The sequence below is a fragment of the Streptomyces sp. NPDC101490 genome, assembly GCF_044767145.1.
Taxonomy (GTDB): domain Bacteria; phylum Actinomycetota; class Actinomycetes; order Streptomycetales; family Streptomycetaceae; genus Streptomyces.
On record NZ_JBIWNI010000026.1, the window covers coordinates 1 to 54,840 of the forward strand.

General features: G+C 72.5%; 54 protein-coding genes, 1 tRNA gene and 1 pseudogene (1 of these 56 only partly in view). 23 read left to right on the top strand and 33 right to left on the bottom strand.

Going from position 1 to position 54,840, the window contains the following annotated elements; translation table 11 throughout:
- The first annotated feature begins 284 nt into the window (after positions 1 to 284).
- Positions 285 to 767 carry a GNAT family N-acetyltransferase gene (locus tag ACIRQY_RS30875; protein WP_351795225.1) on the top strand — a complete coding sequence of 161 codons (483 nt, stop codon included), beginning with the start codon at positions 285 to 287 and terminating at the stop codon, positions 765 to 767.
- 343 nt (positions 768 to 1,110) lie between these two features.
- Here ACIRQY_RS30875 and ACIRQY_RS30880 read toward each other — a convergent pair whose 3' ends face one another.
- Both ACIRQY_RS30880 and phoU read right to left on the bottom strand, forming a co-directional pair.
- Positions 1,111 to 1,263: a hypothetical protein gene (locus ACIRQY_RS30880; RefSeq protein WP_351795222.1), complete on the bottom strand. Its 153-nt coding sequence runs from the start codon at positions 1,261 to 1,263 to the stop codon at positions 1,111 to 1,113.
- Between the two features lie 165 nt (positions 1,264 to 1,428).
- Entirely contained in the window at positions 1,429 to 2,109 is a 681-nt protein-coding gene (gene phoU / locus ACIRQY_RS30885) for a phosphate signaling complex protein PhoU (RefSeq protein WP_093874867.1), read from the bottom strand.
- Positions 2,110 to 2,373: 264 nt separating this feature from the next.
- Here phoU and ACIRQY_RS30890 point away from each other — a divergent pair, with 264 nt between their 5' ends.
- Together ACIRQY_RS30890 and ACIRQY_RS30895 are read left to right on the top strand one after the other, a co-directional pair.
- Positions 2,374 to 3,603 carry an ATP-binding protein gene (locus tag ACIRQY_RS30890; RefSeq protein WP_351795219.1) on the top strand — a complete coding sequence of 410 codons (1,230 nt, stop codon included), beginning with the start codon at positions 2,374 to 2,376 and terminating at the stop codon, positions 3,601 to 3,603.
- On the top strand, positions 3,600 to 4,280 hold the full coding sequence (locus ACIRQY_RS30895; RefSeq protein ID WP_015035162.1) for a response regulator transcription factor: 681 nt from the start codon (positions 3,600 to 3,602) through the stop codon (positions 4,278 to 4,280). Before ACIRQY_RS30890 ends, ACIRQY_RS30895 begins: the two co-directional genes overlap by 4 nt.
- A gap of 120 nt (positions 4,281 to 4,400) precedes the next feature.
- Here ACIRQY_RS30895 and ACIRQY_RS30900 read toward each other — a convergent pair whose 3' ends face one another.
- Positions 4,401 to 5,015, bottom strand: a complete 615-nt coding sequence (locus ACIRQY_RS30900) for a DUF461 domain-containing protein (RefSeq protein ID WP_351795217.1) — start codon at positions 5,013 to 5,015, stop codon at positions 4,401 to 4,403.
- A 731-nt stretch (positions 5,016 to 5,746) separates the two neighbouring features.
- On the opposite strand from ACIRQY_RS30900, the gene ACIRQY_RS30905 reads away from it, so the two are divergent.
- The 6 genes from ACIRQY_RS30905 (at position 5,747) to ACIRQY_RS30930 (ending at position 12,223) form a co-directional block, all read left to right on the top strand.
- Positions 5,747 to 6,229 carry a CarD family transcriptional regulator gene (locus ACIRQY_RS30905; protein ID WP_003953493.1) on the top strand — a complete coding sequence of 161 codons (483 nt, stop codon included), beginning with the start codon at positions 5,747 to 5,749 and terminating at the stop codon, positions 6,227 to 6,229.
- Positions 6,230 to 6,556: 327 nt separating this feature from the next.
- Positions 6,557 to 7,306 carry a 2-C-methyl-D-erythritol 4-phosphate cytidylyltransferase gene (ispD, locus tag ACIRQY_RS30910; RefSeq protein ID WP_351795214.1) on the top strand — a complete coding sequence of 250 codons (750 nt, stop codon included), beginning with the start codon at positions 6,557 to 6,559 and terminating at the stop codon, positions 7,304 to 7,306.
- 139 nt (positions 7,307 to 7,445) lie between these two features.
- Positions 7,446 to 7,931, top strand: a complete 486-nt coding sequence (gene ispF, locus ACIRQY_RS30915; RefSeq protein WP_351795254.1) for a 2-C-methyl-D-erythritol 2,4-cyclodiphosphate synthase — start codon at positions 7,446 to 7,448, stop codon at positions 7,929 to 7,931.
- Positions 7,932 to 8,124: 193 nt separating this feature from the next.
- On the top strand, positions 8,125 to 9,525 hold the full coding sequence (gene cysS / locus ACIRQY_RS30920; RefSeq protein ID WP_403931168.1) for a cysteine--tRNA ligase: 1,401 nt from the start codon (positions 8,125 to 8,127) through the stop codon (positions 9,523 to 9,525).
- 77 nt (positions 9,526 to 9,602) lie between these two features.
- Entirely contained in the window at positions 9,603 to 10,556 is a 954-nt protein-coding gene (rlmB, locus tag ACIRQY_RS30925) for a 23S rRNA (guanosine(2251)-2'-O)-methyltransferase RlmB (RefSeq protein ID WP_351795208.1), read from the top strand.
- Between the two features lie 107 nt (positions 10,557 to 10,663).
- Positions 10,664 to 12,223 carry a DoxX family membrane protein gene (locus ACIRQY_RS30930; protein WP_403931170.1) on the top strand — a complete coding sequence of 520 codons (1,560 nt, stop codon included), beginning with the start codon at positions 10,664 to 10,666 and terminating at the stop codon, positions 12,221 to 12,223.
- A gap of 126 nt (positions 12,224 to 12,349) precedes the next feature.
- On the opposite strand, the gene ACIRQY_RS30935 is transcribed toward ACIRQY_RS30930, so the two are convergent.
- The 3 genes from ACIRQY_RS30935 to ACIRQY_RS30945 form a co-directional block, all read right to left on the bottom strand.
- Complete coding sequence (locus ACIRQY_RS30935) at positions 12,350 to 13,066, bottom strand: nucleotidyltransferase family protein (RefSeq protein WP_351795203.1); 717 nt, start codon at positions 13,064 to 13,066, stop codon at positions 12,350 to 12,352.
- Between the two features lie 55 nt (positions 13,067 to 13,121).
- Entirely contained in the window at positions 13,122 to 13,532 is a 411-nt protein-coding gene (locus ACIRQY_RS30940; RefSeq protein ID WP_351795201.1) for a hypothetical protein, read from the bottom strand.
- 223 nt (positions 13,533 to 13,755) lie between these two features.
- The gene (locus ACIRQY_RS30945; RefSeq protein WP_403931171.1) at positions 13,756 to 14,853 is read right to left on the bottom strand and encodes an ABC transporter ATP-binding protein; all 1,098 of its coding nucleotides are present in this window, start codon (positions 14,851 to 14,853) and stop codon (positions 13,756 to 13,758) included.
- 183 nt (positions 14,854 to 15,036) lie between these two features.
- On the opposite strand from ACIRQY_RS30945, the gene ACIRQY_RS30950 reads away from it, so the two are divergent.
- Positions 15,037 to 15,110: transfer RNA gene (locus ACIRQY_RS30950), tRNA-Thr, on the top strand.
- A 65-nt stretch (positions 15,111 to 15,175) separates the two neighbouring features.
- Here the strand turns inward: ACIRQY_RS30950 and ACIRQY_RS30955 are convergent.
- The 16 genes and pseudogenes from ACIRQY_RS30955 to ACIRQY_RS31030 form a co-directional block, all read right to left on the bottom strand.
- On the bottom strand, positions 15,176 to 16,327 hold the full coding sequence (locus ACIRQY_RS30955; RefSeq protein ID WP_403931173.1) for a tyrosine-type recombinase/integrase: 1,152 nt from the start codon (positions 16,325 to 16,327) through the stop codon (positions 15,176 to 15,178).
- The gene (locus tag ACIRQY_RS30960; protein ID WP_403931174.1) at positions 16,327 to 16,518 is read right to left on the bottom strand and encodes a helix-turn-helix domain-containing protein; all 192 of its coding nucleotides are present in this window, start codon (positions 16,516 to 16,518) and stop codon (positions 16,327 to 16,329) included. The genes ACIRQY_RS30955 and ACIRQY_RS30960 overlap by 1 nt, the downstream gene beginning before the upstream one ends.
- A gap of 429 nt (positions 16,519 to 16,947) precedes the next feature.
- The gene (locus ACIRQY_RS30965; protein ID WP_403931175.1) at positions 16,948 to 18,423 is read right to left on the bottom strand and encodes an ATP-binding protein; all 1,476 of its coding nucleotides are present in this window, start codon (positions 18,421 to 18,423) and stop codon (positions 16,948 to 16,950) included.
- 5 nt (positions 18,424 to 18,428) lie between these two features.
- A complete protein-coding gene (locus ACIRQY_RS30970) occupies positions 18,429 to 19,265 on the bottom strand; it encodes a bifunctional DNA primase/polymerase (RefSeq protein ID WP_403931177.1) in 837 nt (278 codons plus the stop codon).
- A 152-nt stretch (positions 19,266 to 19,417) separates the two neighbouring features.
- Positions 19,418 to 20,044 (bottom strand): hypothetical protein, encoded by a 627-nt coding sequence (locus ACIRQY_RS30975; RefSeq protein ID WP_403931179.1) that lies wholly within the window; start codon positions 20,042 to 20,044, stop codon positions 19,418 to 19,420.
- 22 nt (positions 20,045 to 20,066) lie between these two features.
- Positions 20,067 to 20,819 (bottom strand): hypothetical protein, encoded by a 753-nt coding sequence (locus tag ACIRQY_RS30980; RefSeq protein ID WP_403931180.1) that lies wholly within the window; start codon positions 20,817 to 20,819, stop codon positions 20,067 to 20,069.
- A 13-nt stretch (positions 20,820 to 20,832) separates the two neighbouring features.
- Positions 20,833 to 21,261, bottom strand: a complete 429-nt coding sequence (locus tag ACIRQY_RS30985; RefSeq protein ID WP_403931182.1) for a hypothetical protein — start codon at positions 21,259 to 21,261, stop codon at positions 20,833 to 20,835.
- Positions 21,262 to 21,542: 281 nt separating this feature from the next.
- Positions 21,543 to 23,666, bottom strand: coding sequence for a hypothetical protein (locus ACIRQY_RS30990; protein ID WP_403931184.1), 2,124 nt, complete (start codon positions 23,664 to 23,666; stop codon positions 21,543 to 21,545).
- Positions 23,666 to 25,267 (bottom strand): hypothetical protein, encoded by a 1,602-nt coding sequence (locus ACIRQY_RS30995; RefSeq protein WP_403931186.1) that lies wholly within the window; start codon positions 25,265 to 25,267, stop codon positions 23,666 to 23,668. Before ACIRQY_RS30995 ends, ACIRQY_RS30990 begins: the two co-directional genes overlap by 1 nt.
- Before the next feature lie 80 nt (positions 25,268 to 25,347).
- Positions 25,348 to 25,569 (bottom strand): hypothetical protein, encoded by a 222-nt coding sequence (locus ACIRQY_RS31000; RefSeq protein WP_403931188.1) that lies wholly within the window; start codon positions 25,567 to 25,569, stop codon positions 25,348 to 25,350.
- Positions 25,569 to 25,931: pseudogene (locus ACIRQY_RS31005) on the bottom strand (NUDIX domain-containing protein); the annotation flags it as partial. The pseudogene ACIRQY_RS31005 and the gene ACIRQY_RS31000, both read right to left, overlap by 1 nt.
- A 22-nt stretch (positions 25,932 to 25,953) precedes the next feature.
- A complete protein-coding gene (locus ACIRQY_RS31010; protein WP_403931190.1) occupies positions 25,954 to 27,054 on the bottom strand; it encodes a hypothetical protein in 1,101 nt (366 codons plus the stop codon).
- Positions 27,051 to 27,335, bottom strand: a complete 285-nt coding sequence (locus tag ACIRQY_RS31015; protein WP_403931191.1) for a hypothetical protein — start codon at positions 27,333 to 27,335, stop codon at positions 27,051 to 27,053. Before ACIRQY_RS31015 ends, ACIRQY_RS31010 begins: the two co-directional genes overlap by 4 nt.
- The gene (locus tag ACIRQY_RS31020) at positions 27,332 to 27,784 is read right to left on the bottom strand and encodes a Pycsar system effector family protein (protein WP_403931192.1); all 453 of its coding nucleotides are present in this window, start codon (positions 27,782 to 27,784) and stop codon (positions 27,332 to 27,334) included. Before ACIRQY_RS31020 ends, ACIRQY_RS31015 begins: the two co-directional genes overlap by 4 nt.
- A complete protein-coding gene (locus tag ACIRQY_RS31025; RefSeq protein ID WP_403931194.1) occupies positions 27,781 to 28,047 on the bottom strand; it encodes a DUF6284 family protein in 267 nt (88 codons plus the stop codon). The genes ACIRQY_RS31020 and ACIRQY_RS31025 overlap by 4 nt, the downstream gene beginning before the upstream one ends.
- Before the next feature lie 247 nt (positions 28,048 to 28,294).
- On the bottom strand, positions 28,295 to 28,753 hold the full coding sequence (locus ACIRQY_RS31030) for a protein kilB (protein WP_403931196.1): 459 nt from the start codon (positions 28,751 to 28,753) through the stop codon (positions 28,295 to 28,297).
- Between the two features lie 541 nt (positions 28,754 to 29,294).
- On the opposite strand from ACIRQY_RS31030, the gene ACIRQY_RS31035 reads away from it, so the two are divergent.
- Together ACIRQY_RS31035 and ACIRQY_RS31040 are read left to right on the top strand one after the other, a co-directional pair.
- Entirely contained in the window at positions 29,295 to 30,062 is a 768-nt protein-coding gene (locus ACIRQY_RS31035; protein ID WP_403931198.1) for a GntR family transcriptional regulator, read from the top strand.
- A gap of 2 nt (positions 30,063 to 30,064) precedes the next feature.
- A complete protein-coding gene (locus ACIRQY_RS31040) occupies positions 30,065 to 30,625 on the top strand; it encodes a GNAT family N-acetyltransferase (protein ID WP_403931200.1) in 561 nt (186 codons plus the stop codon).
- A 307-nt stretch (positions 30,626 to 30,932) separates the two neighbouring features.
- Here ACIRQY_RS31040 and ACIRQY_RS31045 read toward each other — a convergent pair whose 3' ends face one another.
- Positions 30,933 to 31,481 (bottom strand): SMI1/KNR4 family protein, encoded by a 549-nt coding sequence (locus ACIRQY_RS31045; RefSeq protein ID WP_403931201.1) that lies wholly within the window; start codon positions 31,479 to 31,481, stop codon positions 30,933 to 30,935.
- 326 nt (positions 31,482 to 31,807) lie between these two features.
- On the opposite strand from ACIRQY_RS31045, the gene ACIRQY_RS31050 reads away from it, so the two are divergent.
- On the top strand, positions 31,808 to 33,925 hold the full coding sequence (locus ACIRQY_RS31050) for a restriction endonuclease (protein ID WP_403931203.1): 2,118 nt from the start codon (positions 31,808 to 31,810) through the stop codon (positions 33,923 to 33,925).
- 205 nt (positions 33,926 to 34,130) lie between these two features.
- On the opposite strand, the gene ACIRQY_RS31055 is transcribed toward ACIRQY_RS31050, so the two are convergent.
- Positions 34,131 to 35,519 carry an NAD(P)/FAD-dependent oxidoreductase gene (locus tag ACIRQY_RS31055; RefSeq protein ID WP_403931205.1) on the bottom strand — a complete coding sequence of 463 codons (1,389 nt, stop codon included), beginning with the start codon at positions 35,517 to 35,519 and terminating at the stop codon, positions 34,131 to 34,133.
- A 153-nt stretch (positions 35,520 to 35,672) separates the two neighbouring features.
- Here ACIRQY_RS31055 and ACIRQY_RS31060 point away from each other — a divergent pair, with 153 nt between their 5' ends.
- The 4 genes from ACIRQY_RS31060 to ACIRQY_RS31075 all read left to right on the top strand — a co-directional run bounded on the left by ACIRQY_RS31060 (position 35,673) and on the right by ACIRQY_RS31075 (position 38,430).
- A complete protein-coding gene (locus ACIRQY_RS31060) occupies positions 35,673 to 36,389 on the top strand; it encodes a DsbA family protein (RefSeq protein WP_403931207.1) in 717 nt (238 codons plus the stop codon).
- A gap of 154 nt (positions 36,390 to 36,543) precedes the next feature.
- Complete coding sequence (locus ACIRQY_RS31065; RefSeq protein WP_403931208.1) at positions 36,544 to 37,437, top strand: aminoglycoside phosphotransferase family protein; 894 nt, start codon at positions 36,544 to 36,546, stop codon at positions 37,435 to 37,437.
- A gap of 153 nt (positions 37,438 to 37,590) precedes the next feature.
- On the top strand, positions 37,591 to 38,085 hold the full coding sequence (locus ACIRQY_RS31070; RefSeq protein WP_351795127.1) for a GNAT family N-acetyltransferase: 495 nt from the start codon (positions 37,591 to 37,593) through the stop codon (positions 38,083 to 38,085).
- Positions 38,086 to 38,094: 9 nt separating this feature from the next.
- On the top strand, positions 38,095 to 38,430 hold the full coding sequence (locus ACIRQY_RS31075) for a hypothetical protein (protein WP_403931210.1): 336 nt from the start codon (positions 38,095 to 38,097) through the stop codon (positions 38,428 to 38,430).
- A gap of 35 nt (positions 38,431 to 38,465) precedes the next feature.
- Here ACIRQY_RS31075 and ACIRQY_RS31080 read toward each other — a convergent pair whose 3' ends face one another.
- Positions 38,466 to 39,464: a zinc-binding dehydrogenase gene (locus ACIRQY_RS31080; RefSeq protein ID WP_403931212.1), complete on the bottom strand. Its 999-nt coding sequence runs from the start codon at positions 39,462 to 39,464 to the stop codon at positions 38,466 to 38,468.
- Positions 39,465 to 39,743: 279 nt separating this feature from the next.
- Positions 39,744 to 40,907, bottom strand: coding sequence for an NAD(P)-binding protein (locus ACIRQY_RS31085; protein WP_403931214.1), 1,164 nt, complete (start codon positions 40,905 to 40,907; stop codon positions 39,744 to 39,746).
- Positions 40,908 to 41,027: 120 nt separating this feature from the next.
- Between ACIRQY_RS31085 and ACIRQY_RS31090 the strand changes: the two genes are divergently transcribed.
- Positions 41,028 to 41,696 carry a pentapeptide repeat-containing protein gene (locus ACIRQY_RS31090; protein ID WP_351795116.1) on the top strand — a complete coding sequence of 223 codons (669 nt, stop codon included), beginning with the start codon at positions 41,028 to 41,030 and terminating at the stop codon, positions 41,694 to 41,696.
- A gap of 19 nt (positions 41,697 to 41,715) precedes the next feature.
- Here the strand turns inward: ACIRQY_RS31090 and ACIRQY_RS31095 are convergent, their stop codons facing one another.
- The 4 genes from ACIRQY_RS31095 to ACIRQY_RS31110 form a co-directional block, all read right to left on the bottom strand.
- A complete protein-coding gene (locus ACIRQY_RS31095) occupies positions 41,716 to 42,216 on the bottom strand; it encodes a hypothetical protein (protein WP_351795113.1) in 501 nt (166 codons plus the stop codon).
- A gap of 80 nt (positions 42,217 to 42,296) precedes the next feature.
- The gene (locus tag ACIRQY_RS31100; RefSeq protein WP_403931276.1) at positions 42,297 to 43,502 is read right to left on the bottom strand and encodes an FAD-dependent monooxygenase; all 1,206 of its coding nucleotides are present in this window, start codon (positions 43,500 to 43,502) and stop codon (positions 42,297 to 42,299) included.
- Between the two features lie 342 nt (positions 43,503 to 43,844).
- Entirely contained in the window at positions 43,845 to 44,465 is a 621-nt protein-coding gene (locus ACIRQY_RS31105) for a response regulator transcription factor (RefSeq protein WP_351795111.1), read from the bottom strand.
- Complete coding sequence (locus ACIRQY_RS31110; protein WP_403931278.1) at positions 44,465 to 45,577, bottom strand: sensor histidine kinase; 1,113 nt, start codon at positions 45,575 to 45,577, stop codon at positions 44,465 to 44,467. Before ACIRQY_RS31110 ends, ACIRQY_RS31105 begins: the two co-directional genes overlap by 1 nt.
- 747 nt (positions 45,578 to 46,324) lie before the next feature.
- Between ACIRQY_RS31110 and ACIRQY_RS31115 the strand changes: the two genes are divergently transcribed.
- On the top strand, positions 46,325 to 46,864 hold the full coding sequence (locus ACIRQY_RS31115) for a heme-binding protein (protein WP_403931216.1): 540 nt from the start codon (positions 46,325 to 46,327) through the stop codon (positions 46,862 to 46,864).
- 296 nt (positions 46,865 to 47,160) lie between these two features.
- A complete protein-coding gene (locus ACIRQY_RS31120; RefSeq protein WP_403931218.1) occupies positions 47,161 to 48,738 on the top strand; it encodes a M1 family aminopeptidase in 1,578 nt (525 codons plus the stop codon).
- Here the strand turns inward: ACIRQY_RS31120 and ACIRQY_RS31125 are convergent.
- Together ACIRQY_RS31125 and ACIRQY_RS31130 are read right to left on the bottom strand one after the other, a co-directional pair.
- Positions 48,708 to 49,262: a GNAT family N-acetyltransferase gene (locus tag ACIRQY_RS31125; RefSeq protein ID WP_351794310.1), complete on the bottom strand. Its 555-nt coding sequence runs from the start codon at positions 49,260 to 49,262 to the stop codon at positions 48,708 to 48,710. The genes ACIRQY_RS31120 and ACIRQY_RS31125 overlap by 31 nt on opposite strands.
- Positions 49,263 to 49,360: 98 nt before the next feature.
- The gene (locus tag ACIRQY_RS31130) at positions 49,361 to 49,936 is read right to left on the bottom strand and encodes a TerD family protein (RefSeq protein ID WP_351794313.1); all 576 of its coding nucleotides are present in this window, start codon (positions 49,934 to 49,936) and stop codon (positions 49,361 to 49,363) included.
- A 287-nt stretch (positions 49,937 to 50,223) separates the two neighbouring features.
- Between ACIRQY_RS31130 and arfB the strand changes: the two genes are divergently transcribed.
- On the top strand, positions 50,224 to 50,652 hold the full coding sequence (gene arfB, locus ACIRQY_RS31135; RefSeq protein ID WP_351794316.1) for an alternative ribosome rescue aminoacyl-tRNA hydrolase ArfB: 429 nt from the start codon (positions 50,224 to 50,226) through the stop codon (positions 50,650 to 50,652).
- Positions 50,653 to 50,903: 251 nt separating this feature from the next.
- Here the strand turns inward: arfB and ACIRQY_RS31140 are convergent, their stop codons facing one another.
- A complete protein-coding gene (locus ACIRQY_RS31140; protein ID WP_351794319.1) occupies positions 50,904 to 51,467 on the bottom strand; it encodes a flavin reductase family protein in 564 nt (187 codons plus the stop codon).
- Positions 51,468 to 51,993: 526 nt separating this feature from the next.
- Here ACIRQY_RS31140 and cdgB point away from each other — a divergent pair.
- Both cdgB and ACIRQY_RS31150 read left to right on the top strand, forming a co-directional pair.
- On the top strand, positions 51,994 to 53,817 hold the full coding sequence (cdgB, locus tag ACIRQY_RS31145; protein WP_403931221.1) for a diguanylate cyclase CdgB: 1,824 nt from the start codon (positions 51,994 to 51,996) through the stop codon (positions 53,815 to 53,817).
- Positions 53,818 to 53,912: 95 nt separating this feature from the next.
- On the top strand, positions 53,913 to 54,840 hold the 5' portion of the coding sequence (locus ACIRQY_RS31150; protein ID WP_403931223.1) for a CBM35 domain-containing protein. 32 nt of this gene lie beyond the right edge of the window; the window shows 928 of its 960 coding nt (coding positions 1–928); it begins with the start codon at positions 53,913 to 53,915; its stop codon lies beyond the right edge, outside the window.

Sequence of the window (54,840 nt, forward strand, 5' to 3'; positions counted from 1 at the left end):
GACAGCACAACCCACTCTTCGTCCGAGAGCTCATGCCGCCGCACCATGCACCACATGATGCCCCATCAAGGAGTCTTTGAAGACACGCCCTAGGGCCTGTCTGACAATTCGCGGCGTCGCCCGCAGGGCGGCCGCGCGGCGTCAGGCGGGAATTGTCAGACACGCCCTAGGACGTGTGGTGAAGGTCCCGCCTACCCGGACCGTGCCGCCCGGCTCCCCCCACACGGGCGGTGCGGTCCGATAATCGGAAGCGCTCTTCCCGTGGACTCGTTACCGTCCGTGTCATGAGTACGCCATCACCCCGCGCCGAACTCCGCCTGGAGAAGGTCACCCCCGCGAACATCGACGCCGCCGTCGCCCTGCGCGTCCACCCCCACCAGGAGCGGAACGTCGCCCCCGTCGTGACGTCCCTCGCCGAGGCGTACGCCTTCGGGGAGGCCGCCTGGCCGCGGCTGATCTTCGACGGCGACCGGCTCGTCGGCTTCCTCATGGCCTTCCTCGACCTCCCCTGGAACGAGGAGAAGACCCCCGGTGACCGCCGCAGCGGCCTGTGGCGGCTCAATATCTCGGCCGACGCCCAGGGCAGGGGGTACGGCAGCTTCGCCGTCGCCGCCGTCCGCGACGAACTGCGCCGACGCGGCACCTCCCGGCTGTACGTCACCTGGGCACCCGGCGAGGACGGCCCTGGCGCCTTCTACGAGCGGCTCGGCTTCCGCACCACCGGAGAGCTCAGCGGCACCCAGACCGTCGCCGTACTCGACATATGAGCATCCTGGACATGAGCGTCCCGGCGTAGACCCACGGCCGTCTCGGCCCAACCCCAGCCCCAGCCCCGCAGAGCGTCTCGACGCGGCAGTACGGGCGTCCCGGCGTGACCGCAGACGTGCGGGAACTCCCTCGCAGACGTACGGGCGGCTCCCGCGCGCCGGCGCGGACGCGGCGGTTTACCGCAGTAAACCCGAGCGCTGCCGAGCCCGACGCGCGCACGGGCGCGGACGCGGCCAGAGCCGTACGACCACCCCGCCCTACGGACCGGACCCGTCGACGCGGTGAAGGGGCGGGGCACCGGCGGAACCGCCGCGCCCCGCCCCTCCCTCCCGGTCGTCAGGGTCAGCCGGAGCAGCCGCCGCACTGGCACGGCGAGCCCGACTGGCAGCCGCAGCCGCAGCCCGAGCCGCAGCCGCAGGCGCCCAGGACGGGCAGGTGCGCCACCTCGCGCGGCGCCGCTGCCTCGGACTCGGTCGGTGTGGGGGAATCGGCCATGGGGGTCCCTCCCTTTCGAGGCGCGCATCGCCTCCCCCCATCTCATGCCCACGGGGACCGGCGCATCAACGGCGCATCGGTGCCCGCGCTCCTAGGGGTGTTTCGGAAGGAGCCGCCGTCTGCCCGGAGGGGCAGGCCGGGCAGGCGGGACCTTCGCAACACGCCCTACGCGCCCTCCACCGGCGCGTCCGCCGCCTGGAGCTCGTCCGCGTGCTCGCCCGTCACCAGGTAGACCACGCGCTTCGCCACCGACACCGCGTGGTCGGCGAACCGCTCGTAGTACCGGCCCAGCAGCGTCACGTCGACGGCGGTCTCTATGCCGTGCTTCCAGCGGTCGTCCATCAGGTGCTGGAACAGCGCCCGGTGCAGCAGGTCCATCTCGTCGTCGTCCTGCTCCAGCTGGAGCGCCAGGTCGACGTCCTTCGTGATGATGACCTCCGCCGCCTTCGCCATCAGGCGCTGCGCCAGCTGCCCCATCTCCAGGATGGTCGCGTGCAGGTCCCGGGGCACCGCCGTGTCCGGGAACCGCAGCCGCGCCAGCTTCGCCACGTGCTGCGCCAGGTCGCCCGAGCGCTCCAGGTCGGCGCTCATCCGCAGCGAGGTCACCACGATCCGCAGATCGGTCGCCACCGGCTGCTGCCGCGCGAGCAGCGCGATGGCCCGTGCCTCCAGGTCGTGCTGGAGGTCGTCGACCTTCTGGTCCGCGGCGATCACGCTCTCCGCGAGCTTCAGGTCCGCGTCGAGCATCGCCGTCGTGGCGCGCCCGATCGCCGACCCGACGAGCCGGGCCATCTCGACCAGGCCCTCGCCGATCGAGTCAAGTTCCTCGTGGTACGCGTCCCGCATGGTGTCCCTCTCTAGGCGGTGCTCCGGGGGTCCGGGTGGGGCTCAGGACCCCCACGCTCCCACGTTCGGCCCTGTACGCGTCCGGTTCCACCCCCGCACGTGAACCGTCACTTTCACCGAGGTGAACTCTGGGCGACACGCGCCACCGTCCGCGTCGGGGCAAGTGAACCGGCCAGGTCGTCACGGTGAACTCTGAGCGACGAGTGTTCGAGCAGCCACTCGGACGGCTGGGAGAGTGTCGCCGGGCACGCATAACCTTGAGCCATGGACGTGAACGCGGCGGTCGCCGCATTGGCCGCTATCGCCGGAGTGTGCACCGGCGTGATCGCCATGCTGGCGTTCCGCTGGAGCGAGCGCGACCAGGCGAGACCCACTCGTAGTTCCCTGCACACCGATGCCGTGCTGCCGCCCGGCGTCGACACGGTGCTCTCGGTGCTGCGCTCCTCCGCGGTCGTTCTCGACGAGAGCGACTCGGTGGTGAAGGCCAGCTCGGCGGCGTACGCGCTCGGCCTGGTCCGTGGCGGGAAACTGGCCGTCGAGCCCATGCTCAACATGGCCCGTGACACCCGCCGCGACGGAGAGATACGGCAGGTGGAGCTGGACCTGCCGAGGCGCGGCACCGGACGGGTCGAGGCCCTCGCGGTCTCCGCCCGGGTCGCTCCGCTCGGGTCCCGGCTGGTGCTGCTGCTCGTCGAGGACCTCACCGAGGCCCGCCGCATCGAAGCCGTACGGCGCGACTTCGTCGCCAATGTGAGCCATGAGCTGAAGACGCCCACGGGGGCGCTCTCGCTGCTCTCCGAGGCGGTCATGGACGCCTCGGACGACCCCGAGGCGGTCACCCGCTTCGCGGGCCGGATGCAGATCGAGGCGACCCGCCTCACCAATCTGGTGCAGGAGCTGATCGACCTCTCGCGGGTGCAGAACGACGACCCGCTGGAGGACTCCGAACCGGTGTCCGTGGACGAGCTGGTCGCCGAGGCGGTCGACCGCTCCCGGCACACCGCCTCCACCAAGCAGATCACCATGGTCTCCGGCGGCGCGGCCGACCTGCACGTGTGGGGCAGCCGGGGCCAGCTCGCCGCGGCCCTCGGCAACCTCGTGGAGAACGCGGTGAACTACTCCCCGGCCCGTACGAGGGTGGGCATCGCCGCCCGCCACATCGCGGCGCCGGGCGGGGACCTCATCGAGATAGCCGTGACCGACCAGGGCATCGGCATCTCGGAGCGGGACCGCGAGCGGATCTTCGAGCGCTTCTACCGGGTCGACCCGGCCCGCTCCCGAGCCACCGGCGGTACGGGCCTCGGCCTGGCCATCGTCAAGCACGTGGCCGCCTCCCACGGCGGGGAGGTCACCGTCTGGAGCACCGAGGGCCAGGGCTCCACGTTCACCCTGCGGCTGCCCGAGGCGGGCTCCGTACGGGACCGCCGGCCCGCCTTGTCCGCCACCCCCGATCTCATGACCGAACCGCTTCCAGCCCCGGAGGTCCTTCCGTGACCCGAGTGCTCGTCGTCGAGGATGAGGAATCCTTCAGCGACGCCCTGTCCTACATGCTTCGCAAGGAGGGTTTCGAGGTCGCCGTCGCGGCGACCGGGCCCGACGGTCTCGACGAGTTCGAGCGCAACGGGGCCGACCTCGTCCTTCTCGACCTGATGCTTCCGGGGCTCCCCGGTACCGAGGTGTGCCGTCAGCTGCGCGGCCGCTCGAACGTCCCGGTCATCATGGTGACCGCCAAGGACAGCGAGATCGACAAGGTCGTCGGCCTGGAGATAGGAGCCGACGACTACGTGACCAAGCCGTTCTCCTCGCGGGAGCTGGTGGCCCGGATCCGCGCGGTGCTGCGGCGCCGCGGTGAGCCGGAGGAGGTCACTCCGGCGGCCCTGGAGGCGGGTCCGGTCCGGATGGACGTCGACCGGCACGTGGTGACGGTCGCGGGCGGCAAGGTCGATCTGCCGCTGAAGGAGTTCGACCTCCTGGAGATGCTCCTGCGCAACGCGGGCCGGGTCCTGACCCGGATGCAGCTCATCGACCGGGTCTGGGGCGCGGACTACGTCGGCGACACCAAGACCCTCGACGTCCACGTCAAGCGGCTGCGGGCGAAGATCGAACCGGACCCGGGGGCCCCGCGCTATCTGGTGACGGTCCGGGGCCTCGGCTACAAGTTCGAGCCGTAGGCCGTGCCGTAGCGGATGCCACACACGCGCGAAGGGCGCTTCTCCCGGCCGGGGAGAAGCGCCCTTCGCGCGTGTGGCGGGACGGACCCGCGCAGGGGACCGGGCCCGCGTACGGGTGACTCAGTGACCGGCGGGCGCGCTGGCCTCGCCCGACGGCGTCCCGCCGTGCTCCGCGCCGCCCGAGGCGGTGGCGGTCGGCGTGGCGGCCGGGGGAGCCGGCACGATGGACGGGCCGAAGTCCTTGAAGTAGCTGTTGGCCGGGACGACGAAGGCCTCCAGGCCGACGTCACCGGTCCGGCTGAGCTTGAAGACGACTTCCTGGGCGTCGCCGACGCGGGCCGCCTCGGTGCCGTTCTCGATCACGGCGGAGGCGTTGCCCGCGCCGCCGATGACGACGGAGCCGTTGGCCGGGACGATGATCGGGCCGACGCCCTTGGCGGACTTCAGCGTCACGGTGGCGCTGCTGCCGGGCAGGCTGATCGACTCCAGCACCTGCGGAGCCCGCCCGTTGTTGAAGAGGGTGGCCGCGACGGCGGCAGGTCCCTTCACACCGCGCTCGGGCTGAGTGATCACCACCGCGTTCTGGATCTTGAGGTCGTCCACGGTGACGGCGGCGTTGTCCGGCTGGACGCCGAGCGTCTGCGCGTTGTTGCCCGCTCCACAGGCGGACAGCGCGGCGATGGAGAACACGATGGCGGTGGCGGCGAGGGCGCCGCGTCGAAGGTTGCGGCTCACGGCGGCGGCATCTCCTTGGACGTACGGACGGGCGGGGGACCAGAGGCCAACTAAAGGTCTGTCAGCGCGCTCAGGTTACCGAGCCGCACTCTTCGTCCCGCACCCGACCCGCCCCTAACCGGTCACGGGCGTCGCGGGGCCGTCCGGCGGCCACCGGAGGAGCGTCCCCGGGCGGACCCCGGGACCTCCCGGGGTCCGCCATCGCGAACGTCCCGGCGGGCACCCCGGCGAGGGCCCCGGGGACGGCTCTTCCGGGGTGCCCGCGCGAGGCCCCGGCCCCGTCCCACCGGCCATAGGTGTGGCTGGATCTCGACGCATTGACCTGTTGTTCACATAACCGCCTTGATCAATTCGAGGGGTGCCGCGCATTACCCGGAGCCACGCCTCCGGAAAACCCCGGACCCGCCCGCGCTGATCAATTACGGAATCACCCGGCGGTACCTCCGTACGGGTGGACGATCCTCGAACGGAGTACGTTGAGAAGGTCACTCCGAACCCGACAAAACGGGGCATCACTCCATCTTGAAGGGGCTCCGGGCAGGTGTGACGTGCGCGTTTCTCTCCGTCCGCACAGCTGCTCCGACCTGCGAATACCGCCTTCCGGAAGCCCCGCGCAGCACGTCCGTGATGCTGTTGTCAAGCCCCGAGATATGCCCTGACCTGCGAAAACGCCATTCAGAAGAAGCTGTATCCGTGTTACCCTGGATAGCCACGGAAGGGGTACCTGTCACATGACGTTCAAGGTTGGCGACACCGTGGTCTATCCCCATCACGGGGCCGCGCTGATCGAGGCCATCGAAACTCGCCAGATCAAAGGCGTGGACAAGACCTACTTGGTGCTCAAGGTCGCGCAGGGCGACCTGACGGTCCGCGTGCCTGCGGACAACGCGGAGTTCGTAGGTGTCCGCGACGTTGTCGGTCAGGACGGGCTGGACCGGGTCTTCGAGGTGCTGCGCGCGCCGTACGCCGAAGAGCCGACGAACTGGTCCCGTCGCTACAAGGCGAATCTCGAGAAGCTCGCCTCCGGCGATGTCATCAAGGTCGCCGAAGTAGTCCGCGACCTGTGGAGGCGTGAGCGCGAGCGCGGTCTCTCCGCCGGTGAGAAGCGGATGCTCGCCAAGGCCCGGCAGATCCTGGTCAGCGAGCTGGCCCTCGCGGAGAACACGAACGAGGACAAGGCCGAGGCTCTCCTCGACGAGGTCCTCGCGTCCTGAGCGTGCTCTGAATCCTCCGAGCGCGCTACCAAGTGAAGCGATGCCGTGGTGCCCGTTGGCGTGCTGTGATCCACACAGTGCTGCCGTCGGGCGCTGCGGCATGTCCGCGTATGCCTGCGGAGCGTACGCGTGCCCGTACGCGCACCCGATGAACGCGTGTGCGCACCACTGAGAAAGTCCCCGCACCCCCGTTACGTCCGAGCCCCTGTGCACGGGCGACAACGCCTCGACCTTCGTCACGGAAAGGGCCCGGTCAAGGCGGAGCGTCCGGCACGGTGAGGCCATACCCATGTCGGCCGCGGAAACAAACCTGCCGGAGTGCAACCGATGTCAGACGATGCGCGTCCTTCTCGTACCGCCGTGGTGATCCCGGCGGCCGGACGGGGCGTACGCCTCGGGCCGGGCGCCCCCAAAGCGCTTCGCGCGCTGAGCGGCACCCCCATGCTCATCCACGCCGTCCGAGCGATGGCCGCCTCCCGCGCGGTCTCGCTCGTCGTCGTGGTCGCACCTCCCGAAGACGCCGCCGAGGTCAAGAACCTCCTCGACGCCCACGCCCTCCCCGAGCGGACCGACTACCTCGTCGTCCCCGGCGGAGAGACCCGCCAGGAGTCCGTCCGCCGCGGACTCGAAGCGCTCCCCGAGGGCATCGCCACCGTCCTCGTCCACGACGCCGCCCGCCCGCTCGTCCCCGTGGACACCGTGGACGCCGTCATCGAGGCCGTCCGGAACGGGGCCGTCGCCGTCGTCCCCGCGATGCCCGTCACGGACACCGTCAAGGAGGTCGAACCGGCCGGAAGGCCGGGTGACCCCGAACAGGTCGTCGCCACCCCCGTCCGGGCCCGGCTCCGCGCCGTCCAGACCCCGCAGGGCTTCGACCACGACACCCTCGTCGACGCCCACGCCACCGTCGCCCTCGCCGGTGAGGGCGCCACCGACGACGCGGGCATGGTCGAACGGCTCGGCGCGCCCGTCGTCGTCGTGCCCGGCCACGAAGAGGCCTTCAAGGTGACCCGCCCCCTCGACCTCGTCCTCGCCGAGGCCGTACTCGCCCGCAGGAGGGCCAACGATGGCTTCTGAGCCGACCCCGACCATTCCGCCCACCGCCATTCCGAGCCCCACCACTCCGGCTGCCGCCGTTCCGGCCGCCACCCCGTCGGACGCGGCCACTCCCGACGCGGCCGCGGCGGCCGGAGCCGCTCCGGCGGCCCCCCGCCCGGTGATCCCGCTCGTCGGCATCGGCACCGACGTCCACGCCTTTGAACAGGGCCGTGAGCTCTGGTGCGCGGGCCTCCTCTGGGAGGACTCCGAGGGGTACGGCCTCGCCGGGCACTCCGACGGCGACGTCGCCGCCCACGCCGCCTGCGACGCGCTGTTCTCGGCCGCCGGGATCGGCGACCTCGGCGCCCACTTCGGCACCTCGCGGCCCGAGTGGTCCGGCGCCTCCGGCGTCACCCTGCTCGCCGAGGCGGCCCGGATCGTCCGTGCCGAGGGGTACGAGATCGGCAACATCGCCGTCCAGGTCGTCGGCGTCCGCCCGAAGGTCGGCAAGCGGCGCGCCGAGGCGCAGAAGGTGCTCAGCGAGGCGGCCGGAGCACCGGTCTCCGTCTCCGGCACGACGACGGACGGGCTCGGTCTGACCGGCCGCGCGGAGGGTCTCGCGGCCCTCGCCACGGCCCTGGTGCACCGGGTCGCCCCGGCCTGACACCCCGCCGGAACGGGCCCGGTGCCGGAGCGGACCGGGCCCGCCGCCGACGTGCGCACCGGGGCGCCGGACCGCGCCGGGCGCGCGTGGCGGCTCCGGCCCGGCGCCGGAGCCCACCGGTGCCGGTGAAAAACGTCATCCGGGACCGCGATCGGGTATCGGGGCACTACCACACGCCCACTACCCTGGAGTGGTGACTATTCGCCTGTACGACACCAGCGCCCGGCAGATCCGTGACTTCACCCCGCTCACGCCGGGCTGCGTCTCGATCTACCTCTGTGGCGCCACCGTCCAGGCGGCCCCGCACATCGGGCACATCCGGTCGGGGCTGAACTTCGACATCATGCGCCGCTGGTTCGCGTACCGGGGCTACGACGTCACGTTCATCCGCAACGTCACCGACATCGACGACAAGATCATCACCAAGGGCGCGGACCAGGGCCGTCCCTGGTGGTCCATCGGCTACGAGAACGAGCGCGCGTTCAACTCGGGCTACGAGGCGCTGGGTTGCCTGCCGCCCAGCTACGAGCCGCGCGCCACCGGGCACGTCCCCGAGATGATCGAGATGATGCGCGGTCTCATCGAGCGCGGCCACGCCTACGAGGCGGACGGCAGCGTCTACTTCGACGTGCGCTCCTTCCCGGGCTATCTGGAGCTGTCCAACCAGGACATCGACGACCTGCGGCAGCCCACCGAGGACGGCATCACCGGCAAGCGCGACCCGCGCGACTTCGCGATGTGGAAGGCGACCAAGCCGGGCGAGCCCGACTGGGACACCCCGTGGGGCCGCGGCCGCCCCGGCTGGCACCTGGAGTGCTCGGCCATGGCCCACAAGTACCTGGGCCCCGCCTTCGACATCCACGGCGGCGGCCTCGACCTGATCTTCCCGCACCACGAGAACGAGATCGCCCAGGCCAAGGCCTTCGGCGACACCTTCGCGCGGTACTGGGTGCACAACGCCTGGGTCACCATGAGCGGCGAGAAGATGTCGAAGTCGCTCGGCAACAGCGTGCTGGTGTCCGAGATGGTGAAGAACTGGCGCCCGATCGTCCTGCGCTACTACCTGGGCACCCCGCACTACCGCTCGATGATCGAGTACAGCGAGGAGTCCCTGCGCGAGGCGGAGGCGGCGTTCGCCCGTATCGAGGGCTTCGTCCAGCGTGCCACCGAGAAGGCCGGGACGCCCGTCGCCCCCGCCGCCGAGGTGCCGCCGGCCTTCGCCGAGGCGATGGACGACGACCTGGGCGTCCCGCACGCGCTGGCGATCATCCACACGACCGTCCGCCAGGGCAACAGCGCCCTCGCGGCGGACGACAAGGACGAGGCCATCGCCCGTCTGGCCGAGGTCCATGCCATGCTCGGCGTACTCGGTCTCGACCCGCTCGACCCGCACTGGGCCGAGGAGGCCGGGGGCGGCGAAGAGCTCCACGGGGTCGTCGACACCCTCGTACGGCTCGTGCTCCAGCAGCGGGAATCGGCCCGCGAGCGGAAGGACTGGGCGACCGCGGACGCGATCCGCGACCAGCTCAGCCAGTCCGGACTCGCCGTCGAGGACGGGCCCGACGGTCCCCGCTGGACACTGGGCAACCGTTAGAAGACGTGCCGCTCGGGCCTCCGGGCGGCACACTTCAGTCACAGACCTATGCACGCAACACCGAGGATTAGGTAGTCATGGCCGGGAACAGCCAGCGCAGGAACCGTCGCACGTCCAACAAGAAGGGTGCGACGATCGGCAGCGGTGGCCAGCGGCGCAAGGGCCTGGAGGGCAAGGGCCCGACCCCGCCCGCCTCCGCCCGCAAGGGACACAAGAAGAACCGCGTCGCCAACGCCCAGGCCAGGCAGGTCCAGCGCCGCCCCGTCGTCCGGCGCGGCGGCAAGGGCCAGTCGGAGATGGTCGTCGGCCGCAACCCGGTCTTCGAGGCCCTGCGCGACGGGGTGCCCGCCACGACCCTGTACGTGCAGCAGTTCATCGACAACGACGAGCGCGTGCGCGAGGCCCTGAACCTCGCCACCGGCCGCGGCAACATCCACATCATGGAGGCGCCGCGCCCCGAGCTGGACCGGATGACGAACGGCCTGAACCACCAGGGCCTCGTCCTCCAGGTCCCGCCGTACGAGTACGCGTTCCCCGAGGACCTCGCCACGGCCGCCTACGACAACCACGAGGAGCCGCTGATCGTCGCCCTCGACGGGATCACCGACCCCCGTAACCTCGGCGCCGTCGTCCGTTCCGTCGCCGCCTTCGGCGGGCACGGCGTCGTCGTGCCCGAGCGGCGCGCGGCGGGCATGACGGCCGGTGCGTGGAAGACCTCGGCGGGCACTGCGGCCCGTACGCCGGTCGCCCGCGCCACCAATCTGACGCGCTGCCTGGAGGCGTACCAGAAGGCCGGGCTCACGGTCGTCGGCCTCGCCGCCGACGGCGACCGCGAGGTGCACGAGCTGGAGGAGCTGGGCGGTCCGGTCGTCATCGTCGTGGGCTCCGAGGGCAAGGGCCTGTCCCGTCTCGTCGGCGAGACCTGCGACTTCCTCGTGCGCATCCCGATGCCGGGCGGCGCCGAGTCGCTGAACGCCGGTGTCGCCGCGGGCGTCGTGCTCTACGAGGCCGCTCGCCGCCGTATGGGCTGACTTCAGCCACTCCCGCACCACCGGTCCCGGCCGTGGCGTGATCTTGACGGGTCTCGGACATTTGCGAGCTGTCAAGGCAGTGTCCTAAACCCAGATCACTCGGTTAGATGAGTGTGGACACCAGAACGCCCCGGCCGGGGTTCGACGATCAGCCCGCGTTGAGCATGGTCAAGGTGGATTCCGATCCCGCCCAGGTGATCGTGAACCACGCCAGCTTCCGTGTGCGGCTCGCCCCGGCCCCGCAGCCGAAGTTCGGCGCCCGCGCCGCCGCCCTCTCGGGGGCCGCGGCCGGAGCGGGCGGCCCGCGCCGCCGCCCCGTCGTGTGGAGCGGGAAGTCGACGCCGGGCGCCACCGGTCTCCTCCAGGCCGTGCGCGAGTCCTCCGTCTCCACCCTCGACCCGGTCCTCGGGCGCGGGGGACTGGACGCGGGCTCCACCCAGGCCATCCCGCGCGTCGACGACACCATGCCCACCCCCGTGGTGCCCGGCGGCCCCCTGCTGCCCCCGATGCGCCGCGCCGAGGGGGCGTACGACGACCTGTACGAGCTGCGGCCCGGGACGGGCCCCGAGGCGTACGAGGACGACCCGCACGACCGGAGCCCCCAGCGGCACGGCCAGGACACCGTCCGGCACGCCTACTACCCGGGCCGCCGGATGAACCTCGGCGTCGTCCTCCTCCCCCTCCGTGTCTTCCTCGGCCTCATCTCCGTCTACGCGGGCATGGGCAAGCTCTGCGACCCCGTCTACTTCGACGGCGGCGAGCGCGGCTCCATGGTGAAGTGGCTCAACTCGCTCCACCCGTGGGCCCTCGCCGAGCCCCTCCGCGACTTCGCCCTCCAGCACCCCGTCGGCGCCGGACTCACCGTCGCCTTCCTCCAGGTCGTCGTCGGTGTCCTCACCGTCCTCGGCCTCTGGCAGCGCGCCGCAGCCGTCGTCGGCGCCCTGCTCTCCGCCGCGCTGATCCTCACCGTCAGCTGGAAGACCGTCCCGGTCTACGACGCGCCCGACATCATCTACCTGGCCGCCTGGTCACCGCTGATCATCGCCGGTGCCCCGGTCTACTCGATCGACGGGCGCCTCGCCGGGGAGGCCTGGCGCAAGCTCGGCCCGCGCGCCGAACTCTGGGAGCTGCGCCGCCGGGTGATGCGCCGCAGCACCCTCGTCGCCTCCGTCGTCGTCGGTCTGACCCTGCTCATCGGCTCCGTCCTCGGCGGCGCCGTCCGCTCCACCGAGCTGGTCACCGTGCCGGGTCCGAACGACGACCCGGTCAACCACCTCCCCGGCCGTCCGCTGGCCACCGAGCCGGCCCGCCGCGCGCCCTCCCAGGCCCCGTCCACCGCTCCGAGGCCCGCCGCGACCACCGAGGCGCCGAAGAAGCGCGAGGAGGCCCCGAAGGCCGAGCGGCCCACCGAGCCGAGCCGTGAGTCCGCCCGGACCCAGGAGCGGCGTCCGACGTCCACGGAGGGCGCGGGCACCGGCGGCGGCAGCCGTACGCCGACCCAGTCCAGGCCCGCGCCGCCGCCGTCCACGAGCGACGCGCCGAGCGGCTCGGGCGGTTCCTCGGGCGGCGGCTCCGGCGGTTCCACCGGGGGCGCCTCGGAGACCCCGTCGGAGAGCGGTTCGACGTCGGGCGGGGCGAAGAACCCGATCGGCGGACTGCTGGGCTGAGAGCCGGTCCCCGGGGATACTGAGGGCCGCCCCGGGGATACGGACGACCGGCCCGGGGGCACGAGAGGGCGGTACCGCCGACCGGCGGTACCGCCCTCTCCGTACCCGCCCACCGGCCGGTGGCCGTCAGCCCCGCTGCACGGCGAGTTCCCGGGCGGCCTCGGTGAGGTCCTTGGCGGTGTCGATGGCCCGCCAGTACGCCCCCTGGGGCAGCGGGAAGCCCGCCAGGCGCCGCTCGCGGGCGAGGCGGGGGAAGGTGGTGCGCTCGTGGTCGCCCAGATCGGGCAGGAGCGCGGTGAACTCGGCGGAGAAGACGTACACGCCCGCGTTGATGAGGAACGGCGACGGCGGCGCTTCCACGAAGTCGGTGATGTGCCCGAAGGTGTCCGTCTCGACGGCGCCCCAGGGGATGCGGGGGCGGGCCAGGGCGAGCGTCGCCAGGGCGTCGCGCTCGGCGTGGAAGGCGGCCATCTCACGGAGCGAGAAGCGGGTCCAGATGTCGCCATTGGTGGCGTACCAGGGCCGGTCCGGCGCGGGCAGGTGCGCGGCGGCGTACTTGAGGCCGCCGCCCCGGCCCAGCGGTTCGGTCTCGACGACCGTGGTGACCTTCAGGGGGAGGTCGGCGTCAGCGAGCCACTCCTGGAGCACCTCGGCGAGGTGGCCGCAGGACACGACGGCGTCGGTCACGCCCTCGGCGGCCAGCCAGGAAAGCTGATGGCCGATGATCGGGGTCCCGGTGCCCGGGATCTCGACCATCGGCTTGGGGCGGTCGTCGGTGTACGGGCGGAGCCGTGAGCCCTGGCCGCCCGCCAGGACCACGGCCTGCGTCGGAGAGGTGTGCATACGGGGAACGATAGGCGTCGCCCCGTGGGCCCGGCGGCCGGACGCGCGTCGGCGCTCAGCCGGCGCGCATCACGCCGGTCGCGTACGAGGTGTCGCAGACCGGGCGGGAGAAGGACTGGGCACGGGAGGGGCCGTACTGGTCGACGGCGGCGCGGCCGAGGGAGCGGGCGATGGACATGCAGTGCCTGGCGAGCGACGGCCGCTTCTCCACTTCGCGCTGGAGGCGGGTGAGGGCCACGCCCGGGTCCTTCTCCTGGAGCTCGGCGAGGAGCTGGTCGCGCAGCACGTCCTGCGGGGCGCGGGGCTTGGCGCGGACGGAGACGTCGGACGAGGACGCCGTGAGCTGGGTGGCGGCGTCCTGGCCGGCCCACGGAACCGCGGACACCGCGAGCGTTCCCGAGAGCACCAGGACGACGGGCAGGACGAGGGCGAGAGAGCGGCCGATTCGGCGGGCAGTGTGCGTCACGCAGGCGAGCGTAGCGGTCGGTAGTGAATTGGCGACATTTAGTCACTCTCGCGGGGGATGGTTCGAGGTGTCTTTTCGAATCGCATGTTGACGCGAGGGGTGGGTGCAGGCCCGGAATGCCGGGGTTTCCGGGGCTAAACCACCTACTGAGACGAACGGCCCCGTGTCCGGGAGGACACGGGGCCGTTCGGCCAGGTTCGGCGGTGGATCTCCGCCGCCCGGGTCAGTCGCTGAGGCGGGCGCCCGTCGAGGTGGAGAAGACGTGCAGCTCGTCGGCGCGCGGCACGACGTGCAGCGTGGTGCCCTTGGAGGGGACGTCACGGCCGCCGACGCGGACGACCAGCTCCTTGTCCTCGCCGCCGACGCGGGTGGAGCCGTAGACGAAGCCGTCGGAGCCGAGCTCCTCGACCACGTTGACGGTGACGGCCAGGCCGTCCTTGCCGGTCGGGCCCTGCACGTCGAAGTGCTCGGGGCGGACGCCGACGGTGACGGTGGTGTCGCCGTTGGCCGCGGCGGCGGCGATGGCGTCACGGGAGACCGGGACGACGCTGTTGCCGAACTTCACGCCGCCGTCGGTGATCGGGACCTCGACCAGGTTCATGGCCGGGGAGCCGATGAATCCGGCGACGAAGAGGTTGGCGGGCCGGTCGTACATGTTGCGCGGGGAGTCGACCTGCTGGAGCAGACCGTCCTTGAGGACCGCGACCCGGTCGCCCATGGTGAGGGCCTCGGTCTGGTCGTGGGTGACGTAGACCGTGGTGATGCCCAGACGGCGCTGGAGACCGGCGATCTGCGTACGGGTCGAGACGCGGAGCTTGGCGTCGAGGTTCGACAGCGGCTCGTCCATGAGGAAGACCTGCGGCTCGCGGACGATGGCGCGGCCCATGGCGACGCGCTGGCGCTGACCGCCGGAGAGCGCCTTCGGCTTGCGGTCCAGGTACTCGGTGAGGTCCAGGATCTTCGCGGCCTCTTCGACCTTGGCGCGGATCTCGGCCTTGTTGACCCCGGCGATCTTCAGGGCGAAGCCCATGTTGTCGGCGACGGTCATGTGCGGGTACAGCGCGTAGTTCTGGAACACCATCGCGATGTCCCGGTCCTTGGGCGGCAGGTGCGTGACGTCGCGGTCGCCGATGCGGATGGAACCGGCGTTGACGTCCTCAAGACCCGCGAGCATGCGCAGGGAGGTCGACTTGCCGCAGCCGGAGGGACCGACGAGGACGAGGAACTCGCCGTCGGCGATCTCGATGTCGAGCTGGTCGACGGAGGGCTTGGTGGCACCGGGGTAGACCCGGGTGGCCTTGTCGAACGTTACGGAAGCCATGGTGATGTGCCCCTTCACCGGCAGGAACGTGCCGGACGATCCGAGTAAAGGAAGGATGTGCGGTCTAGTCCACCTGGGTGAACCGCAAGTGACGCTACCCGCCGATGCCCGATCTGTCAGCACTCGGACCCCGGTGAGATTTCCGACCGCCGCCGGGTCGTCGTTGGATACACTGCACTGGCTGCCTCCTTAGCTCAGCTGGCCAGAGCACCGCTCTTGTAAAGCGGGGGTCGTCGGTTCGAACCCGACAGGGGGCTCCCAGGTCAGGGGCCTGCCGTCTTCGCTACGGCAGGCCCCTGACGACTTTTCCTGACGACAACCGCTACCTGGGACCCCGTTTCGGAGCGAGCAGACCGTCCATCTTGGCCATGGCCTCACGCTGCGACTGGTCGACCACATGGGTGTAGACGTTCATGGTCACGGCGATCTGGGAGTGTCCCAGGATCGCCATGACCACGCGCGGTGGAACGTTGTCGGCGGCGAGCAGCGTCGCGGTGCCGTGCCGTACATCGTGCAGACGGATCGTGGGCAGACCAGCCTCGCCGACGAGCCGGGCGAAGGTCCGGGTGTAGTTCCGCGGCTCGACCGGCCGACCCGACCTTGTCGTGAACACGTAGCCCTGGGTGTCTGCCCAGTCGGCTCCCGCAGCCTCCCGCTGGGCGGCCTGCCGCAGTCGCTGCCAGCGCAGCGGGGCGGCGCAGAATCGTGGGAGCGGGATGGTACGAATCTTGCGGTTCTTCGTTGTGTCCTCGTAGAGCCGACCGGCGGCCCGCTGAAGCTGAGCCCGCGTGGTCAGGGTGCTGGCCGCGAAGTCGATGTCGCTCCACCGCAGCCCCAGCACCTCGCCACGCCGGAGCCCCAAGGCGGCCGAGAGGACGAGTGCGGCGTAGAGCGGGTCCCGGCCCTTGCGTGCGTGCGCCAGGAACGCAACCGTCTGGTTCGCCGTCCAGGGCCGCGTCTGGCGCGCCTTGACCGGCGGGGGCGGTACGAGGCTGGCGACATTGCGGGCGATCAACTCGTCTCGCTGAGCAGCCGCAAGAGCAGTCCTGAGTACCCGGTGTGCCTCCTTGGCCGTCGCGGCCGACGATGCCCCTGTCACCTGTCCGACCATCCTGCGCACGTCCGCCGTGCTGAGCGTCTCCAGCTTCTTCGTCCCCAGCCTGGGGACAAGGTAGAGGCGGACGTGCATCTCGTACTTCGCGATGGTCGTCTGCTTGCGGTACGGGCGGATGTGCGTGTCGAGCCACACGGGCAGCCACTCAGACAACCGTGCCGACTTCGTGGGCGTGGGGATGTGCTGGCGAGCGCGCCGGACCAAGTCCAACCGCTTCTCGTCGCACTCCTCCCAGGTCTTGCCGTAGACGCCCTTCCGGGCCCGGGTGCCGTCCGGTTGCGGGACGTACACCTTGGCCTCGTACCGGCCGTCCTTGCGCAGGCTGATGGTGCCCGCGCCGTTCGGGTTCTTCCTCGCCATCAGGCGGCACTCTCCAGTTCGGTATCGATGAAGCGACGCAGGGCGTCAGCGGGGATGCGTCGGGCGCGGCCGATGGTGATGCTGGGCAGCCGCTTGGAGCGGATCAGGTCGTAGACGGACCATCGGCCGAGCCTGAGCAGCGCCATGACTTCGGGGACGGTCAGGAGCAGGGGTGCGGGCGGCGTGGACACGGCGGGTCCCTTCGGTGGGGTGCGTGCTGTCCGAAGCGGGGATTTCTGCGTCATCGCGTCACGTGCGTCAATCAGGGTTCTGACCTGCAGGTTTCGGTGACGCGGCTGGGCGGGGCCTGTGTCATCCGTGACACGGGCTGACGTCACGGATGACGTAGGTGACGGTGGATGACGCTGGTTTCGCCGTCTGCGTCACCTGGTGTCGTCGCTGGTCAGGGGCCGTGTGTCGGGCCGTTGGTGACGTAGTGACGCAGGTCTTCCCTTCTTAGGACAAAAAGAGGGGGGTGGTGTCTGTGGTCTTGTGCGCCTCAGGGCGTGAAGAACGGGCCGCTTCGCGGCGCGACCCTTGCCGGGCGGCGGGGCCGCCGGAACAGCAAGAGGAGCACCCGGGCGGGGGTGCTCCTCTTGCTTGTCCATGCGGTGAGGGGGTCAGAACGCGGGCTGCTGCTCGTGTTCCGGGGTGGGGGCCTGGCGGGTGATCTCGATGTAGCGGGCGGCGCTGGTGCGGCCCCATTCGACCAGGACGCCCCGGGCGGCGAGGGTGGGCTGGATGCGGCGGAGGCGGTCGGACAGGACCTTGCCGGTGGTCGGCCAGCCCTTGGGCAGGGGGCGGCACTCCTCGCCGCTGTAGAGCTGGGTCAGGGCGTGGAGCCACTCCGCCGACGTCATCCGCACGTCCTGCCCCGGGGCGAGACCGCCAGCGTGCTTGAGGACCGTCTGCGCGAGCAGATCGCCCTCGATGACGTCGTCGTTGAGGTCATCCAGACTGGCCCGGTAGGCGGCCAGTGTCCCGAATCCGGTGGCCGCGTCGAGCTGGGCGCACAGGTGGGCGAAGTCGGCCATCCGCAGGTCGGTCGGCGTCTGGACCTGGATCGCCCGGACCTTGACGGTCAGGTCGAGCAGGGAGCCGAGGACGACCGGCAGGATCTCGGCGTACTCCGCCCACAGTTCGGCCTCGGTCCTGCGTACGCGGGGGCGTTCCAGGCGCAGGGTCAGGAGCCGTTCGGCGAGGTCGGGGCGGATGACGCCAACGTCGATGCCGGTCATCAGCATGGGGCGGCGGTAGCGGGAGCGGACGACGTCGCCGTCGGTGAACAGGGCCCGCTTGATGCTCTCGGCTCCGGTGATGACGCAGCACATCAGGTCGGACAGGTCCGGGGGCAGGTGGGAGAGGTTGTCCAGGGCGGTGATCCACCCAGCGGCCACCGCCGTGATCATGTTCTCCTCGTCGCGGGGTGCCCGCCGGAGGTCTCCGGTCATGCCCTCGATGACCCGCAGGAGCATCCGTCCGGCGGTGGACTTGCCCGCGCCCTGGGGGCCGGTCAGGAACGGCGCGGGCACGGGCGCGTCCGGCCCCAGGCAGCCGATCAGCCACGCGATGGCCAGGGCCTCGGTCTTGGCGTCGGCGAAGTTGCACAGGCCCAGCAGCTGCTCCAGGCCCTTGCCGTTGGTGTTCTCGGCCGGGACGGGGAGCTCGCCGGTGAGCTGGGTGCGGCGCCAGCACACTTCCTCGGGGTCGGGCACGCGGATGTCCCACCCGGTGGGGTGGATCCGCACGGACTGCCCGTCGGCGCGGCCCAGGTCCAGCCACGTCGCGCCGTCGAATCCGGGGGCGACGCGGATGTGGGTCTGCTGGACAAGCTGGTTGAGAGCGAGTGCTTCGATCAAGTCGAGTGACTCCTTGAGTGAGGTTCCGTTGAAGACGCCGAGTCCGTCGCGGAAGAGGCCGACCATGAGTTCCTGGCGGTGGCTCCCGCTGGTGCCCTGGGAGCGGATCGGGCGGGCCACGGGGTGGCCGATGCGCTGGGCGTAGACGGTGCCGTCGATGGTCCGGAAGTACCGGAAATGGGACTGCGCGTAGTCCGTGATGATCTGCCGCGCCGGAGCCTTGTCGTCCTCGGACACGACCCTCACAACCCCAGCGCGGTGCGGGCGTTGGTCCACGCGTCGGTGCAGTGCCTGGGGGACTCGCCCCGGGCCTGCGCGACGGCGAACAACCGGCCCACGTGCGTCTCGGTGAGGCAGCCGCACCGGCCGTGCGCGGACAGCACCGCCAGGAACGTGGCATAGACCGTGTGGTGGATCGCGGCCTGCGCGCCGGTGATCCGCTGCTCCGCCATGACGATCCCGCGCTCCAGGTAGGACGGCGTCCGGTGACGACACACCCCGCCCCCAGCGGGGACCGGGACGGCCACGGCGCGCGGCCGGGACCGGACGGCCGGCGCTTTCTCGGCGAGGGCCCGGACGCTGGTCGGGAGGTCCGCCATCACTCCGGCACCCGGGCCCAGCCAACGGGCGTACGACATGGTCGACTTGATGTCGATGCCGTCGCGGACGCCGTTGGAGGAGCCCATGGTGCCCCGGTAGATCCAGTGCTCCCCGCGCGTCGTTTCCACGGTGGTGGTGGGCGGGAGGGTGGTGCGGGCCCAGGTGACGGCGTCGGCGTGGTCGAGGTCGACCACGGTCACTCCGGCGGCGCCGGGGTGGTAGCCGATCGCGCGGGCCCGTCGCCATGCGGCGGCCCAGTGCGGGGACGCGACGGCGGCCGGGTTCGTGGTGGCGGCGGCCCAGCCGTGGCACGGCCACGGGCACACGCACGGCCCCGGCACCCGCATGTTCGGGCGCCCGCCGCACGCCAGGTCCTCGCATGAGCGGCAGTTCCCGAAGGGCCGCTTGTCGGCCCGCAGCGGAAGGACCGGCAGCCCGCCCTTGGCCAGGGCGACGGCGGTGGTGGGGATGCTGTTCACGCGGCCACCCCCGCGCGGTCTCGTCGGATCGGGGTGTGATGGGTCATGCTGGATTCCTCCAGGTCGTCTCGAGCGGGCTGGAACGAGGGCGGCCCCGGATCTGGCGAGATGGGGGGCCGCCCTCGGTGTTTCCGGGTGGGGGCGGGGTGGGTCTAGTAGCGGCGGTTGGCGGCGCGGCGGCCCGCGCGCTGTCCGGCCTCCCACGCGTTTCCGGCGCTGAGGTAGCGGGCCCGGCTCAGCTCCTCGCGCATCGTGTGGACGTCGGCGAGCGCGGCCCGGACGTCGGCTGCGGTCTGCTGGGCGTCGGCGGGGGTCGGCAGCGGCCCGCCGTCCGCCGCCTGCGTGTAGGCGGTCAGGAGGGTGTCCAGGAGCGCGTCTAGCCGGTCGAGCCGGGGATCGATCGTGGTCTCGGGCTTGGGCTTCGGGCAGCGGGCTTCGAGCTGGGCTTCGAAGTCGTCACTGTCGCCCGCGCGGCGGTAGCTGGGGACGGGGGCACGGTGGGGGGCTCGGTGGTCGACCATGTCGAGGGCCGCCATGCCGAGCGTGCCGCTGTACGGGAGGACGGAGTCGAGCAGGGGGACGGCGGGCTGCCCGTCCAGGCTGGCCCACCAGCCGGTCTCCTCGGTCCAGTCGAGCACGAGCTGGGCGTCCCTGCGGGTGACGGTGAAACGGGCCGACCGTACGGGGGTGTCGGACACCTCGCGGGCCGTCACCGTGAGGTTGTACGTCGACAGCCCCAGGACGACGTCGTCGAGGTAGGGGCGGGGGTCGGTGGTCATGTGTCTCCCTTGCGGCAGCGGTTCAGTGGGTGGTGGGGGTGATGGCGAGGACGATGGCGGTGGCGTCGTCGCGGTAGCCCTCGGCGTCGGGGCCCGCTGCGGCGACGAGCGCGTCCGCGAGGAGCTGGGGGGCGCCCGAGAACAGGCTGACGAGTGCTTCCATCTGGGCGTGGGTGGTCTGGGTGTGGACCCCGTCTGAGGTGAGGATGATCAGCCGGTCGGTGATGTGGCAGTACGGAACGCTGGCGATCGAGCAGCGGCCGAGGGCGGCGCGGGCGAGGTCGTCCAGCACGGCGGCAGCGGTCCCGGTGTCGACGGTCTCGTCGGCGCTGTCGTCCCGGTGGAGGGTCACGCCGGTACCGCCCCACACCCGCAACCAGGTGCCCATGGTCTGGGTGGTCGAGCGCTGGACGAGCTGAGTCCCGGTCCAGCCGTAGATGTGCGCGTCGCCCGTCCACGCGATCGAGGTCGTGCCTGACTCCTCGCTGGCGACGGCGAGGACGGCGACACCGTCCTCGACCCGGACCCCGGGAGGCGCGGCGGCCATCTCGGCCGCCGCGAGAATCCCCAGGAGCGCGCCCCGGCGGGCACCGACGCGCGCGGCGACCTGAGCGGCGACCGTGGAGAACTCGACGGCATCGGCCGTGTTGCCGATGCCGTCGACGAGCGCGGCGGCGACCATCGGGGTGCCGGGCAGACGGTGAACTGTGGCGGTGTCGGCGTTGCGGGGGCGGGTGCCCCGGCGGGACGCGGTCGCGGTGATCACGGGGGCCATCTGGCGGTTCTCCTCAGGGGTGGTTGATGGTGCCGTTGGCGCGGCCGAACATGCCGCTGGCGGTGATGTTCTGCGTGATGTGCGTCGTCGACCCGTCCGCTCCGGGGCCTGCGCCGGGGGTGCGGCGGGCGGTGCGCAGGAGGACGGGGACGGCGACGATCGCGGCGACGACGAGGGCGGCGGCGGACCACAGGGCGTGGCTCATAGCGATCAGTCCCGGGGCGGCGTAGGAGAGCCCGATCCCGGCGGCGGCGGTCCCGCCGCCGACGGTGGGGGCGAGCAGGGCGGTGGTCCGGGCCCACGCGGGGATGGGCTGCGGCGCCGGAAGCGGAACCGGTACCGGTGCGGTGGGGTGGGTGTAGGCGAGGGTGCGGACACCGTTCGGGAGGGTGACCCATTCGACGCCGGGCGGGATGTCGGCTGGCAGGACCACCGGCCGCATAACGGGCGCCGGAGACGGGCTCCAGGGGCGGGCGGTGGCGATCTCGTAGGGGGTCGGCTCGTACACAATGCGGTCCCTTCGACGGCGGCGGGCGGCGCCTCGTGGTGAGGTGCCGCCCGCCGGGCTGGGTGACGCTGTGTGGGTCTACTGGTTAGTGGATAGTGGCTACTGGATAGTGGAATCTGCCCTGTTCAAAGCCCCTGGTTGCCAGTAGGCGGGCTCTCTACTGGTTAGTGGCAAGTTTCCAGTAGCCACTAACCAGTAGCTCTCTGTGGCTGGCCTCAGGCGTGGTCGGGGTGGACATAGACGGAGTGCGGGCCCCGGTCGCGGTAGACGAGTTCACCGCGCTCGACCGCCGCCTTGAGCCCGGCCCGGGTGGCCTGACGACTCAGCCCGACCGCGTCCGCGACGGCCGAGGGCTTCATGCCTTCGGGTCCGGCGGTCTTGATCGCGTCGATGGCGGCGGGCAGCCAGTCGGGGCCTTCCGGGCCGCCGGACGGCTCGTTGCGGAATGCGGTCAGGTTCAGTCCGCGCGGCCGGTCGTCGTCCTCGGCGGGGTTGGCGGCGGGTTCGGTGGTGGTGCCGAACTGGGCGTCGATCTGGGCCATGAACTCGGCGGCGAGCGTGTCCTCGTCCGGCCCGCCCGCCGCCGGAGTCGCCGGGGTGGGGGTGGTGTTGCGGAGGGCGGAGAGGTTGAGCCCGCTGCCTGTTCGGCCGGGGGTCTCGCGGGCGGGCGGGTCGGCGGGCTGCTCGCTGGTGGTGGGGGTGGTGGTGCGCATCCAGGCGGTGCGGGTGGTGTCCCAGCGGCGGGCGTAGGCGGGTCCGGCGGCGGTCGCGGACGCCTCGTCGAGCCGGGGGTGGAGCGCGGACGTCGCCCGGACGATGTCCGCGATCTGGTGCGGCGTGATCCGCCACGACTTGAACAGGCCCGGGGCCTGCTCGGGGGTGCCGATGAACCCGGCGCCCTTGTACGGCGCCTGGTCCGGCCGCAAACCCCGCGTGCCGGGGAAGACCTTGGACAGGTCCATGCCTTCGACCTCTCCGCCGGTCAGGCAGACGCGGGCTTTGGCTTCGCGGCGGATCATGAGGTTTCCGAGGACGGAGCTGGTGGCTCCGAGCGCGGTCAGGACCGTGCGGACGCCCATCGACCGCAGCAGCCGGATGACCTCCAGGATGCGCTCGGCGAGCTTGCGCATCTGGGGGTCGGAGCTGGCGAGGATCTCCGCGCCCTCGTCGATCAGGATCATGACCTGCGGGATCTGCGCGGAGACGGGCAGCAGGTCGGTGTTCGCGCGGGCCATGAGGTCCTGGTAGAAGACCTTGCGGTGCTTGCCGAGGCGCAGGGCCGCGTCGAGCATGAGCATGGCCTCGTCGTAGGTGGAGGCGAGCCAGTCGATCCCGGGGCGGGTCTCCCGGCCGGGGGTGCCGTCGCCGTCGAGGGCGGGCCGGACCCAGGGGAGCCCGGCGGAGCCCGCGTTGAGGTCGATGACCCAGCTCAGGATGTCGTCGGCCCGGGAGAACCCGGCGAGGACGTCATGGACCATGTTGGTCTTGCCGGAGCCGGTGGGGCCGACGATGAGCGCGCACTGCTCGCGGAGGTAGACCATGACGTCCCGGCCGTCGCCACGGACGCCCCAGGGGAGGCCGGTGTGGATGGACAGGGGGCTGTAGTCGGCGGGGTAGGGGATCTCGTTGACCAGGACGTTGACGGTGGCGACGTCGATCAGGACGCGCCCTTGGTGGATGCCGGGGGTGGCGGCGACGGTGCAGCCGTGCGGGAGCTGGGCGTCCGCCGACAGGCGGGCGGATTCCTTGGCGACCTGGTCGTAGGTCGTACCGCCGGGCAGCTCCGCGTCGATCGTGAACCCCGTGCCCGTGGGCCACTTCTCGATCGCAAGGACCGTCACCGTGATGCCCGCGACCCGCTGGATCCGCTCGACCCATTCCGCGGCGACGGTGCGGCGTTCGGCGGACAGCTCGGCGGCGACCTGCCGGTCCGCGATCGCGATCAGCTCCAGCTCGCGGCCGTCCTCGAACAGGGCCGCGCTGCGGGCGGCGGTGCCGATGCCGACGCCGAGGACGGCGAGGGACCCGATCGCGCCCCAGGACAGCGGCCCCGTCGCGACCGCCCACGTCGTCCATCCCGCGCCCAGGAGCCAGGACGAGGCGCGCAGGGCGACGGTGCGGGCGGAGAGCCGTTCGCGGAGGGTGGAGACGGTGTGGCCGATGGCCCCGGCCGCGCCGACCGCGAGCGCCCAGGTGGGCGGCATGCCGGTGGCGGCGCCGGTGGTGGCCAGGGCGAACGCGCCGGTGGTGGCGGACAGGGCGCCGGTCACAGGTCCGTGACCGGCCGCCCAGTCCCACACCGGCCCCGACGCGGTGGTGTCCTTCGGGGTCGTGGTCATCAGACGTTCCAGCCCTTCTCGGCCTCGGGGCCGTTGCGGGGGTCGGTGTGACGGGCGATGTCGTGCTCGTGGACCTGCCGGAACAGCGGCCCCAGATCGGCGGAGGACTCCACCGCCCGCATCAGCGCCCCGTAGATCTCATCGAACGACCCCGCGATGGCCTTCTCCAGCGGGAACTCACCGTCCGACCGCTCGGCCAGGATGCGGAACGTCTGCGCCACGCAGTTCAGAGCCTCGGGGAGGTTCTCGACCATGTGGAGGATCTCCATGGCGCCCTCGGGCTCGTAGGTACGGGCCGCGTTCTCCATCTCGGCGGCGGCTTCTTCGAATCGGAATCCGGACACGTTCACGACCTCCAGCGGAGACGACGGGGTGGCGGGGAGAAGGTGGGCGGGGCGTTCGACGGTGTCGCTGATCTGCTGCTCGCCGGTCAGGTCGGCGTCGATGGCGGCCTCGGTGGCGGCCCGCCGCTCACGGATCGCCGCGTCCCGGACCGCCCGCTGTTCCTCGGCGGTGCGCATCAGGCGCCGGTAGAAGCGGCGCCCGGGGTGCTGCAGTGCCTTGATGCCGAGCTTCCGGCCGAACGGCGTGGTCACCATCCCCAGGACGCCGACCGGCGCCGCGAGCAGCGCGGCGAGCAGACGGCGCCCCTGCGTGCGGGCCGCCGAGCGCCACAGGTCCCGCCGGGCCCGCTTGCGTACCGCCTTCTTCATGGCGCGCTTCTGGCGGGCGGTGACGGCCGTGCGGGTCTTGTCCCGGGCACCGTCGACCGCCTTCGCGGCGGCCCGGTCCCGGGCCGTACGGGCCCGCTGGACAGCCGTGTCACGAACCGCCCCCACCCGCACCCCCAGACCCGAACCAGGCTTCTTATTAGGGGAGTTGGAGCCACCTGCCCGGTGGTCGCGGGCGGGGGTGTGGGTGCGGGGGGCCTGGCGGGGTGCGGGTGCGGGGGTGGTGCGGCGGTTGTCGGCGTTCTGACGGCGTGCCTGGGTCTGGGCGGTCCGGCGGTCGGCTCGTGTCGCGCCCCCGGCCGTCGAGCGGGCCGACTGACGCAGGTCCCGGACCTGACCGATCCTGCCCTTCGGCTGCTGCCGGGGCGCCGCCGACGCCGATGTCCCCGTCGAGCCGGTACGACCCCGGGACGCCCCGCCCGGAAAAGTGCCGGCGGAGCGCTGCCCGCCCGCGCGGGGCGAGCTGTTCGGCTGCCGGGACGGGCTCGGCTTCGGGGCCGGGCTCGGCTTCGGGGCCGGGGTCGGGACCTTGGCACCGGCCCGCTGCGTGGTCTTGGTCTTGGCGGTGCGCTGGCGGATGGCTCGGTGGGCCAGGACGGCGCCGCCGACAAGGGCCGCCCCGGCGAGGGCGAGCGCGGCCCCGGCCGGGCCGCCCGCGAGCGTCGCCGCGGCGACCGTGCCCACGCTGGTGTTGACGCTGGTGGTGGCCAGCGGAACCACCGGCCACCCACCCGCCGTATGCGCGACCCCGGCCGGACCCTGCTTCGCTTTCCCCTGCTCCGGAGCCGGAGTGGGGGAAGGGGGCGGGATCGTCGGCGGAGCGGGCGGCGGGGTGACGCCCACTACCGGCTCGGTACTGATGTCCGTCATCCTTGCTACCTCCTCAGTGGAGATCAGGGGCCCGGCCGGGACTTTGGCGAGAAGCGGCCGGGCCCCGCCTGATGTGCGGGTCAGAGGGTGTTTCGGTCGAGGGAGAAGAACAGGACGACGGCGTCGTCCAGCCCCCGGTGGGAGCGGGCGGCGTCCGTCCGGAGCTGCATGAGGATGTCGAAGCGGGTCTCACCCACGCGCGGGGTGTGGGTGCCCTGGAGGGTGCACACGCCACCGTCCGGACCGCCCTGGAGGGTGATCACGTAGGCGTGGGTGCCCTGCCTCTGGCTGCGGAGTGCCATCAAATCCCCTTCACAGGGCCGGAGTTGGTGGTGATCGTCGGGGTCTTGCGCTGTGCCTCGCGGACGATGTCCGTGTGGTCGAACGCCAGCAGGCCGGGGGCGTTGAGGGGGACCCAGCGGACGGCGGTGGCGTCGTCTCCGGCCCGCGCCTCGGTTCCGGCGGGGACGGTGACGAGGTAGGCGGCGGTGATGTACCGGCCGCGCGGGTCGCGGTCCGGGGCGTCGTAGATGCCGACCAGGGCCAGGGCGTCCTCGGACACCCGGATCCCGGTCTCCTCCTCCAGCTCGCGGGCGGCGGCGGTCCGGGCGGTCTCGCCGGGGTCGACGTGCCCGCCGGGCAGAGCGAGACGTCCCTGGAACGGCGGCCAGCCCCGCTCGAGCGAGTCAGGCGGTCTCTTCCTGGGACATCAGGGCGCCCCAGGCGGCCCGGACGCGGGCCTCGGCCCCGACGAATCCGCGCTCGCGGAAGAGAGCCGCGGCCTGCCGGTAGGACAGCGGCGGGTCGGCCGAGTACCGCAGGAACCGCAGCACCACTACCAGCTGCTCGTCGGTCAGCGGGACGGACGGGACGGGGACCGTCACGCCCGTGACGGCGGCGACCTCCCCGAGCGTCACCGGCGGCTCCGACGCGGGCTCGTCGGCGGTGTCCGTGACGGGTGCCGTCACGGGCGTCACGGGGCTGGCCGGAAGAGGCGTCACGGGCGTGACCCTCCCGGGCTCTGAGGGCGTCTCCTCGGCCGTGACCTGCGTGTCCTCGGCGTCACGGGCCGGGACGGGAGCGTCGAGAGCGAGCCGCTGCGGGCGGTCGAGCACCGGGGGCGTCACGACCCGCGTCACGGGCCGCGTCACGGTGAACATGTCGGCAAGGGCCGCGTGGGCGCCGTCGGTGAGCCTGTCGCGCTGGGCGTCGACCAGTCGGGTACCCAGGACGATGTCCCCCGCCCCGACCTTCTTCCCGAGCCTCCAGTACTCCAGCTCCGCCTCCTTGCGGACCTCCGGATCGGGGTGCCGCTCGGACATGGCCCGCTGGTAGGCCAAGGCCTGCACCAGCTCCGCCGCGTGCGCTTCGGCATCCGCGTCCCGGCCGTCGCGGTAGACGACGATCCGGCGGGCGAGGAACGCGGCGCCCTCGGCCGACGCGGTCATGCCCATGGGGGTCAGCGCGTAGATGACCATCTCGCCCAGGGTCTTCGCGGCGGTGGCCGACATGGCTGCTGCGGCTGTGGGCAGGGCCCACAGCCCGACCCGGATTACGCGCGGGGAGGACTGGCCCAGCAGGGTCAGCCCGAGGAGGACGACCGCCAGGACGGCGGTGGCGCCCTCACCGGCTGCGACCGCGCCGACGGCGGTGCCGGAGCCGTAGGCGGCCTTGATGTTGGTGTAGGTGCCGTACCCGCCCGCGCCGCCGGTCGCCAGCATCGGCACGAACGCCGCCCCCAGCACGATCCGCTGGAGCCGGGACAGCTCCCTGCCCTCGGGGGTCATGCGTCCTCCCCCGTCCGGCGGTCGGAGAAGGGGGTGTAGGTGACCGGGTACTCGGCGGTCCGCTCGCGGATGTACCGGGCGGTGTCCTCCAGGTCCCCGGAGCAGGGGTGGCCCAGCAGGACCGACAGGGCAATCCGCACCCCCGCCGCCCGCTCGTCCAGGACGGCGTGGCGAGCGGCCTCGTCGCTGTCCTCGATCGACGGCAGCGGGATATCCAGGGCCGCCACGATCACCGTCAGCAGATGAGTGACCTCACCGGGGAGGTCGGTGAGCCGGGTCACGCGACACCCCCCACGGTGGCGAGGAGCCCGGCGGCCACGAACAGGCCCACCGCGATGTAGGTGAGGTCGACGGCCCGCTGGATCCGGGCGAACTTCGCCACGGCGACGCGGGACAGACCCGCGATGTCCTCGGCCCGCAGGTCCTGCGCGAACCGCTCACGCAGCTGCTCCGGCGTGAGCAGGGCCCACTTCGGGAAGCCGTCCCCGCCCTGCAGGTTCGGGCGGACCGCCCGCAGCAGCAGCACGATCACGGCCAGGAGCACCGCCGTCCCGGCGCCGCCGGTCACCATCGCGGCCGGAGGCAGATGGAGGGTGCTCGCGACCGACCACACGGCCGCCAGCGCCGCCCCGGTTAAGGCGAGCAGCAGGCTCGCCTTCGTGTCCGTGCGTGCCAGTTCCGCCTTCACCTCGGCATGCGCGGCCGTCAGCGCGATGTCGGTGGGCGTCATGCCGCACCACCCGACAGCATCGTGGCGGTGCGGTTGGCCAGGTCCCGGCGGGCCGCCAGCACCCGGCGGCGGGCCCGCCGGATCCGCAGCGCGTCCAGCTCCGCCACCGGCCGGTCCAGCGCCATGATCTCCGCGTCGAGCAGATCGGCCTCCGCCAGGATCAGCGGCAGCTCGCACTCGATCGCGTCCAGCTCCGCGTCCGACGGCTCGCCGTCGAATGCCAGGCCCCCGGACGACGCCGGGAGTGTGATGATGGATTTCATGGGTCTTCCTTCCACAGAGGAACGGCCCTACGAACCCCCGGGGTAGCCGCCCCGGGGGTTCAGCCGTTGGAGCACTCCGGCTCCCCTCAACCCCGCCCGTACGAGCCCCGGTGGAGGGGCCGGACGGGCAGGGGAGGCAACCGGCCGCAGCACAGAGGCTGCGAATCAACTCGCCCTAGGTATGGGCTACTTGCGGCATTGCCCCGGCCGGGAGTCGAACCCGACCTCAGACCATCGGGGCTGAACATCAAAGAGCGGTCGCGGCGCTGCCCACGAGCCGGTCGGCCGCATCGATCGCGGCCATGCGGCTCGCGTCGAGAACCTCGGCAGTCGCCGACCGGCGCAGCCCGTACGAGGCGCGGGCGGCCAGCTCGGCCTGCTCCGCGAGAGCCGGAACGAGGATCCGCACCGCCGTCAGCGGAGCGGTGATCGCGGCCCGGGTCGCGTGGCTCTCGGCCCGCGCCTGCTCGTACGCGGCCTCAGCCGCACCGCTCAGCCGCAGATCCTCACGCACCCACATCGCCCGCCGGTGCTCCGCGAGCGCCGCCACCAGAGCGGTCACAGCGGCCAGCCGCTCACGACGCAGCTCACTGGCCTGCACCGCCGTCCGCTCCCGGCGGGCCATCCGGTGCTGAAGCAGCCCGGCGACAACCGCACCCAGCAGCGTCCCAAGCACCGCGATAACGCTGGCAACAACAGCTTCCATGGTGAACCCCCAGGTAGATCTCAGTGGCCAATCCGGCTCCCCTCGACCCCGCCCGTACGACACCCCGCGAGGGGCCCGGACGGGCAGAGGAGGCAACCGGCCGCAGCGACGCTGCGGGGATCAGGTGACGCGGTAGGCGCGGCCAGCTCCGCCGGTCCAGCGGGGCGGCGCCTCGGGTCTTCGTCGGAACATCAGGACCTCCTCGGCATCGGTGAACAGGGATGGAGCACTGCAAGGGGGACCGTGTCCCCACTCTCCGGCCGTTGCTCGCGGTCACCGGGCCACCTCGCCAGTCGGGCCGAAGCCCATTGCGTCCTACCTGGCCTTTAGCGGGATTGCAGCGTCCCCGCCCTGAACTGGTGACGACACTCCCCACCTGTGGGAATACCGCCGCAAACGGGCATACTTGATGGTGATGCACCGCTTGCTCAACTTGTTGGTACAAGCTGATGCAGTGATGTTGCACCCACGGACAGTGAGTCGTCAAGCGATTGGGGCCCGCATGTACCAACAAGTTGAGCGAGTGAGTCATCATGGGCGCATGAACAAGCAGCCGAAGTACCGGCAGGTCGCTGACGCGCTGCGCCGCGACATCGACAACGTGGTCTACAAGCCTGGCTCTCGCCTGCCATCCGAGAGCGAGCTGAGTGAGCGCTTCGGCGCCTCCCGGAACACGGTTCGCTCCGGTCTTTCCCTGCTGGTCGGTGAGGGTTTGATCTCGTCCAGCCAGGGCCTGGGCTACGAGGTTCGCAAGCACGAGGTCTTCGAGCTCAATGCCTCCCGCTTCGAGAACCTGACGTTTCCGCAGAACGGCGATGCCTACAACACCGACGTCACGGCCGCTGGCCGTCGACCCACGCAGACGTTCCGCGTCGAGGTGACCCCGGCGACCGAGTACGTTGCCGAGCGGCTCAAGGTGGGACGGGGTTCCACGACGGTCCTCCGGTTCTGTCGCCGCTTCGTGGACGACGTGCCCTGGTCGACCCAGGCCACCTACTACCCGGACTGGCTGGTCAAGGAGGCCCCCCGACTCGCGGAGCCGGGCGACATCGAGGAGGGGACCACCCGCTATCTCGCGGGAGTCGGCGTCGAACAGGTCGGGTACTTCGATGAGATCGCGGCCCGGATGCCCACCCCCGAAGAGGCGCGACTGCTGGAGGTGTCCGCTGGCGTCCCCGTCATGCTCTGGACGAGGACGGGCTACTCGGACACCAAGCCGATCCGATGCACGATCACGACCTTCCGGGGCGACCTCAACCGCATGAACTACGAGATCGGGAGTCTTTCGGCCCGCGAGGGAGACATGTAGCTGTGATCATCGAGACTGCCACCCCCGACGACCTCCCCAAGCTGGTGGCCTTCAGGCAGGAAGCGGCCGGATGGCTGACCGATCTGGGCACGGACCAGTGGCAGCGGCCGTACCCGGCGGACAAGCTTCTCGCCACGATCCGGCAGGGTGTCGTCTTCATGGTCCGCGACGGGGCTGCTACGGCGGCCACCATCACTCTGACTCCTGACGCCGAAGACGGACTGTGGAGCGATCGTGAACTCGCGGAGCCGTCGATGTTCATCAACAAGCTGATGGTCGCTCGCACTCACGCGGGACGGGACCTCGGCGGGCGACTGCTCGACTGGGCGGGGGACCGGGCGTCCCTCTCCGGTGCCGCCTGGCTCCGTTTGGACGCATGGACGACGAACACGAAGCTCCAGGGCTACTACCTTCAGCACGGCTTCTCACACGTCCGGACCGTCACCGAGGGCGGAGCCATCAACGGTGGGCCGCGCGTATCGGGGTGGCTCGCCCAGCGTCCGGCCGCTCTTTGTGGGACGCACGCACTCACTGACCAAGCCGATCGGCTGCCTGCGGTCTGACGACCGATTCTGACGACAACCCCGGCGAACGACAGCGGCCGAACTCGACTGTGGAGGGACCCAGAAGCAGCAGGCTGGTCCCGCTAGTCGGGCGTGGGCCGAACTTGTAAAGCGGGGGTCGTCGGTTCGAACCCGACAGGGGGCTCCAGGCAGGACACGCGAAGCCCCCCCGGCCGATCTTGGTCGGGGGTCTTCGCGTGTCCAGGGGTGACGTCGGCGGCGACGGTCAGGGGCGGTCGGGCCGGGGACGCCGTCGCGTGATGAGCCGCTCCACGGATGAGCTCAGCGGTCATTCCGTGGCGTTCACCTACTCCGCGATCCGGGAGGCCGCCGTCTCCCATGGGGTCGGTCCTGCCACGTCTTCATGTTCATCGGCGTCTTCCCGGTACCACCCTGTTCCGGCGAGCCAGGTCTCCAGCCACTCGGCCAGGCTCCCCGCGTCGACGAACCAGGCGGCGGATCCGTCGTCCGCCATGGCGTTCGGCTCGAAGAGGAGGACCGTGGCGGTCTCGCTGTGGCAGTCCACAGCGGCGTACATGCCGCAGCCCCAGTCGAGGATCGGCAGCACGCCCGCAGGCCAGTACGGCGTCTCTCCCTCGGCCGAGGCGGATCGTTCGGACTGGTACGCGCTCAGGACCGTATGTCCTGCCCCGATCAGCGGAAGCAGCTGGTAATCGGGGCCGTAGCCACCGTTGGCCACCTCCCGGTACAGACTCGCCAGCAGTGGCGGGAGTGCGAAGCCCAGAACCGCCTCTGCTTCGGCAACCTCCTCGGCGCTGGCGGCGGGAGGCAAGGTCGTCGAGGTGGCCTGGGCCTTCGCCGCTATGCAGGGAACGAGATCTTCGATGGCTGTCACGTCCGGGATCCTGCCAGGCACCTATGACAGAGAGCGTCGTCCCGGCAATCGGCTTGGCGGTTGTGGTGGTCTTCTTCTCTCAACTGGAGGGAAAGCACCGGACGTCGGGAAGCTGAAGGACTCCAGCCGCCTCGTGCCCGACGCCAGCCGGGACCGGTACTGGCCGCTGGGGCCGGTTCGGGTTCTGGAGTGGCGGGAGCACGTGCCGGGCTGAGGGGCGGGCCGGTGTGTGGTCGTGTCAGGTGCGTGATGGTGTACGGGCGGTGCTCGCGCGGCTTCGGTGGTGTAGTCATGGCGGGGGTGTCTCTTGGGGAGGGGTGTGGTCGATGAGTCGGCGTTCCGGTGGGCTGATCGGGGTGTGGGCCGAGCAGCAGCGGGTGGCGCAGCGGCAGCGCGAGGGGCAGCAGCAGGCCGTGCTGCGGCAGCGGCGGGACGCCGAGCGGGCCCAGCGGGCGTACGAGCGGGACGTGGCCCGGATGCAGCGGGAGCAGAAGGCCGCGTACCGGCAGCAGCGGGACGCGGACGCCCTGCGCCGCACCCGGGAGCTGGACGAACGGGTCGCCGTCCTGGAGGGGCTCCTCGCCGCCGGGTGCCGGGGGCCCGCCTTCGCGGTGGCGTCCCTGCGCCGGGACGAGGACATCGAGCCGTTCTCGCCGGGACCGCTCGGCGAGCCCGTCCCCATGCCCGACCAGCGGCTCTACCAGCCGCAGTCCGCCTGGACCGCATCCGGGCGCGCCCAGGCCGAGCGGGACGCCCGCGCCCGGTTCGAGCACGACTGGTACGCGGCCCAGGCCGCCCAGGCGCGCCGGACCGAGCAACTGGCCGCCTACCGGCGCGAGTACGACAGCTGGGCCGCCGCCCGCCTCGCCGAGATACGGGCGCACAACGCGGGTGTCGCCGGGACCGTGGCCGCCCTCGGCGACGGTGACGCCGAGACCGTCGTCGACTTCTTCTCCGCCGTCCTCTTCGCCTCCACCGCCTGGCCCGAGGGCTTCCCCCGCGAGGTCTCCGCCGCGTACGACCGGGGCGCCCGCGCCCTCGTCCTCGACTGGGACCTGCCCGGCTACGACGTCGTCCCCGGGGCCAAGGGCGTCAAGTACCTGCCCGGCACCGACCAGGAGAAGGAGGTCCCCCGGCCGGTGACCCAGCGCCGGGCGCTCTACCGGGACGTCCTCGCCCAGAGCGCGCTGCTCGCCGTACGCGAACTGTTCGCCGCCGACCGGTCCGGCGCCCTGCGGAAGGTCGTCCTCAACGGGTACGTCGACGGGGTCGACCCCGCCACCGGGCTCGCCGCCCGGATCTGTCTGGCCTCCGTGGCCGTCGGGCGGCCCGCCTTCGACGCGCTCAACCTGGAACTCGTCAGCGCCGTCGACTGCCTGACCGGCGCGCTCGCCGGACGGCTCTCCGCCAAGCCCGACGAGCGGACCCCCGTCGTGCCGCTGCTCACCCCCGACCAGGTCGGCACCGATGTCGTCGTCCAGGGCGACGGCGAGGAACCCGACCTGCTCGCCATGGACCCGATCGCCTTCGAGGGGCTCGTCGCCGAACTGTTCCGGGCCCGGGGGCTCCAGGCCGTCACCACCCGCCGTTCCAACGACGGCGGCGTCGACGTCGAGGCCCTCGACCCTGACCCCATCAGCGGCGGATCGATCGTCGTCCAGGTCAAGCGATACCGGAACACCGTCCCCCCGACGGCCGTACGGGATCTGTTCGGCACCGTGCAGGGCGCCGGGGCCAACAAGGGCGTCCTCGTCACCACCTCCAGGTTCGGGCCCGGCTCGTACACCTTCGCCAACGGCAAGCCCCTCACCCTGATCTCCGGGACCGAACTCGTCGACCTGCTCCACCAGCACGGGCTGCGCGGGCGCCTCGGTCCCGGCACGCCGTCCGCGCCCGCCGGTTCCGTCGGCTCCCTCGGGCCGGCCGATCCCGTCGGAACCGCGCCCGCCGACGCCGACGACGCCTTCAACCTGCTCGGCATGGTCTGGTCCGGAGCCGTCGCGCTCGACGTCTGCGCCCTGGTCTGCGCCGGGAACCGGGTCCTCGGCGACGAGTGGTTCGTCTTCTTCAACAACCCCGCCACCCCGGACGGTTCCGTCGCCATGGTGTCCGCCGCGCCCGGTGACCGGGCCGCCGTCCGGGTCGGTTTCGACGCGCTCCCGGCCCGTGCCGACCGGCTCGTCCTGGTCGCCGCCGTCGACCCCGAGGCCAACCCCGACGCGGACCTCGGGGGGTTCCTGGACGCGGGCATCCGGCTCCGCGACGACTCCGGGGCCGAACTCGACCAGCTCGTCGTGTCCGACGGGCGGTCCGGCGAGACCGCCCTCGTCCTCGGCTCGTTCCGGCGGCGTTCCGGCGGCGACTGGGACTTCGTCCTCGGCGGGAAGGGCTACCGGGGTGGCCTTGAGGAACTGGTGGGGGACTTCGGGATCGACGTGGAGTGAGGGTGAGGGCTGCTGGGGGGTGGCGGCCCTGAGGAGGGGGGTTCGGGGCCCCCTGGGTGCCCAGGGGCACCCTGAGGGGGTACACCCTGAGGGGGTGCCCTGATGGGGTGTCCCTGGGGCAGGTCGCGTCTGACGGGGTGCCCCACCAGGGGTGTCCCTGACAGGGCGACCCCTCAGCTCCCCCTCAGGCCCGTCAGGGCTTCCCTCAGCGGCCGCTCAGCCGGTTCGCGATCCTCGCCACGCGGTCCGTCGTCGCCGTGATGCCCGTGAGTTCACGCCGGTCGGCGCCCCGGAAGGCCGCGTACATCGTCTGCACGCCCAGCCAGCGCAGCGGCTCCGGCTCCCACTTGCGGACCTTGTGGCCGACCCATGGGAGGGCCGTCAGGTCCGTGGCGCCCGACTGGCCCGAGTCCTGCTGCACGAGGTCCCGCAGGGTGCGGCCCGCGAGGTTCGCGGTGGCGACGCCCGAGCCGACGTAGCCGCCCGCCCAGCCCAGGCCGGTGGAGCGGTCCAGGGTGGCCGTGGCGCACCAGTCGCGCGGTACGCCGAGCACCCCGGACCAGGCGTGTTCGATGCGCACCCCGGCGAGCTGGGGGAAGAAGCGGACCAGGATCTCGCGCAGCGCCTCGATCGTCTGCGGCTGGGTGCGCCCGTCGTTGTCGGTCTTCGAGCCGAAGCGGTACGGGACGCCCCGGCCGCCGAGCGCGATGCGGCCGTCGGCGGTGCGCTGGGCGTACATGTAGGCGTGCGCCATGTCGCCGAGCGTCTCGCGGCCCTCCCAGCCGAGCGACGCCCACTGCTCCTCGCTGAGCGGCTCGGTGGCGATCATCGAGGAGTTCATGGGCAGCCAGGTACGGCGCTGGCCCGCGAGGGAGGCGGTGAAGCCCTCGGTGCAGCGCAGCACGTAGGGGGCACGGACCGTCCCGTAGGGGGTGACCGCGTGCTTCGGCCGGATCTCGGTGACCGGCGTCGACTCGTGGATCGTGACCCCGAGCGCCTCCACGGCCGCCGCGAGGCCCTTCACCAGTTTCACGGGGTGCAGCCGTGCCCCGTGCGGGGTCCAGGAGGAGCCGACGGCGCCGGTGACCCGGATGCGGTCGGCGGTCTCGCGGGCCCCGTACAGCTCGCGGTCGGTCTCGCCGAAGGCGGCCTCGGCGGCGTGGAAGTCCTTGAGCCGGGCGAGCTGGGCGGGGGAGAGGGCGACTTCGAGGACGCCTCCCCGGTGCACGTCGGCGTCGATCTCCTCCCGTTCGCAGACGTCGACGACCTCGGTGACGGTGTCGTTCATGGCCCGCTGGAGGCGGACGGCGGCGTCCTGGCCGTGCAGCCGCGCGTAGCGGTCCCGTCCGGCGATGCCGTTGTAGAGCCAGCCGCCGTTGCGCCCGGAGGCGCCGTACCCGCAGAACTTCGCCTCCAGGACGGTGATGTTCAGGAAGGGCGCGGCCTTCTTGAGGTAGTACGCGGTCCAGAGGCCCGTGTAGCCGCCGCCGACGACGCAGACGTCGGCGGCGGTGTCGCCGGGGAGCGGCTCGCGGGGGGCGGGGGCGCCCTCCTGCGCGTACCAGAACGAAATGCCGCCGTTGACCGTGCTCATGTGTATCCCTCTTCCGGGTGCGTGGGCGGGACGTTACCCGGGGCCTTGGGCCCCTGGATACGGGTCCTTCGGCGGCGCTTCCCGTAGGGGTTCCGCCCTAGGTTCGAGGGTGTGTGTCAGGTGCGGATTCCGTTGCTCCGGAAGGACTCTCCCATGCCCGTACGCAGGACCCGGCGCGTGGTCGCCGCGGCGGTCTCGGCAGGTCTCATCGGCCTTGCCGCAGGCGGGTGTTCGGACGGCGGGGCAGCCGCGGCGGCGGCCGTGACGGTGGTCGCGCCGGAGCACACGAAGGCGCTCACGGGGCTGCCGGCGGCCGTGGAAGGTACGAAGATCGTCGTCGGAGATCCGTCGGCCCCGCACACCGTCACGGTGTACGTGGACCCGAGGTGCGGCTACTGCGCGAAGTTCGAGGCGAGCGGCGGACCGGTCCTCGCGGAGCTGGCCGGGGCGGGGACCGTGCGGGTCGAGTACGTCGTCGCCTCCTTCCTCGACGCCCGCACCGGCGATACGGCCTCGGCGCGGGCCGCGAACGCGCTGCGAGCGTCGGTGGAGGCTGGTCCCGGGAAGTTCGCCGCGTTCCAGGCGGGGCTGTTCGCCTCCCAGCCGGACGGCGAGACGAAGGACGGTTTCTCCGTCGGCCATCTGCTGCGGATCGCGGACGGGGTGGACGGGCTGCGGAGCCCCGCCTTCGACCGGGCCGTACGGGAGAACACCTACGGGACCTGGGTCGCCGACTCCGAGCGTGCCTTCGAGGAGTCCGGGGTGGGCGGCACCCCGACCGTCCTCGTCGACGGCACCCCGCTGCCGGGCGGGAACGCGCTGTACGACACGGCACAGTTCAGGGAGGCGCTGCGCGAGGCCGGGGTCTAGGTCGTCCCGGTGGCCCGGTGGCTTGGTCGTCCGGTCGTTCTGGCCCGGAGGGCGGACACGCGGACACGCGGACACGCGGGCGCGGGGGCGCGGGGGCGCGGGGGCGCGGGGAAAATTCCGGGCGGGACCTGGTCGGCGCCCCTAGGGTCGGAGGGTGATTCACGTACCCGAGGAACTGGTCGCGTCGCAGACGAAGTACAACGGGGAGGCCGGGCGGGCGTTCGTCGCCGGGCTTCCCGCGCGGGCCGAGGAGTTCCTCGACCGGTGGGGGCTGCGGACCACCGGCCCCTCCATGTACGGCATGGCCTCCCTCGTCCTGCCCGTGCTGCGGGTCTCGGACGGCACTCCCGCCGCGCTCAAGATGCAGATCCTCGACGAGGAGACCGAGGGCGAGCCGCTCGGCCTGCGCGTGTGGGACGGGGCCGGTGCGGTACGGCTCCTCGACCACGACGCCGCCACCGGCACGATGCTCCTGGAGCGGCTCGACGAGTCCCGGCCGCTGACCTCCCTCCCCGACACCCGGGCCGCCCTCGGTGTCGTCGCCGGGCTGCTCGCCCGCCTCGTGGCGATCCCGGCGCCGGACGGGCTGCGGGCCCTCGGGGACATCGCCGCCGCCATGCTTGCGGAGGTCCCGGCGGCCGCCGGACGGCTGGGCCCGCAGGACGCGGCGGTCCTGAGGGACTGCGCTGCGGCCGTACGGGAGGTGGTCGCGGAGCCGGGGGACCGGCTCCTCCACTGGGACCTGCACCTGGGGAACGTCCTCGCGGGCGAGCGGGAGCCGTGGCTGTCGATCGACCCGAAGCCGCTCGCCGGTGACCCGGGTTTCGACCTGCTCCCGGCCCTCACGGACCGTTTCGACCCCGACCCCGACGAGATCCTGTGGCGGTTCGACCTGCTCGCGGAGGTCGTCGGAGACCGGGACCGCGCGGTGGCGTGGACGCTGGGCCGGGTCCTGCAGAACGGTCTGTGGGACGTGGAGGACGGCGAACCGGCCCTCGACCGGGAACAGATCACGATCGCCCGGGTCCTGAGGGAGCGACGGGGGTAGGGGGCTCGGGGGCCTCGGGACCGGGTGTCCCCGGAGGACCGGGGACACCCGGGGGTCGGAGAGCCCCGGAAGCCCCGGGCGCGCCCGGCCCGCCCGTATCCACCGGGTGGAACTCGCTGGCCAGGAGTCCGGGCGGCCGGGCAGGCTGGGGGCATGATCCGTACTGTCACCCCCGCCGACGTTCCCGTCGTCCACGCCATGATCCGTGACCTCGCCGCGTACGAGAAGGCCCTCCACGAGGTCCGTACCACCCCCGAGCAGCTCCACGAGGCGCTCTTCGGCGAACGACCCGCCGCCTACGCGCACATCGCCGAGAACGACGAGGGCGAGACCGTCGGCTTCGCCCTCTGGTTCCTCAACTTCTCCACCTGGCGCGGGGTCCACGGCATCTACCTGGAGGACCTGTACGTGCGCCCCGAGGCGCGCGGCGGCGGCCACGGCAAGGCGCTCCTCGGCGCGCTGGCCGGGATCTGCGTCGAGCGCGGCTACGAGCGCCTGGAGTGGGCCGTCCTCGACTGGAACAAGCCCGCCGTCGACTTCTACGAGTCCCTCGGCGCCCGCCCCCAGGACGAGTGGACGGTCTACCGCCTGGCCGACGGGCCCCTGGCGGCCCTGGGCGCGGGCGGGTCCGGCGCCGCGAGGGTGTAGGAAGGTGCCATGGACATGGACATCGAGCAGCGCTTCCGGCGGATCACCGCCTTCATCGAGGCGCGGCTGACCCCCCTCTTCGACCCCGCCAACGGCAGCGACCACGGTTTCGGCATGGACGACACCTCACGGGCCCTGCGCGCCACCCGCTACACCGTGCAGGCCGCGGCGGCCGTCAACGGGCTCGTGGAGAAGCGGGAGTCGGCGCCGGAACTGCGCCAGGTCGTGGACCAGGCCCTGGAGCACAACTGGGACGTGCTGCGGTCCGTCGCCCGGATGTGGGAGGACCACCCGGACTTCCTCAAGGAGTTCAAGGCGCACTCCTGGGACGTGGTCGGGGTCTGACCCCACCCGGCCCCGACCACGCGTCCCCTCGTCCCCTACGGGATGAGGACCACCTTGCCCGTCGTGCCCCGGGTCTCCAGGGCACGATGGGCGCCGGCCGCGTCCGCGAGGGGGAAGCGGTGGACCGCCGGGCGGAGCGTCCCGTCGGCCGCGGCGGCGAGGGCGGCGAGTTCCAGGACGCGGATGTCGCCGCCCGCCTTCTCGATCATGACGGGGCCGAGGACGGACTCCGAGGTGATGCCCCGCGCGGCCAGTTCCGCGGGGGTGAAGGTGAGCGGCCCGCCGTCGTGCGGGCCCTTGCCCGCCCAGCCGAAGACGAGGTGCGCGCCGCCCTTCCCGAGGAGGTCCACCGCCGCCCGGCCGGTGTCGCCGCCGACCGAGTCGAAGACGACCGTCGCGTGCCGTCCGGCCAACTGCGCGCGGACCTCCTCCGGCCAGTCGGGCCGGGTGTAGTCGACGGCCACGTCGGCGCCGTTCTCCCGGACCAGGGCGACCTTCGCGGGGCCGCCCGCCAGGCCCACGACGGTGGCCCCGGCGTTCTTCGCGTACTGCACGAGCAGGGTGCCGATGCCGCCCGCCGCCGCCGGGACGATCGCCACCGAGTCCGGTCCGAGCACGGTGAACCCCAGGATTCCCAGGGTGGTGCGGCCGGTGCCGATCATCGCCACGGCCTCCGCCTCGCCCAGGTGGTCGGGCAGGGCGTGCAGACGGCTCGCGTCGGTGACGGCGAGTTCGGCGTAGCCGCCGGGCACCATGCCGAGGTGGGCGACGACCCGTCGGCCGAGCCAGGACGGGTCGGTGCCCTCGCCGAGGGCGTCGACCGTGCCCGCGACCTCGCGTCCGGGGACGGTGGGCAGGTCCACGGGGGCCGGGTACGGGCCGGTCATGCCCTGGCGGAGGGCGGTGTCGAGGAGGTGCACCCCGGCCGCCGCGACCGCGATCCGGACCTGGCCGGGACCGGGTACGGGGTCGGGCGTCTCCTCGTGGATCAGGTTCTCGGCGGGGCCGAAGGCGTGGAGGCGGACGGCGTGCATGGCGTTCCCCGTTCGGGTCGTGGTGGCGGTGTCACCGGTGCGGCGCGGGCGGCGGCCCTCTGCCGTAGGGAAACGGTCTTCCGTACGGGGCCAGGGCGGCCCGGCGGTCCGGCGGTCCGGTGCGCTGGTAGGTCGGCGCGTGATGCGTGATGCGTGATCTCTGGCGTGTGGCGTGTGGCGTGTGGCGTGTGGCGTGTGGCGTGAGGTGTGAGGTGTGGTGCGTAGGGCGTGCGGGGGGTGAAGTGGTGAGCGGTGTCGTGCGGCTTCCACCTTCCGACCTCAAGCGGACTTGAGGTCAAGGCGTTCCGCGCGGAGGGCCAGGGACACCGCCTCCACCGCGCTCGTGAACGACACTTCGGACAGCACGCCCGGCGCCGCCACCTGGTCGCCCGCCAGGTACACCCCGTCGCCCCGGTCGACGGCCGGCCGGTCGCGCCAGGTCGTTCCGGGGCCGTCCACCGCCCCCGTACGCCCGAGGCACACCGACTCCCGCCGCCACACCGTCCGGTCCCGCCAGCCGGGGAAGCCGAGGTCGAGGAGCCGTTCTGCGTGGGCTACCCCGTCGGCCTTCGTCCCGCCGGGCCCGATGGGCAACTGCGCCTGGATCAGCTGCTGTCCGGACGGGGCCAGTGACGGGTCCTGGGCCGTGAACCGCTCGATCCAGCCCGGCGCGTCCAGGTCCGAGATCACGAACGGATCTCCCTCACGGGTCCGCAGCGCCAGGTCGAACAGGACCGTGCGGCCGCTGTCCCAGGTCAGCGAGGGGTCGCCGAGGAGCCGGGCGGCGGCGGGCAGGGAGGTGGCGACGATCACCGGCCCCTCGCCGCGCGGCACGGCGTCGACGCGCGAGGAGGTCTCGATCCGTACGCCCGCCTCACGCGCGCGCGTGGCCATGCGCTCGATGAGGCGGCCCCAGCCACCGCGCACGTACTGGGCCTCCGGCGGCAGCGTGGTGGCGCGGTGCAGCCGTTCCTGCACGAAGCGGGCGGAGAGCGCGCCGGGGTCGTGGTGGAAGAGCGCGACCGCCGCGTAGGCGGCGGCCTCGCGCGCCGTCCGCTCGCCCGCGAGCCGGGTGGCCCAGGTGCGGAAGTCGAGGTCGACGGGGGCCTGTCCGCCGGTGCGGAGGGAGTGGCGCAGCAGTCCGGGCGGCGGGGTGCGGCGCAGGGCGCCCGCGCGGTGGAAACGGAACCGGAGGATCTCGGCGGGCGGCAGCGGGGCGAGCGGCCCGAGGAGTCCGCGCTGCCGGAGCCAGGTGTGGTGGGGGCCGCGCCGGTAGAGGGCGTGCGGTCCGTCGTTGGTGCGGTACGGGCCGTCGCCGGTGCGGGCCCGGCCGCCGAGGGTGTTGTGTGCCTCGTGCAGGGTCACCGCGAGGCCCGCCTCGGCCGCGGTGAGGGCGGCGGTGAGTCCGGCGAAGCCGCCGCCGATGACCGTGAGCTTCCGCATGTCGTCCCCTTCGGGTCGGTCCGGCGGCGAGGGTGCCGCGGGTCCTGTGGAGGCGACGGCGGGAGGGGGCCGGTTCGTGACATCGGGGGCGTTGTCAGTGGCGTACGTCACCATGTGGGCATGGCGACGACTCGGAAGAAGAAGGTGGCGGGGGCGCGGCGGCCGGAGGTGCGGCTTCCTCCGCTGGAGGAGTACCGGGGAGGGCTCGAACCGGACGGGGACTACGACGGGCTGGAGTTGGACGGGCTCGATCTGGCGGGCCAGTCGGGGGAGGGCGCGCGGTTCCTGGACTGCGCGCTGCGCGACTGCAGCCTCGACGAGGCGCGGCTGACGGGTGCCCGTTTCCTCGACTCGGTGCTCACGGGGGTACGGGGGGTGGGCACGGTCCTGGCGGGGGCGCAGTTGCGGGACGTGGAGGTGGTGGACGCGCGGCTCGGCGGGGCGCAGTTGCACGGGGCGGTGCTCGAGCGGGTCGTGGTGCGGGGCGGGAAGAGCGACTATCTGAACCTGCGGGCGGCGAAGCTGAAGGACGTCGTCTTCGAGGGGTGCGTGCTGAGCGAGCCCGACTTCGGGGGTGCGGTGCTCGAACGGGTGGAGTTCGTGGACTGCGTGCTCGCCGGTGTGGACTTCGGCGGGGCGCGGCTGAAGGACGTGGACCTGAGAGGGGTGCAGCGCCTGGAGATCGCGCGCGGGGTGGACTCGCTGGCGGGCGCGGTCATCTCGACGACCCAGCTCCTGGACCTGGCCCCGGTGCTCGCGGCGCAGTGGGGGCTGCGGGTGGAGGACTGAGGGGCCGTACGGCCGGGGGTCAGGGCAGGCGGGGGAAGCGGGCCTGGAGGGACCAGATCGCCGGGTTGTCCGCGAGGCCCTCATGCATGTCCGTGAGGTCGGCGATCAGGTCGTGCAGGAAGTCGCGGGCCTCGCGGCGCAGCACCGTGTGGCCGAAGGTGACCGGCGGTTCGTCGCCCGGCATCCAGTCGGCCTCGACGTCCACCCAGCCGAAGCGGCGCTCGAAGAGCATCCGGTCCGAGGACTCGGTGAAGTCCAGCTCCGCGTACTGGGGTTGTGCGGCACGGCTGCCGCGCGGGTCCTGGTCGAGCTGCTCGACGATGTCACACAGGGCCCACGCGAAGTCGAGGACCGGCACCCATCCCCAGGCTGTGGACACCTCGCGGTCCGTCTCGGTGTCGGCGAGGTACACGTCGCCGCAGAACAGGTCGTGGCGCAGGGCGTGGACGTCCGCGTGGCGGTAGTCGGTCTGCGGGGGGTCGGGGAAGCGACGCGAGAGGGAGTAGCCGATGTCGAGCACGGGACCGATGGTGTCACGGGGGCGGCCGGTCCCGTACCCGAGGACCGGCCGCCCGGCCCTCACGGGCCTGCGGCCGGGTGTCAGCGGCGGCCGTGGACCGCGCGGGCCACCCTCGGGCCGAGCCAGCGCTTGAGGCGGCGCAGCGGCTCCAGCTGCTCGGCGGCCCGGTCGATCCGGTAGTACAGCTGCGGCGGGACGTGCGGGAGCAGCGGGGAGTGCCGCTGGCCGAGGAGCGCGAACATCTTGGCGGGCTCCAGACGCATGTAGCGGGGGAGGTTCTCGTACCACTGGGCGCTGTAGCGGGCGGCGCTCTGCGCGGAGACGAGTTCGGCGCGGCGGCGCTTCCCGTACGTGGTGAGGGCCGTCTCCAGGTCGGTGGAGGTCCGCAGGGAGTCCGCGAGGACGAGGGCGTCCTCCAGGGCCAGGGTGGTGCCCGCGCCGATCGAGTAGTGGGTGGTGTGGGCGGCGTCGCCGAGGAGGACGAGCCGGTCGCGGTGCCAGACCCGGTTGGTGAGGGTGCGGAAGGTGAGCCACTGGGTGGTGTCGTCGGCCCGGTCCCGGCCGATCAGCTCGTGCCCGTCGAGCAGGTCGTCGAACAGCTTCTCCAGGAGCCGCAGGCTGTCCGTCTCCCCGAGGGTGTCCAGGCCGAGTCCGGCCCAGGTCTCCGGGGCGCACTCGACGACGCAGGTGGAGCGTTCGCCGCTGAACCCGTACGCGTAGCACCAGATCCAGCCGTGCGCGGTCTCCTTGAAGGCGAAGCTGAAGGAGTCGAAGACCTTGGTGGTGCCGAGCCAGACGTACGGGTTGCGGCCACTGGTGACCGTGCTGCCGAAGTGGTCGGTGTGCGCCTCGCGGAGCACGCTGTTGACGCCGTCGGCTGCGACGACCAGGTCCGTGTAGGCGAGTTCGGGCGCGTCGGGCCCGGGGACGTCGTGCTCGAACCTGACCCGTACGCCGAGTCCCGCCGCCCGGTCGGCGAGCAGCGCGAGCATCCGGCGCCGTCCGATGCCGAAGCCCGCGTCGCCGCGGTGGACGGTCCGCTCGTCGCGGACGATCGCGAGGCCGTCGGTCCAGGTCACCGAGGCGGCCTCGATCGCCGCCGCCGACTCCGGGTCGCCCTCGCGCAGCTTGTCGAGGAGCCCGGCCCAGTACGTCACGCCCCAGCCGTACGTGGAACCCTCAGGGTTCCGCTCGTGGACCGTGATGTCGTGGGACGGGTCCTGCCGCTTCAGCAGGATCGAGAGGTAGAGGCCGGCGGGACCGCCGCCGACGATCGCGAGCTTCACGTGCGCTCCCACGGTGCTGACTGCAACGAACGGCGCGACATGACACCGCGCGGTCGGACGGCAACGCACAGTAGCAGCGGCGGATGGGGTGGTCCCGGAGACGCCCCGTACCGCGCGGGCCGTACCCGTCCCCGAGGGGGGCCGTACCCGTGTCCGCTCGTCCCCGAGGGGGCCGTACCCGTGTCCCCGTAAGGGTTTCTCGCAGCCCTACGGGGACACCCCACGGCCACTCCGCAGAGGTCTCGGCCCGCTCTGGGGCCGCCTCCGGGGCGCCCCGGAGGTGCCCCGGACACGCGCCCGGACTTCGGGCCGCGCGCCCCGGACACGGCCCCGTGCCGCCCCCTAGGGCAGCAGGCGTCGTTCCTTCGCCACCGACACCGCGCCCGCGCGCGTGTCGACGCCGAGCTTCGCGTAGATCCGGCCGAGGTGCGTCTTCACCGTCGCCTCGCTGATGAACAGCGCCCGTGCGATCTCCCGGTTGCCGAGGCCCCGCCCCAACTGGCCCAGGATGTCCCGCTCCCGGTCCGTGAGGCTCGGGCCCGCCGCGCCCCGCATCCGGTCCATCACCCGGCTCGCGACCGGCGGGGACAGGGCCGTACGGCCCTGCGCCGCCGCGTGGATCGCGGCGAACAGCTCCTCGGGCCTCTCGGCCTTCAGCAGATAGCCGGTGGCGCCCGCCTCGATCGCCCGCGTGATGTCCGCGTCCGTGTCGTAGGTGGTGAGGACGAGGACGTGGACGCCCGTCGGCGCGATCCGCCGGGTCGCCTCCACCCCGTCGATGCCCGCCCCGAGCTGGAGGTCCATCAGGACGACGTCCGGCCGCAGCTTCGCCGCCATGGCCACGGCCTCTTCGCCGCTGCCCGCCTCGCCGACGACCTCGATGTCGGGGGTGCTGCCGAGCAGCGCCAGCAGCCCGGCGCGGACGACGGCGTGGTCGTCGCAGAGGAGGATGCGTACGGACATCAGGACTCCAGGGAGAGCGGGATCGCGGCCGAGAGCACCGTGCCCTCGCCCGGGGTGGACTCGACGGTCAGGGTGCCGCCGAGCTGCCGCGCGCGCACGCGCATCGCGGGCAGTCCGTGGCCGCGCACCCCGCCCGGTTTCTGCGCCGGGTCGAAGCCGAGACCGTCGTCGGCGATGTCCAGGACGACCTGGTCGTCGAGGTACGTCAGGGTGAGCGCGGCGGAGTCGGCGGCGGCGTGCTCGCGGATGTTGGCGAGGGCGCCCTGGGCGATCCGCAGCAGCGCCGACTGCACCCGCTCGGGGAGCGGGACGGCCGTCCCGTCGACCCGGAACGCGGCCGACTCGCGTGCCGCGAGCCCCCGCAGCGCCTCTTCCAGACCGCCGCCCCCGGCGAGGTCGGCGGGTGCCAGGTCGTGGACGAAACGGCGGGCCTCGGCGAGGTTGCGCTCGGCGACGGACTGGGCCGTACGGACATGGCGGCGGGCCGTGGCCGGGTCGCCGTCCCAGGTGCGGTCGGCCGCCTGGAGCAGCATCTGCTGGCTGGACAGGCCCTGCGCCAGGGTGTCGTGGATCTCCATGGACAGCCGCTGCCGCTCGGCGAGGGTGCCCTCGCGGCGCTCGGTCGCGGCGAGTTCGCGGCGGGTGCGGATCAGGTCGTCGATGAGGGCCCGCTGCCGGGCCGCCTGCCGGTCGGAGTACACGAACACGCCGGTCGCGATGGCGGCGACGGCGGGCGGCGCGACGATCAGGTTCGGGTCCCAGCCGCCGTGCGCGAGCTGCACCTGCGCGAAGACCACGAACGCGGTGAGCAGCAGCACCAGGCCGAGCGCGGCGCGCGCGGGGAGGGTGCGCAGCCCGGTGTAGAAGAGCGGGACCGCGCACCAGGCGAAGCTGGGGGCGAGGACGACGAGCAGCATCCAGACGGCGACGACCGTGCACAGCCAGGCGATCCGCCGGGGCGCGGCGCGGGTCCCGACGACGGGCCCGAGGAGGTACAGGGAGGCGAGGGCGCCGGAGAGGGCGACGATCCAGGGGCTGCGGTCCTCCCAGGGGTGGCGCAGCAGGAACCGGGCGAGGGAGGCGCCGAGGAGCAGGAAGAACGCGATGTGCATGACGCGCGCGAGCCAGGGCGCGTCGGGGTCGTGCTCGGCGCCGGGGTCCCGCGCTCCGGTCGTACGGGTCCCCTGCCCGGGGGTGGTGTCGGGGTCGGCGTCGGGGCCATGCGGTCCGCCCGTACGGGGGCCCCGTACGGGGCCAGGGCCGGGGCCGGGGCCGGGCTGGGTTTCCGGGCCTGCCTCGGGGCCCTGCCCGGTATCGGGGCGGCCCCCCTCCTCGTGCCCGCGCCCCGCATCAGGGTGGTTCCGAGGGCTCGGCTCCGGGTCGGAGCCGCTGACCGCCGGGGTTCCCGGCTCCGTCTCGAAGGTGCTGCCTGCCGGGGTCCTCGGCTCCGTCTCGAAGCTGCTGCCTCTCGGGGTCCTCGGCCCCGCCTCGGGCTCGGGGTCCGTCCGGATCTCCCGCTCCGTCCCGGAGCCCCGCCCCGTCCCCGTCCCCGTCCCCGTGTCCGGTGGTCCGGCCGGTGCGTGGCGTTCGCCGTCCGGTGTCTTCGGCTCTGTCACGTTCCTGCCTTCCTGACCCTCTGACCTGGGGATATCACTCCATCCTGGCCCGGACGGACCAGGACGGCATCAGCCGATCGGCTGACCCGGCCGTCCTCCAGTGTGCGCGAGGAGGGCAGCCGGACCGTGGACCGAGAGGCCCCGGGCCCGGCCACAGGATGGAGTGCAGAGCGAAGGGGCGACACACCGCACCGACGCCCGGACGACCGCCTCCTCCCGTATCCCACCCTCACGGAGCTCCTCATGAAGAAGATCCTCTTCGGCGCCACCGCCGCCGCCGTCCTCGCCGCCGGTACCTTCGGCGCGGTCTCCGCGAACGCCTCCGCTCCGGCCGCCGCCCCCGCCGCCGCCGTCCGTGCCGACGCGGGCAACGGCAACCTCCAGCAGTCGACGCATCTGACGGTCGAGGCGGCGACCAAGGCGGCGCAGGCGACCCTGAAGGCCGCCGAGAGGGAGAACCAGCGCGTCTCCGTCGCCGTCGTCGACCGCAACGGCAACACCCTCGTCACCCTCCGCGGCGACGGCGCGGGCCCCCAGTCCTACGAGTCCGCCGTGAAGAAGGCCTTCACCGCCGTCTCCTGGAACGCCCCCACCTCCGTCCTCGCCGGACGCCTCGCCAGCACCCCCAACCTCAAGGACATCCCCGGCACCCTCTTCCTCGCCGGAGGCGCCCCCGTCACCGCCAAGGGCGCCCCCATCGCCGGCATCGGCGTCGCCGGAGCCCCCTCCGGCGACCTCGACGAGAAGTTCGCCCAGGCAGGCATCGCCACCCTCACCCGATAACCACCCGCCCGCCCAGGCAGGCGACGGCGCCCGGCTCCCCCCGCCGGGCGCCGTCGCCGTCGCTGTCGCCGCCTTCTCGGAGACCCAGTACTCGGGGACCCCGTAGGGGCGGCCCGTCCCGTACGGGAACCCGTAAGGCCGGACCGTCCCGTACGGGGATTCGCGGCGGCCCGTCCCGTACGGGGATTCCCGGCAGGGCGTCCCGTAGGGGACTCCCCGGCACTGCCTTCCCTACGGGCTTTCCCGGCAGGGCGTTCCGTGCGGGATCACCCCTCCGTCCTGTTTAGGATCGGTACGTGACCCAGCGCCACCGGACCGGAGCCGCCGCGGGCGGGCTCGCCGCCGCCCTCACCGCCCTCGCACTGCTCGCCGGGGGCTGTACGGAGGCCGGTGGCGGTGTCCGGGGCACCCCCGGCGCGGCCGGACTGCGCGACCCGTACTTCCCGAAGCTCGGCAACGGCGGCTACGACGTACGGCACTACGCCCTGACCCTCGCGTACGACCCGGCGTCCGGGCGGCTCTCCGGCACCGCCGACATCACGGCCCGCGCCACCCAGGACCTGAGCGCCTTCAACCTCGACCTGGCCGGGCTCACCGTCGGCACCACCACCGTCGACGGCGTGCCCGCCGCCGCCAACCGGGCGGGCAACGAACTGACGCTCCGGCCACGCGAGGACATCCGGAAGGGCGCCGAGTTCCGTGCGGTCGTCGCGTACGAGGGCGTGCCCGAGCCGCTCACCGACCCGGACGGCGCCCGGGAGGGCTGGCTGCGGACCGCCGACGGGGCCGTCGCGGTCGGCGAACCCGCCGGGTCCATGACCTGGTTCCCCGGCAACCACCACCCCTCCGACAAGGCCGCGTACGACATCACGATCACCGTCCCGGCCGGGCTCGAAGCCCTGGCGAACGGGGTCAGGACCGCCCGCAGGACAGCGCCCGACGGCCGTGTCACCAGCGTCTGGCACACCCCCGAGCCCATGGCGAGCTATCTGGCGACGATCACGATCGGCCACTACGAGACGACGGCGGAGCGCCCGGCCGGAGCGGTGAGCACCCCGCCCGCCGAGGACACCCCGGACACCCCTACAGGAAGCCCCGTGGGCCCCGGCCCCGCGACGCCCGCACGCCCCTCACAGGCGTCCCCGACGTCCCCTGCCTCCCTGACACCCCCCGACTCCCCGACATCCCCCGCATCCCCTACGGGAAGTCCCGGGCCCTCCGTCCTCACCGCCGCCGAGCGGCCCCTCGCCGCGCGTACGGCCGCACTGCGCGCCGAGGTGCCCGGCATCGTGGCCCGGCAGGAACGGCTCTTCGGCCCGTACCCCTTCGCCGCCGCCGGGGCGACCGTCGTCGCCGACGGCACCCTCGACTACGCCCTGGAGACCCAGACCCGGCCCGTCTTCCCCCTCGCCTCCTTCGACCGGACGACCCTCGTCCACGAACTGGCCCACCAGTGGTTCGGGAACTCGGTGACGCCCGTGAGCTGGCGGGACCTGTGGCTGAACGAGGGTTTCGCGACCTACGCCGAATGGCTGTACGGGGAGGCGTACGAGCACGTCCCGGCGCGGAAGCGCTTCGAGACGGCCTTCGCGCAGGAGGCCAACTGGGCCTTCCCCCCGGCGGAGCCGCCCACCGCCGACAACCTCTTCGACGCGCCCGTGTACCAGCGGGGAGCCATGGTCCTGCACAAGCTCCGCGAGACCGTGGGGGACCGGACCTTCGACGAGATCCTGCGCGGCTGGCTCGCGAAGTACCGCCACGCCAACGCCACCACGGCCGACTTCACCGGGTACGCCGAGAGCGTCGCCGGGCGGGACCTCGGCGCGCTGTGGGCCGTCTGGCTCTACGGCGAGGACAGGCCGTCCGCCCCCTGAGCGGCCAGCGGTTTCCGCAGGACCAGACACGGCCGTCCGTGCGCGAGGTCCGGGCGGCGGGCGATCTCCTCGTATCCGAGCGAGGTCCAGAAGGCCAGCGCCTTCGGGTTGTCCTCCAGGACGGCGAGCCGCAGCCCGGTCCGCCCCCGGGCCCGGAAACGGTCCTCGACGTACGCGGCGAGGCGCCGCCCGTGACCGGTGCGCCGTACGTCCCCGTGGACCATCAGGAGACCGAGCCAGGGATCGGGGTCCGCCGGGTCGGGATGGTGGCCGAGGGTCACCGCGACGGCGACGAGCCGGCCCTCGGAACGGGCCAGCAGCACCTCCGCCGAGGGCTGTGCGAACTCCTCGGCGAGCGCGGCGGCGACCTGCTCGGGGCGGATGTCGGACGGGTCCGGGAAGTCCCCGCTGAGCTGCTGGAACTCCTGGTCGGACGCGTACAGCGCGGTGAGTTCGGTGAGCAGCGGGCCGGGGAGGGCCGCGCCGTCCTCCAGGGCCTTGGGCACGAGGGCTTCGACGATCACGCGGAAAGGGTAGAGCCCCGGCGGGGTTCCCCGCCGGGGCTCTACCGGTGTCCCTCACCGGTGCGCCCCAGGGGGGTCGTGCCGGTGCCGGGACGATGTCAGATGTTGACGCCGAAGTCGCGGGCGATGCCCTCCAGGCCCGAGGCGTAGCCCTGGCCGACGGCGCGGAACTTCCACTCGGCGCCGTTGCGGTACAGCTCGCCGAAGACCATGGCGGTCTCGGTCGCGGCGTCCTCGGAGAGGTCGTAGCGGGCCAGCTCGGCGCCGCCCGCCTGGTTGACGATGCGGATGTACGCGTTGCGCACCTGGCCGAAGTTCTGCGAGCGGTTGACCGCGTCGTAGATGGAGACCGGGAAGACGATCTTCTCGACGGTCGCCGGGAGGCCCGCCAGGTTCACGTTGATCTGCTCGTCGTCGCCGCCGCCCTCGCCGGTGCGGTTGTCACCGGTGTGGACGATGGTCTGGTCCGGCGTCGACTTGTTGTTGAAGAAGACGAAGTGGGCGTCGGAGGCGACCTTGCCCGCTGCGTCCACGCCGATCGCGGAGGCGTCGAGGTCGAAGTCGGTGCCGGTGGTCGTGCGGACGTCCCAGCCGAGGCCCACGGTGACGGCGGCGAGGCCGGGGGCCTCCTTGGTCAGAGAGACGTTGCCGCCCTTGGACAGGCTCACAGCCATGGAAAGTCCCTTTCATCGTGGTGTCTTCGTCTGGAGGAACGCACGGGTGCCGTCGACGGTTCCCGAGGGCGCTCCGCCGTCGGCATACGGGTGAAGGGCACAGGGGGAGAAGGGCACGGAGGGCAGGGAGGGGAGGGCATGAGAGGGCGGAAGAGGGAGGAAGAGGGAGGAAAGGGCGGGCGAGGGGACGACAGGGGGGCGGCAGAGGGGATGAGGGAGGGCGACGAGGAGGAATTCGGGGGGAAATCCGGGTGACTCCGACGGCCCCGCACGGGGAACATGGGGGCATGTCCGGTCCCTATCCCATCCGTGGCTCCGTCTCGCTGCCCGAGGCCGAGCTCCAGTGGCGTTTCTCGCGTTCGTCGGGTCCGGGCGGACAGCATGTGAACACCAGCGACTCGCAGGTCGAGCTGCGGTTCGACCTGGCCGCCACGGAGGCACTGCCCGAGGTCTGGAAGGCGCGGGCGCTGGAGCGCCTCGCGGGCCGTCTGGTCGGCGGCGTCGTGTCCGTACGGGCCTCGGAGCACCGCTCCCAGTGGCGCAACCGCGAGACGGCGGCGGTCCGCCTGGCCGCTCTCCTCGCCGAGGCGACCGCCCCGCCGCCGAAGCCCCGCAGGGCGACGAAGATCCCGCGCGGAATCAACGAGCGGCGGCTGCGCGAGAAGAAGCAGCGCTCCGAGACCAAGCGGACCCGCACCTCCCGCGACTGGAGCTGAGCCGGTCCTGTACGGGGTCCCGTACGGTCCCCTCCCTTGTCCCCTACGGGCTCTTCCGGTCCCGCCGCGTCCCGTACGGGTCCCGCCTTGTCCCCTACGGGCTCCCCGCGTCCCACCGTGTCCCTTACGGGCTTCCCCTCGTCCCCGTACCGGCTCCCTCGGGTCCCACCGTGTCCCCCACGGGTCCCCTCGGGCCCCTACGGGCCTCCGGCCGCCCCTCACAGGGGCGCACCCGATCCCTCGCGCGGCCCTCAGGACAGCTGTCGGTACTTCCCCTGGAAGTAGGTCAGCGGGCCGCCCGCCGTGGTGCGGGTGGCCGCCGTCAGGACCCGGCCCACCACGAGCGTGTGGTCACCAGCCACCACCCGGCTCTCCGTACGGCACTCCAGGACCGCGAGCGCGCCGCCCATCAGCGGGGCGCCGCTCTCCTCGCCCCGGACGTACGGCAGGTCCGCGAAGAGGAGCCGGTCGCTGACCCGGTTCTTCATCGCGAAGCGCCCCGCGATCTGCCGCTGGTCCTCCGCGAGCAGCGACACCGCCCACACCGGCACCTCGGCGAGCAGGTCGTCCATGCGGGAGCCGTTGCGGAGGCTCACCAGGACCAGCGGCGGGTCGAGGGAGACCGACACGAAGGCGGTGGCCGTCATGCCGACGTCCTCGCCGCGCGGCCCGTCGTCGGGATCGTGCGCGGTCACCAGGACCACGCCCGCCGCGAGGCGGGACATCGCCGCCCGGAACTCGTCGTCGCTCACCCCTCCAGCATGAGGGACGGCCAGATCGGACACGGGGGGCGGGGCGGGAGTCTTCTGCAGCACACCCGCACGCTAGCCCCGGCGCTCCGGCGGGCGCATCGGGCGGGAGGACCAGCCGGGCACCCCCACCGGTCCTAGGACCCCCCGCCCCAGGGCCCCCGGTCACCAGGGCCCCTCGGTCACCAGGCCCCTCGGTCACCGGGACCCACCGGCTCTCGTCCCCGTCGGCCCTCCACCCCCGTCACCCCCACCAGCCCCACCACACCTTCCGGACACTACCGGCCCCCGGACCCCACCACTCCCCGCCGCTCACCAGGGCCCCAGCGGCCTCCCGCCCCACCACTCCCCAGGCCCGTCGGTCCCGCGTCCCCGACCCGTCCCAGGACCCCCCGTCTCCCCGGTCCGGCGCGACCCGCCACGACCGCTTGTGACTTGAGTCACAGAGGCCAGTAATTGCTGACCCTGTGTACCGGGTGTGAAGCTCGCTGTGATTCAGTGGCGATGACAGTGCACATTGAATGGTGAACGTGTGACACGAAGCCGATGAGAAGCCTGGAGTTTGCTGTCGAGGTCTCGGGGAGAGCGAACGATGGAGACCGAGTCGGAGCCGTACGTCCGTCTCTCGACCCTGCGGCAGCTGCACCGGGTCGTGGCGGACCTCAACACCGCGCGCAGCCTTGCGGACACCCTGCAGACCGTCGCCGACGGCGTGGTCGCCGGTCTCAACTACGAGCTGGCCTGCGTCAACCTCGTACGCCCCGACGGTGATCTCGTCGTCGCCGCCTTCGCCGGGAGTTCCGCCGCCGAAGCCCTGATCACCGGCCGGGTCGGCTCCCGCGCCTCCTGGGAGCGGCGCCTGTCCATGGGCTGTTCCTGGGGCGAGCTGCGGTTCATACCGCACACCGAGGGCTGGGTGCTGATGGACGACGACGTGCCCCAGTGGCACACCGACGGGCCCGCGCCCCGCTTCGAGGACGAGTGGCACCCCCACGACCGCCTCTACGCCCCCATGTACGCGCCCACGCTGGGCTCCGCACGCACCGGAGGGGTCCCCTCCGGCTCCGGCAGGGAACTCCTCGGGGTCATATCCGTCGACCGCCCGCGCAACGGCCGCCACCCCGGGCCCTGGGGCCAGGAAGCGCTCCAGATGTACGCCTCCCAGTCGGCCATCGCCATCAGCAACGCACGCCTCCGCTCCAACATGCAGCGCGCCCTGGTCCGCCTGGAGCGCGAGCAGCAGGCCCTGCGCGCCAGCGAGGAGTCCTTCCGGCAGGCCTTCGAATACGCCCCCTCCGGCATGGCCATCGCCGAGATGGGCGGCGACCAGCACGGCCGGCTGCTCCGTACGAACGACGCCCTGTGCAGGCTCCTCGGCCGCCCCGCCTCCGTGATGCGGCGCTACTCCTTCGCCGACCTCGTCCACCCCGGGGACATCGGGACCCTGCTGCGGACCTCCGCCGAGGGCGGCAGGGCCGAACTGCGGCTCGGGCGGCGCGACGGCACCTACGTCTGGGTGTCCCTGCGCAACTCGGTGGTCGCCGACACCGCCGACGGCCCCCGCTTCCTCCTCACCCACGTCGAGGACATCGAGGAGCGCAAGCGGCACGAGCTCCAGCTCGCCCACCGTGCCTCGCACGACGCCCTCACCGGTCTCCCCAACAGCGCCGAGCTGCGCTCCCGGCTCTCCGCCCGGATCTGCGAGCGTCCGGCGGCGTACGCGGGGGCCGAGCAGGGCGCCGGATACGGCGGCGGCTTCGGCTACGGGACGGAGCCCCCGGGCTACGAATCCCCGGGGCACGGGCCCGCCGGGTACGAGGGGCCCGCCGGGTACGAGGTGTACGACTCCGGCGGCACCGACCCGGCCGGTTCCGAGCCCTCCCCGCACCCGGGGTACGACTCGCCGTACGAGCACGAACACGAGCACGGCTTCGGTTTCGAGCCCGCGGGGGCGGGCCCGTACGACCACCACGTCCATGTCGTCGCCCCCTCCGACGGCGGCGAGACCGACGACGGCAGCAAAGGGCTCGCGGTGCTCTTCTGCGACCTCGACGGCTTCAAGTCGATCAACGACCGCTTCGGGCACCACACCGGGGACGCCGTCCTCATCGAGGTGGCCCGCCGCCTCACCACCGGCGTCCGCGACGGGGACACCGTCGCCCGGCTCGGCGGTGACGAGTTCGTCGTCCTCGCCGACGGGCTCGGCACGGCCGACGCCGCCGATCTGGCGGTGCGCCTGCGCAACGCGATCATCCCGCCGATCCGGGTGGACGGGCGGGCGGTGCGTGTCGGGGCCAGTTTCGGCATCGGCTGGGCGGAGTGCGGGATGACCGCCGAAGAGGTTCTGAACTCCGCTGACCAGCGGATGTACGTGGAGAAGCGCTCGCGGGCCAAGGCCCACCGCCGGGCCGGGTGACGCGCCGGACGCGACCGGGTGAACTTCGGGGGCTGAGCCGTTCGGGGTAGGCTCGCCCGGTCGGCGACGGCTGGCGAGCATGGAGAGGAACCCGGATGGCTGCCGGTAACGACGGCGCGAACACGCCCGAGAACGACGACCCGTTCGGCTACCTGTACGCGGACGGTCAGGCGGCGGGCGCCCAGCCCCCGCAGGGCGGCGGCTACGGCTACCCCGGCCCCGCCCCCGCGCAGCCGGGCGTCCCCCGCACCTCGTACAACCAGGTCAGGACCGTCGGCGAGCGCCAGTACGGCCAGCCGCAGCAGCCCTACGTGCCGCCGCAGCAGCAGGGCCCGTACGGCCAGCCGCAGGCGCAGTACGCCGCGCCCGAGATGTACGGCGGTCCGCCGACCCGGCAGACCCCGCTGCCGCAGCAGCGCGGCGGCGGCTCCGGCCGTGGCCCCAACACCCGGGGCCTGCTGATCGGCGCGGTCGCGGTCGTCGCGGTCGTCGTCATCGGTATCGCCGCCGCCGTGATCAGCAACTCCGGCAAGGAGGACAAGAACGGGCAGCCGGGCGGCACCACCCCGACGGCCCCGACGACGGTCTCGCAGGAGCCCAGCGGCGAACCCAGCACGGAGAGCACCCCGGGCGAACTCCCGAAGCAGGACGCGGCGACCCTCAAACTGGGCGGCTCCGCCGCCCTCGCGAAGGACGTGAAGGGTGCCGAGGGCTCGGACGGGACGTACGTCGCGGGCTTCGAGCAGGTCGGCTCCTCGGTGACCTGGAAGGCGAAGATGCCGGTGGACGGCAACTACCGGCTGACCGTCCGCTACGCCATCCCCGCCGTCGACGCCTTCGCGACCCTGACCGTCAACGGGCAGCCGAACTCGCAGCCCATAGGGCTGAAGAACTTCATCAGGTCCTCGGACCCGAACCTGGAGAAGAACTGGCAGACCACCTGGGCGCCGGTCACCCTCCAGAAGGGCGAGAACGAGATCAAGATCTCCTGCGAGACCGGCAACCAGTGCAACGTGCTGCTCG

Bases quoted from the DNA above. Each gene is read 5' to 3' on its own strand.
- ACIRQY_RS30875 (WP_351795225.1), top strand. From the start codon at position 285: ATGAGTACGCCATCACCCCGCGCCGAACTCCGCCTGGAGAAGGTCACC.
- ACIRQY_RS30880 (WP_351795222.1), bottom strand. From the start codon at position 1,263: ATGGCCGATTCCCCCACACCGACCGAGTCCGAGGCAGCGGCGCCGCGC.
- phoU (WP_093874867.1), bottom strand. From the start codon at position 2,109: ATGCGGGACGCGTACCACGAGGAACTTGACTCGATCGGCGAGGGCCTG.
- ACIRQY_RS30890 (WP_351795219.1), top strand. From the start codon at position 2,374: ATGGACGTGAACGCGGCGGTCGCCGCATTGGCCGCTATCGCCGGAGTG.
- ACIRQY_RS30905 (WP_003953493.1), top strand. From the start codon at position 5,747: ATGACGTTCAAGGTTGGCGACACCGTGGTCTATCCCCATCACGGGGCC.
- ispD (WP_351795214.1), top strand. From the start codon at position 6,557: ATGTCAGACGATGCGCGTCCTTCTCGTACCGCCGTGGTGATCCCGGCG.
- rlmB (WP_351795208.1), top strand. From the start codon at position 9,603: ATGGCCGGGAACAGCCAGCGCAGGAACCGTCGCACGTCCAACAAGAAG.
- ACIRQY_RS30930 (WP_403931170.1), top strand. From the start codon at position 10,664: ATGAGTGTGGACACCAGAACGCCCCGGCCGGGGTTCGACGATCAGCCC.
- ACIRQY_RS30935 (WP_351795203.1), bottom strand. From the start codon at position 13,066: ATGCACACCTCTCCGACGCAGGCCGTGGTCCTGGCGGGCGGCCAGGGC.
- ACIRQY_RS30945 (WP_403931171.1), bottom strand. From the start codon at position 14,853: ATGGCTTCCGTAACGTTCGACAAGGCCACCCGGGTCTACCCCGGTGCC.
- ACIRQY_RS30955 (WP_403931173.1), bottom strand. From the start codon at position 16,327: ATGGCGAGGAAGAACCCGAACGGCGCGGGCACCATCAGCCTGCGCAAG.
- ACIRQY_RS30975 (WP_403931179.1), bottom strand. From the start codon at position 20,044: ATGACCACCGACCCCCGCCCCTACCTCGACGACGTCGTCCTGGGGCTG.
- ACIRQY_RS30980 (WP_403931180.1), bottom strand. From the start codon at position 20,819: ATGGCCCCCGTGATCACCGCGACCGCGTCCCGCCGGGGCACCCGCCCC.
- ACIRQY_RS30985 (WP_403931182.1), bottom strand. From the start codon at position 21,261: ATGCGGCCGGTGGTCCTGCCAGCCGACATCCCGCCCGGCGTCGAATGG.
- ACIRQY_RS30990 (WP_403931184.1), bottom strand. From the start codon at position 23,666: ATGACCACGACCCCGAAGGACACCACCGCGTCGGGGCCGGTGTGGGAC.
- ACIRQY_RS30995 (WP_403931186.1), bottom strand. From the start codon at position 25,267: ATGACGGACATCAGTACCGAGCCGGTAGTGGGCGTCACCCCGCCGCCC.
- ACIRQY_RS31000 (WP_403931188.1), bottom strand. From the start codon at position 25,569: ATGGCACTCCGCAGCCAGAGGCAGGGCACCCACGCCTACGTGATCACC.
- ACIRQY_RS31010 (WP_403931190.1), bottom strand. From the start codon at position 27,054: ATGACCCCCGAGGGCAGGGAGCTGTCCCGGCTCCAGCGGATCGTGCTG.
- ACIRQY_RS31020 (WP_403931192.1), bottom strand. From the start codon at position 27,784: ATGACGCCCACCGACATCGCGCTGACGGCCGCGCATGCCGAGGTGAAG.
- ACIRQY_RS31025 (WP_403931194.1), bottom strand. From the start codon at position 28,047: ATGAAATCCATCATCACACTCCCGGCGTCGTCCGGGGGCCTGGCATTC.
- ACIRQY_RS31030 (WP_403931196.1), bottom strand. From the start codon at position 28,753: ATGGAAGCTGTTGTTGCCAGCGTTATCGCGGTGCTTGGGACGCTGCTG.
- ACIRQY_RS31035 (WP_403931198.1), top strand. From the start codon at position 29,295: ATGAACAAGCAGCCGAAGTACCGGCAGGTCGCTGACGCGCTGCGCCGC.
- ACIRQY_RS31050 (WP_403931203.1), top strand. From the start codon at position 31,808: ATGAGTCGGCGTTCCGGTGGGCTGATCGGGGTGTGGGCCGAGCAGCAG.
- ACIRQY_RS31055 (WP_403931205.1), bottom strand. From the start codon at position 35,519: ATGAGCACGGTCAACGGCGGCATTTCGTTCTGGTACGCGCAGGAGGGC.
- ACIRQY_RS31060 (WP_403931207.1), top strand. From the start codon at position 35,673: ATGCCCGTACGCAGGACCCGGCGCGTGGTCGCCGCGGCGGTCTCGGCA.
- ACIRQY_RS31070 (WP_351795127.1), top strand. From the start codon at position 37,591: ATGATCCGTACTGTCACCCCCGCCGACGTTCCCGTCGTCCACGCCATG.
- ACIRQY_RS31075 (WP_403931210.1), top strand. From the start codon at position 38,095: ATGGACATGGACATCGAGCAGCGCTTCCGGCGGATCACCGCCTTCATC.
- ACIRQY_RS31080 (WP_403931212.1), bottom strand. From the start codon at position 39,464: ATGCACGCCGTCCGCCTCCACGCCTTCGGCCCCGCCGAGAACCTGATC.
- ACIRQY_RS31085 (WP_403931214.1), bottom strand. From the start codon at position 40,907: ATGCGGAAGCTCACGGTCATCGGCGGCGGCTTCGCCGGACTCACCGCC.
- ACIRQY_RS31090 (WP_351795116.1), top strand. From the start codon at position 41,028: ATGGCGACGACTCGGAAGAAGAAGGTGGCGGGGGCGCGGCGGCCGGAG.
- ACIRQY_RS31105 (WP_351795111.1), bottom strand. From the start codon at position 44,465: ATGTCCGTACGCATCCTCCTCTGCGACGACCACGCCGTCGTCCGCGCC.
- ACIRQY_RS31110 (WP_403931278.1), bottom strand. From the start codon at position 45,577: ATGCACATCGCGTTCTTCCTGCTCCTCGGCGCCTCCCTCGCCCGGTTC.
- ACIRQY_RS31115 (WP_403931216.1), top strand. From the start codon at position 46,325: ATGAAGAAGATCCTCTTCGGCGCCACCGCCGCCGCCGTCCTCGCCGCC.
- ACIRQY_RS31130 (WP_351794313.1), bottom strand. From the start codon at position 49,936: ATGGCTGTGAGCCTGTCCAAGGGCGGCAACGTCTCTCTGACCAAGGAG.
- arfB (WP_351794316.1), top strand. From the start codon at position 50,224: ATGTCCGGTCCCTATCCCATCCGTGGCTCCGTCTCGCTGCCCGAGGCC.
- cdgB (WP_403931221.1), top strand. From the start codon at position 51,994: ATGGAGACCGAGTCGGAGCCGTACGTCCGTCTCTCGACCCTGCGGCAG.